At 59.5% G+C, this 57,671-nt stretch carries 47 protein-coding genes and 5 tRNA genes (1 of these 52 running past the window's edge); 8 read left to right on the forward strand and 44 right to left on the reverse strand.

Annotated features, from left to right (window positions below):
* The 8 genes from FYJ40_RS05605 to aspS all read right to left on the reverse strand — a co-directional run.
* Positions 1–242, reverse strand: a 242-nt coding sequence (locus tag FYJ40_RS05605) for a helix-turn-helix domain-containing protein (RefSeq protein WP_195838596.1), incomplete at its 3' end; no start/stop codon positions are given.
* A 152-nt stretch (positions 243–394) separates the two neighbouring features.
* Positions 395–2,344, reverse strand: coding sequence for an NAD(P)/FAD-dependent oxidoreductase (locus tag FYJ40_RS05610; RefSeq protein ID WP_154517722.1), 1,950 nt, complete (start codon positions 2,342–2,344; stop codon positions 395–397).
* A gap of 102 nt (positions 2,345–2,446) precedes the next feature.
* On the reverse strand, positions 2,447–2,647 hold the full coding sequence (locus FYJ40_RS05615; RefSeq protein ID WP_117634210.1) for a hypothetical protein: 201 nt from the start codon (positions 2,645–2,647) through the stop codon (positions 2,447–2,449).
* 204 nt (positions 2,648–2,851) lie between these two features.
* Entirely contained in the window at positions 2,852–5,179 is a 2,328-nt protein-coding gene (locus tag FYJ40_RS05620) for a ferrous iron transporter B (protein ID WP_154517719.1), read from the reverse strand.
* Positions 5,180–5,302: 123 nt separating this feature from the next.
* Positions 5,303–5,524 (reverse strand): FeoA family protein, encoded by a 222-nt coding sequence (locus FYJ40_RS05625; protein WP_006234774.1) that lies wholly within the window; start codon positions 5,522–5,524, stop codon positions 5,303–5,305.
* A 39-nt stretch (positions 5,525–5,563) separates the two neighbouring features.
* The gene (locus FYJ40_RS05630; RefSeq protein ID WP_229770688.1) at positions 5,564–5,806 is read right to left on the reverse strand and encodes a FeoA family protein; all 243 of its coding nucleotides are present in this window, start codon (positions 5,804–5,806) and stop codon (positions 5,564–5,566) included.
* Positions 5,807–6,039: 233 nt separating this feature from the next.
* The gene (locus FYJ40_RS05635) at positions 6,040–6,288 is read right to left on the reverse strand and encodes an HPr family phosphocarrier protein (protein WP_195838595.1); all 249 of its coding nucleotides are present in this window, start codon (positions 6,286–6,288) and stop codon (positions 6,040–6,042) included.
* Between the two features lie 357 nt (positions 6,289–6,645).
* Entirely contained in the window at positions 6,646–8,433 is a 1,788-nt protein-coding gene (gene aspS / locus FYJ40_RS05640; protein ID WP_154517713.1) for an aspartate--tRNA ligase, read from the reverse strand.
* Between the two features lie 257 nt (positions 8,434–8,690).
* Between aspS and serB the strand changes: the two genes are divergently transcribed.
* From serB to FYJ40_RS05670, 6 genes are all read left to right on the forward strand, one after another.
* Positions 8,691–9,326, forward strand: a complete 636-nt coding sequence (gene serB, locus FYJ40_RS05645; RefSeq protein WP_154517710.1) for a phosphoserine phosphatase SerB — start codon at positions 8,691–8,693, stop codon at positions 9,324–9,326.
* A 117-nt stretch (positions 9,327–9,443) separates the two neighbouring features.
* Entirely contained in the window at positions 9,444–10,226 is a 783-nt protein-coding gene (larB, locus tag FYJ40_RS05650) for a nickel pincer cofactor biosynthesis protein LarB (protein ID WP_154517707.1), read from the forward strand.
* 10 nt (positions 10,227–10,236) lie between these two features.
* Positions 10,237–11,163, forward strand: a complete 927-nt coding sequence (locus FYJ40_RS05655; protein WP_154517704.1) for a LarC family nickel insertion protein — start codon at positions 10,237–10,239, stop codon at positions 11,161–11,163.
* Positions 11,164–11,165: 2 nt separating this feature from the next.
* Entirely contained in the window at positions 11,166–11,705 is a 540-nt protein-coding gene (locus FYJ40_RS05660; protein WP_154517701.1) for a TetR/AcrR family transcriptional regulator, read from the forward strand.
* A gap of 266 nt (positions 11,706–11,971) precedes the next feature.
* The gene (locus tag FYJ40_RS05665; RefSeq protein ID WP_152068356.1) at positions 11,972–12,463 is read left to right on the forward strand and encodes a helix-turn-helix domain-containing protein; all 492 of its coding nucleotides are present in this window, start codon (positions 11,972–11,974) and stop codon (positions 12,461–12,463) included.
* Positions 12,464–12,483: 20 nt separating this feature from the next.
* Complete coding sequence (locus tag FYJ40_RS05670; protein ID WP_264297888.1) at positions 12,484–13,335, forward strand: IS3 family transposase; 852 nt, start codon at positions 12,484–12,486, stop codon at positions 13,333–13,335.
* A 121-nt stretch (positions 13,336–13,456) separates the two neighbouring features.
* Here FYJ40_RS05670 and larD read toward each other — a convergent pair whose 3' ends face one another.
* From larD to pstB, 17 genes are all read right to left on the reverse strand, one after another.
* Positions 13,457–14,188 (reverse strand): D/L-lactic acid transporter LarD, encoded by a 732-nt coding sequence (gene larD / locus FYJ40_RS05675; RefSeq protein WP_154517698.1) that lies wholly within the window; start codon positions 14,186–14,188, stop codon positions 13,457–13,459.
* Positions 14,189–14,237: 49 nt separating this feature from the next.
* On the reverse strand, positions 14,238–15,515 hold the full coding sequence (larA, locus tag FYJ40_RS05680; RefSeq protein WP_154517695.1) for a nickel-dependent lactate racemase: 1,278 nt from the start codon (positions 15,513–15,515) through the stop codon (positions 14,238–14,240).
* Between the two features lie 879 nt (positions 15,516–16,394).
* Positions 16,395–19,208, reverse strand: a complete 2,814-nt coding sequence (locus FYJ40_RS05685; RefSeq protein WP_370450652.1) for a phosphoenolpyruvate carboxylase — start codon at positions 19,206–19,208, stop codon at positions 16,395–16,397.
* Between the two features lie 257 nt (positions 19,209–19,465).
* On the reverse strand, positions 19,466–20,779 hold the full coding sequence (gene hisS / locus FYJ40_RS05690; protein ID WP_154517690.1) for a histidine--tRNA ligase: 1,314 nt from the start codon (positions 20,777–20,779) through the stop codon (positions 19,466–19,468).
* 307 nt (positions 20,780–21,086) lie between these two features.
* The gene (locus tag FYJ40_RS05695) at positions 21,087–22,391 is read right to left on the reverse strand and encodes an MFS transporter (RefSeq protein WP_154517689.1); all 1,305 of its coding nucleotides are present in this window, start codon (positions 22,389–22,391) and stop codon (positions 21,087–21,089) included.
* 3 nt (positions 22,392–22,394) lie between these two features.
* Positions 22,395–23,693 (reverse strand): M20 family metallopeptidase, encoded by a 1,299-nt coding sequence (locus FYJ40_RS05700; RefSeq protein WP_154517688.1) that lies wholly within the window; start codon positions 23,691–23,693, stop codon positions 22,395–22,397.
* 116 nt (positions 23,694–23,809) lie between these two features.
* Positions 23,810–24,793 carry a DMT family transporter gene (locus FYJ40_RS05705; protein ID WP_154517687.1) on the reverse strand — a complete coding sequence of 328 codons (984 nt, stop codon included), beginning with the start codon at positions 24,791–24,793 and terminating at the stop codon, positions 23,810–23,812.
* A gap of 207 nt (positions 24,794–25,000) precedes the next feature.
* Positions 25,001–27,190 carry a YhgE/Pip domain-containing protein gene (locus tag FYJ40_RS05710; RefSeq protein WP_154517686.1) on the reverse strand — a complete coding sequence of 730 codons (2,190 nt, stop codon included), beginning with the start codon at positions 27,188–27,190 and terminating at the stop codon, positions 25,001–25,003.
* Complete coding sequence (locus FYJ40_RS05715) at positions 27,191–29,965, reverse strand: YhgE/Pip family protein (RefSeq protein ID WP_370513638.1); 2,775 nt, start codon at positions 29,963–29,965, stop codon at positions 27,191–27,193.
* A gap of 542 nt (positions 29,966–30,507) precedes the next feature.
* On the reverse strand, positions 30,508–32,532 hold the full coding sequence (gene htpG, locus FYJ40_RS05720) for a molecular chaperone HtpG (RefSeq protein ID WP_154517684.1): 2,025 nt from the start codon (positions 32,530–32,532) through the stop codon (positions 30,508–30,510).
* 202 nt (positions 32,533–32,734) lie between these two features.
* Positions 32,735–33,235, reverse strand: a complete 501-nt coding sequence (locus FYJ40_RS05725; RefSeq protein WP_154517683.1) for a GNAT family N-acetyltransferase — start codon at positions 33,233–33,235, stop codon at positions 32,735–32,737.
* 39 nt (positions 33,236–33,274) lie between these two features.
* Positions 33,275–33,925, reverse strand: a complete 651-nt coding sequence (locus FYJ40_RS05730) for a tyrosine-protein phosphatase (RefSeq protein WP_154517682.1) — start codon at positions 33,923–33,925, stop codon at positions 33,275–33,277.
* Positions 33,926–33,950: 25 nt separating this feature from the next.
* Positions 33,951–34,706 (reverse strand): CpsD/CapB family tyrosine-protein kinase, encoded by a 756-nt coding sequence (locus tag FYJ40_RS05735; protein ID WP_154517681.1) that lies wholly within the window; start codon positions 34,704–34,706, stop codon positions 33,951–33,953.
* Between the two features lie 3 nt (positions 34,707–34,709).
* A complete protein-coding gene (locus tag FYJ40_RS05740) occupies positions 34,710–35,366 on the reverse strand; it encodes a YveK family protein (protein ID WP_154517680.1) in 657 nt (218 codons plus the stop codon).
* 178 nt (positions 35,367–35,544) lie between these two features.
* Positions 35,545–36,969 carry a sensor histidine kinase gene (locus FYJ40_RS05745; protein ID WP_370450650.1) on the reverse strand — a complete coding sequence of 475 codons (1,425 nt, stop codon included), beginning with the start codon at positions 36,967–36,969 and terminating at the stop codon, positions 35,545–35,547.
* 3 nt (positions 36,970–36,972) lie between these two features.
* On the reverse strand, positions 36,973–37,701 hold the full coding sequence (locus FYJ40_RS05750; protein WP_154517679.1) for a response regulator transcription factor: 729 nt from the start codon (positions 37,699–37,701) through the stop codon (positions 36,973–36,975).
* 64 nt (positions 37,702–37,765) lie between these two features.
* Entirely contained in the window at positions 37,766–38,641 is an 876-nt protein-coding gene (gene pstB / locus FYJ40_RS05755; RefSeq protein ID WP_154517678.1) for a phosphate ABC transporter ATP-binding protein PstB, read from the reverse strand.
* A gap of 251 nt (positions 38,642–38,892) precedes the next feature.
* On the opposite strand from pstB, the gene FYJ40_RS05760 reads away from it, so the two are divergent.
* A complete protein-coding gene (locus FYJ40_RS05760) occupies positions 38,893–40,233 on the forward strand; it encodes a D-alanyl-D-alanine carboxypeptidase family protein (protein ID WP_154517677.1) in 1,341 nt (446 codons plus the stop codon).
* Positions 40,234–40,555: 322 nt separating this feature from the next.
* Here the strand turns inward: FYJ40_RS05760 and FYJ40_RS05765 are convergent.
* From FYJ40_RS05765 to serS, 6 genes are all read right to left on the reverse strand, one after another.
* A tRNA-Ser gene (locus FYJ40_RS05765) sits at positions 40,556–40,646 on the reverse strand.
* Positions 40,647–40,737: 91 nt separating this feature from the next.
* Complete coding sequence (locus tag FYJ40_RS05770) at positions 40,738–42,924, reverse strand: lipopolysaccharide assembly protein LapB (RefSeq protein ID WP_154517676.1); 2,187 nt, start codon at positions 42,922–42,924, stop codon at positions 40,738–40,740.
* Positions 42,925–43,559: 635 nt separating this feature from the next.
* Positions 43,560–43,636: transfer RNA gene (locus tag FYJ40_RS05775), tRNA-Arg, on the reverse strand.
* A gap of 353 nt (positions 43,637–43,989) precedes the next feature.
* Positions 43,990–44,066, reverse strand: a tRNA-Arg gene (locus FYJ40_RS05780).
* A 74-nt stretch (positions 44,067–44,140) separates the two neighbouring features.
* Positions 44,141–44,518 carry a hypothetical protein gene (locus FYJ40_RS05785; RefSeq protein ID WP_154517675.1) on the reverse strand — a complete coding sequence of 126 codons (378 nt, stop codon included), beginning with the start codon at positions 44,516–44,518 and terminating at the stop codon, positions 44,141–44,143.
* Positions 44,519–44,691: 173 nt separating this feature from the next.
* On the reverse strand, positions 44,692–45,975 hold the full coding sequence (serS, locus tag FYJ40_RS05790) for a serine--tRNA ligase (RefSeq protein ID WP_154517673.1): 1,284 nt from the start codon (positions 45,973–45,975) through the stop codon (positions 44,692–44,694).
* 111 nt (positions 45,976–46,086) lie between these two features.
* Between serS and FYJ40_RS08930 the strand changes: the two genes are divergently transcribed.
* Positions 46,087–46,260 (forward strand): DUF6724 family protein, encoded by a 174-nt coding sequence (locus tag FYJ40_RS08930; RefSeq protein WP_195838594.1) that lies wholly within the window; start codon positions 46,087–46,089, stop codon positions 46,258–46,260.
* A gap of 156 nt (positions 46,261–46,416) precedes the next feature.
* Here the strand turns inward: FYJ40_RS08930 and proC are convergent, their stop codons facing one another.
* From proC to FYJ40_RS05855, 13 genes are all read right to left on the reverse strand, one after another.
* Entirely contained in the window at positions 46,417–47,187 is a 771-nt protein-coding gene (proC, locus tag FYJ40_RS05795; protein WP_154517671.1) for a pyrroline-5-carboxylate reductase, read from the reverse strand.
* Between the two features lie 73 nt (positions 47,188–47,260).
* On the reverse strand, positions 47,261–47,731 hold the full coding sequence (rlmH, locus tag FYJ40_RS05800; RefSeq protein WP_370450649.1) for a 23S rRNA (pseudouridine(1915)-N(3))-methyltransferase RlmH: 471 nt from the start codon (positions 47,729–47,731) through the stop codon (positions 47,261–47,263).
* Between the two features lie 6 nt (positions 47,732–47,737).
* Positions 47,738–48,676, reverse strand: a complete 939-nt coding sequence (locus FYJ40_RS05805) for an SPFH domain-containing protein (protein WP_117848150.1) — start codon at positions 48,674–48,676, stop codon at positions 47,738–47,740.
* Between the two features lie 306 nt (positions 48,677–48,982).
* Positions 48,983–49,069, reverse strand: a tRNA-Leu gene (locus FYJ40_RS05810).
* 43 nt (positions 49,070–49,112) lie between these two features.
* Positions 49,113–50,030 (reverse strand): TatD family hydrolase, encoded by a 918-nt coding sequence (locus FYJ40_RS05815; RefSeq protein ID WP_154517669.1) that lies wholly within the window; start codon positions 50,028–50,030, stop codon positions 49,113–49,115.
* Positions 50,020–50,880 (reverse strand): 16S rRNA (adenine(1518)-N(6)/adenine(1519)-N(6))-dimethyltransferase RsmA, encoded by an 861-nt coding sequence (gene rsmA / locus FYJ40_RS05820; protein ID WP_154517667.1) that lies wholly within the window; start codon positions 50,878–50,880, stop codon positions 50,020–50,022. Before rsmA ends, FYJ40_RS05815 begins: the two co-directional genes overlap by 11 nt.
* Before the next feature lie 107 nt (positions 50,881–50,987).
* On the reverse strand, positions 50,988–52,589 hold the full coding sequence (gene metG / locus FYJ40_RS05825) for a methionine--tRNA ligase (protein WP_154517665.1): 1,602 nt from the start codon (positions 52,587–52,589) through the stop codon (positions 50,988–50,990).
* Positions 52,590–52,658: 69 nt separating this feature from the next.
* Positions 52,659–53,537, reverse strand: coding sequence for a 16S rRNA (cytidine(1402)-2'-O)-methyltransferase (rsmI, locus tag FYJ40_RS05830; RefSeq protein WP_154517663.1), 879 nt, complete (start codon positions 53,535–53,537; stop codon positions 52,659–52,661).
* A gap of 6 nt (positions 53,538–53,543) precedes the next feature.
* Positions 53,544–54,605, reverse strand: coding sequence for a glycoside hydrolase family 5 protein (locus FYJ40_RS05835; protein ID WP_154517661.1), 1,062 nt, complete (start codon positions 54,603–54,605; stop codon positions 53,544–53,546).
* A gap of 478 nt (positions 54,606–55,083) precedes the next feature.
* A tRNA-Phe gene (locus tag FYJ40_RS05840) sits at positions 55,084–55,156 on the reverse strand.
* A 158-nt stretch (positions 55,157–55,314) separates the two neighbouring features.
* Positions 55,315–55,674, reverse strand: a complete 360-nt coding sequence (locus tag FYJ40_RS05845) for a DUF192 domain-containing protein (protein WP_370450648.1) — start codon at positions 55,672–55,674, stop codon at positions 55,315–55,317.
* Positions 55,671–56,147 carry a hypothetical protein gene (locus FYJ40_RS05850; RefSeq protein ID WP_154517658.1) on the reverse strand — a complete coding sequence of 159 codons (477 nt, stop codon included), beginning with the start codon at positions 56,145–56,147 and terminating at the stop codon, positions 55,671–55,673. The genes FYJ40_RS05845 and FYJ40_RS05850 overlap by 4 nt, the downstream gene beginning before the upstream one ends.
* Positions 56,147–57,671: the 3' portion of a hypothetical protein gene (locus tag FYJ40_RS05855; protein ID WP_154517655.1), read on the reverse strand. Its footprint extends 536 nt past the window's final position; only the last 1,525 of its 2,061 coding nucleotides appear in the window; its start codon lies beyond the right edge, outside the window; its stop codon occupies positions 56,147–56,149. Before FYJ40_RS05855 ends, FYJ40_RS05850 begins: the two co-directional genes overlap by 1 nt.

Here is a 57,671-nt window from a genome sequence, read left to right on the forward strand (position 1 = left end):
CCGTCGACCACGGCCGAGGCGGCGGCGACCTTCTGCTCGTATGTGTACCTGGTCTGCTTGCCGTCCATGGATAGCAGCACCTCGCTTCCGAACGACCGGTATACGTAGAGCCATTGTCTCACGGTGTTGCGCGGGACCGACAGCGCCTTCGCCGCCGACTCGAAGCCGTGCCCTCGCTCGAAGAGCCCGATCGCCGCCTTCCTGGCCTCGATGTCGTGTTTCACTCTCAAGTCGACACGCATAAAAAGCCTCCCATTTCTCGTGTCCAAGAAATGGGAGGCAGTTCAAACACGGGACGGCCGCCGCTTGCGTTTTATCAAATGGTGCAATGGGGTCAGGTTCACATGCACCAAGTTGGTGCAAAGCAACCTGTCCCCATGCAACAAGGGGTTGACTAGAGCTCGCAGGCGACCTTGTAGCCATCGCCGATGGCGTCGCGAATGTTGCCGCACTTGTTGGCATCGCCCAGCACGTGAGTGGTAACGCCGGCTGCCGCCAGGTCGTCGGCCAGCTTGGTATTGGGACGATAGCCCATAGCAAGCACCAGCGTATCGGCACCGGCGATGGTGTGGACCTCGCCGTCCTTCTCGTAGCTGATAGTGTCCTCGGTAATCTCGGTCACCTTGGCCTCGGTCAGCACGTGAACGCCCTTTGAGAGCATGCGCGTGATGAGCACCGCGCGACCGGCACCACCCTCGTTGGCGGCGAGCGTCTTGGTCATCTCGATGACGGTGACGTCGCGGTTGGCCGGCGACAGGTCGTTGACCAACGGGGCCAGGTAATCGGCCGTCTCGCAGCCAACGGTGCCGCCACCCACGATGACGATCTTCTTGCCCGGGAAAGCCTTGCCGCCCAACAGGTCGTCAGCCGTCATAACCTGCTTAAAGCCCTGCATGAAGGCCGGGGCGATAGGCTCGGCGCCATAGGCCAGGACGACCTCGTAGCCGGCGTAGTCACGCTGAATGTCCTCGGCAGTAAGCTCGGTGCCAAAGACGCACTTTACGCCGGCCTCGGCCAGGCGACGGTACTGATACTTGATCACGCGGGTGAGTTCCTGCTTTGCCGGCGGAACGGCTGCGATGCGCATCTCGCCGCCCGGCTCGTCCTGCTTATCCACGAGCACCACGTTATGACCGCGCTTGGCGGCAATGTAGGCTGCCTCCATGCCCGCGGGACCGGCGCCCACAACCAGTACGTTCTTGGCCTCGGCGGCGGGCTCGTAGCCAGCCTCGTCGCGCTCCACGTCCGGGTTGACGGTGCAGGAGATGCGCTTGCCAAACATAATGCCGTTCAGGCAACGCAGGCAACCGATGCAGGGACGGATCTCGTCGGCGTTGCCAGCGGCTGCCTTGTTGCAGAACTCGGCATCGCACAGATTGGCGCGGCCCATCATACAGATGTCGGCAGCGCCGTCCTCAATCAGCTCCTCGGCGATCCAGGCCTCGTTAATGCGTCCGACGGTGGCGACGGGAATGTTGACGTGCTTTTTGATCTCGCGCGAGCAGGCGGCGTGCGAGGCCTGCTGGGTACCGGCGGCGGGAATCGCGGAGCCACGCTTGATGGTGGTGCCGCCCGACACGTGAATCATGTCGACGCCGGCCTTTTCCAGGCGACGCGAGACGTAGATCATGTCGTTGAGGGTCAGGCCGCCATCGGTGTACTCATCGCCCGAGATGCGGACGTCGATGATAAAGTCCTTGCCGCAGCGCTCGCGAATCTCGGCGATGACCTCGAGCAAGAAGCGCATACGGGCGTCGAGCGAGCCGCCGTACTCGTCGGTACGCTTGTTGTAGAGCGGGGTCAAAAAGCCGCCGAGCATGCCGTGGGCGTGTGCCGCATGGACCTCGACGCCATCGACACCGGCCTTCTGCATACGTACGGCAGCGTCGCCAAACTGATGCGTGAGCTCGTGGATCTCATCGACCGTGATAGGACGCGGTGCCTCGCGGGCATAGGACGGGCCCACAAAGGACGGAGCGATCAGGCGCGGCGTGCCCGGAACGTTAAAGGCCATGTAGGCGGGGTGGAAGAGCTGCGGCATGATCTTGCAGCCATACTCGTGGACGGCCGCGGCGAGCTTTTCCCAGCCGGGGATAAACGTGTCGTCGTAGCAGCACATGTCACCCGGCAGATAGGTATAGGTAGGCTCAACCGTCACGACCTCGGTAATGATGAGGCCCACGCCGCCCTTGGCGCGGGCACGGTAATGATCGACCAAGTCGTCGGTCACATAGCCGTGATCGGCTAGGTTGGTAGATACCGGCGGCATAAAGACGCGGTTCTTGACCTCGGTCGTACCGACCTTGATCGGGCTAAAGAGCATCGGGTAGGCACAGGACTCCATACAGGCTTCCTTTCGTTTAATCCGCTCGGCGGCAGTTGCTAACACACCTATCGTATCAGCAACTGCCGTATCCGCAGTCATACATGCCCAAACGCCGGTCGGCTAATGAATACCGCGGCCCAAGTCTTCGGCGATTTTGTCCACGCCCTTAAGTGCGGCACACGTCTTTTTGTTGGAGCAATGCCCCGTGCAAACGCCACCCTGAGCACAGTCGGCGCAGGTGCCCTTGCGGTAGATGCGCACGCATACCGCGACAAACGCAATACCGATAACAGCCAGAACAACAATATCGATAGGTGCCATAGCAAGCCTCCTCTAGTTAACTATCACTTACTTTACCCCATTTTCCACCTGCCAAAAAGGGACAGGTTTATTTTGGTCGGTTTTATCTGCGGAAACGCCACATCTTACTTCTGGAGCAAAGCAATCTGTCCCCCATTACGCCAAAAAGCCCGAGTGTCGCTGGGACACCCGGGCTCGTGGAAAGGGGCCAATCCTTATTCGGACTTAAGCGGAAACTGCGGCGGAAGCAGTGTTGGTCTCGTCCTCGTCGGTCCATGCATGCGCAGGGATAGGGCGAAAGATCTGGAAGAGCATCGCAACCAGCAGAACGATGGCCACAATCGTCCAGATACCAAACTGTCCCAACACAAACAGGTTGTAGAACTGGTTGATGAACAGGCCGATCACCCAAGCGAAGACGCACTCGTAACCGATGGCAATCGCGGTCCACTTGCCGGACTCCATCTGGTTGCGGATAGTGCCCATGGCGGCAAAACACGGAGCGCACAGCAGGTTGAACGCGCCAAAGGCAACGCAAGCGCCCATGGTGGGGAACATACCGGCAAACGCAGTCCACAGGCTCGGGTCGGTCTCGGCGGCGTCAGCCACGGACAGCAGCGAGCCGGCGGTGGCGACGACGTTCTCCTTAGCCACAAGGCCCGAGACGGTCAGCGCAGTTGCCTGCCAGGTGCTAAAGCCGAGCGGAGCGAAGATCCAAGCGACCAGGTTACCGAGCATGGCAAGCACGGAGTAGTCCATGAACTCCTCGGGGATGCCGTCCATTGCAGGCAGGAAGCCAAAGGAACCGTTGTAGCTTCCAAAGTTGGAGAGGAACCAAACAACGACGGTGGATGCGAAGATAACCGTGCCGGCCTTCTTGATAAAGGCCCAGCAGCGCTCCCACACGTGCAGTGCCCAAGAGCGGATCGCCGGGAAGTGGTAGGCAGGAAGCTCCATAACGAACGGCGTCGGGCGACCGGCGAAGAGCTTGGTCTTCTTGAGCATAAGGCCCGAGGCGATGACGGCGAAGACGCCCAGGAAGTAGAAGAGCGGGCTGATCCACGCGGCGGTGGTGGAAGAATCGCCGATGATGGAACCCATGAGCAGGGCGATGATCGGCAGCTTGGCGCCACAGGGAATAAACGTGGTGGTCATGACCGTCATGCGGCGGTCCTTCTCGTTCTCGATGGTCTTGGTGGCCATGACGCCGGGGACGCCACAGCCCGAGGACACGAGCATGGGGATAAAGGACTTACCGGACAGGCCAAAGCGGCGGAACACGCGGTCCATGATAAAGGCAACGCGGGCCATATAGCCGCAATCCTCCAGGAAGGACAGCATGACGAACAGCAGGAACATCTGCGGCACAAAGCCAAAGATGGCGCCCAAACCGCCGACGATGCCGTCGCAGACCAGCGAATCGACCAGGCCGCCGTCCTCGGTGCCACCCGCCACAAGGGCATCGTGCACCACGGTGGTGATACCCGGGACATAGGGGCCGTACTGCGCCGGGTCAACCGAGTCGGCATCGTCGCCCGCAGCCTCGACGGCTGCATCGTAGGCGTCGCGGCCCTGACCGAGCACATACCAACCGTCGGTGCCAAAGAGCTGGTCGTTGGTGAAGTCGGTCACCGTGCCACCTAAGGTGGAAACGGCGATGTAGTACACGCAGAACATGATGACCACAAAGATCGGCAGGCCCAGGATACGGTTGGTAACCACACGGTCGATCTTCTCGGAGGTGCTCATCTTGGCCGGAGCCTTGGTGAGGCACTCGTCGATGATGTGCGCGATGACGCCATAGCGCTCACCGGTGATGATGGACTCGGCGTCGTCATCACAGTCCTGCTCGCACTGGGCGACCAGCTCTTCCACGCGAGCGGCCTTCTCCTTGGTGAGGTTGATGAGCTTGCAGGCGTCCGCATCACGCTCGAACAGCTTAACCGCGTAGTAGCGACGCTTGTTGGCGGGAACGCTCGCCGGCAGGTTGTTTTCGATGTGGTCCAGAACGTCCTCGATGGAGGAATCGAACTTGTGCTCCGGCACCTGGCCCTTGGAAGCAGCGGACTTCTTAACCTGCTCGAACAGTTCCTTAATACCCTTGTTCTTAAGGGCCGAAATCATCATGACCGGGCAGCCGAGCTTCTTGGAGAGCTTGTCCGTGTCGATCTTGTCGCCGTTCTTCTCGACCAAGTCGGCCATGTTAAGGGCAACGACCACGGGTAGGCCGGTCTCGATAACCTGAAGCGCCAGGTACAGGTTGCGCTCGAGGTTGGTGGCGTCGACCACCTGGACGACCACATCGGGCTCGCCGCTCATGAGGTAATCGCGCGAGCATTGCTCCTCGGGGCTGTAGGGGGAAAGCGAGTAGATGCCGGGGAGGTCCGTGATGGTAACGTTCTTGTCGCTCAGGAGCTTGGCCTCCTTTTTCTCAACCGTGACGCCGGGCCAGTTGCCAACGTAGCCGTTGGCGCCGGTGATCAGGTTGAAAAGCGTGGTCTTGCCGCAGTTGGGGTTACCCGCCAGCGCGACATGGATCTGAGAATCCGCCATTCAATCCTTCTTCCTTGTTTGCCCGCGCTGCTTTCTCCGCGCAGGATGGATAATGTGCTTCAAAGTTACTGCATTAAGTTAGAAATATCTAACTTAATCTGCAGAAATATACGTCGTGGGCCCTTACTGGACCTCGACGACGGCCGCCTCCTCCTTGCGGATGGAAAGCTCGTAGCCGCGCACGTTGATCTCGACCGGATCACCGAGCGGTGCAACCTTCACGACCTTAAACGAAGTGCCCTTGATGAGCCCCAGGTCCATAAGGTGGCGGCGAAGCGCGCCCTCACCGTGAAGCTTGACGATGGTAGAGCTCTCGCCCACCTTAACGTCACCCAACGTCTTCATCCTCTTGTCCCCCTTTCGGTTTTTATGAAATGCTGCGGATTAACCGACGGTCATGATGTGCATGGCAACCTTGGAATCGATGCCAAAGCGTGCGCCCAGCACCGTGACGATGATATTGGCGCCACTCGAGCTCACCACGTGGATCTCGCTGCCCTCGATAAAGCCGAGGTCCTTGAGACGGTGCTTTATGTCCTCATCGCCCTTTACACGAGAAACGTGCACGGTTTCGCCCGCTTTTACCATCGAAAGCGGCATGGCCGGCATCTGCGGTCCGCAAGACATGAGTGAGCTCCTAACATCGGTTCGTCCTCAACATCGACGCGATAAAAGTTAACCGCGTCTATGTTCGAACTAGTAAACTAACACGCGGTTAACTTTTTGGAAAGAATCTCTATTCAGTTTTCGAAAAAGTTTCCCATATTAAACAAAGGCACCGCAAAGACGGTCTCTTTGCGGTGCCTTGTCATACCAATGTATGCAACAGAGGGGACTCTCCCTTTTTCACATTGTTACGCTTAGAGCGAGAGGTTTCTGATCGACGTGACGCACGAGGCCTCATCCGCGCCCGAAACACGAAAGACAACGCTCTCGCCGCACTCACCATAGAGGGCCATGAGTCCCATGATATCGCGGCCATCCGTGTGGCGATCGCCGATGCTGACCGACACGTCACTACGATGCTTGGCGATAATGTCATAGAGAAGCGCAACCGGGCGGGCATGTAGTCCCAACGGATCTTTAATCGTCTTTGTAAACTCGACCATGTCCCCTCCCGCAGCATCGCACATTTGGCCGGCCAGACCCAGCCACGTGGTAGTTATTGTAGCGTTAGATGCTTGTCGAGAGCGGGACGGAAACCACATCCCACTTCGAGTGTCAACGATGGGACACAGTTTCCGCCAGAAGGCTCAACCGGAAACTGTGCCCCATTATTTTGCCGAATTCTGGGCCGCGCTTTCCCAGAGGACCCCCTTTGGGAAAGCGCGGCCCATTCTGGACGCAGATTCCGGGACGCACTTTCCGCGACGTCCGGTCACCCTATGCCCTCGCAACGCCCGCGCATAAAAAACGAGGGAAGGCACGCGTCCTTCCCTCGTTAGAGACAATATGCAGCCGCTCGCCTACATCAAGCGCAGGCTGACGTCCTTGAGCTGGGCGCCGGAAACGGCACTCGGGGCGCCCGACATAAGGTCGGAGCCGCTAGCCGTCTTGGGGAACGCCATGACGTCGCGGATGGAGTCGGAACCGGTGAGCAGCATGCACACGCGGTCCAGACCCAGGGCAAAACCGCCCATCGGGGGCGCACCAAACTTGAGGGCCTCCATGAGGAAGCCAAACTGCGACTCGGCGCGCTCCTCGGTAAAGCCCAGGAGCTTGAGCATGGACATCTGCATCTCGGCGTTATGGATGCGCATGCCACCGCCGCCGGCCTCAAAACCGTCCATGACAAAGTCGTAGGTGCAGGAACCGGCAGCCAACGGGTCGGCCTCGATCTTGGCGATGTCGGTCTCGGTCGGCAGAGTGAACGGCTGGTGCTCGGCTGCATAGGCCTTGCGGTCCTCATCCCAGTGGAACAGCGGGAAGTTGACAACCCACAGGAAGTCGTGACCCTCGCGTTTGATCTCGAGTGCGTTGGCCATGTGAGAGCGCATGCCGCCCAGGATCTCGTCAGAGAGCAGGCGCGGGCCGGCGGCGAACATCACGAGGTCGCCAGGCTCGACGTTCATGCGCTCGCGCAGAGCCGCCATCTCCTCGTCCGAGAAGAACTTGACGATGGGGCTGTTGATGGAGCCGTCCTCGCGGAAAGCGATCCAGGCCAGACCCTTGGCGCCAAACGTGGAGGCCACGCCGGCGAGCTTATCGATCTTGGCACGTGCCCAGGCACCGGCGCCCTTGGCGTTGATGGCCTTGACGACAGAGCCCTCCTCGTTTGCGGCAGTCGCAAAGACCTTGAACTTGGAGTTGGCAAAGATGTCGGTCAGATCGACCAGATGCATGCCATAGCGGGTATCGGGCTTGTCGGAGCCATAGGTGTCCATGGCCTCCCAGTAGTCCATGCGACGCAGCGGCGTGGGCATCTCGACACCCATGCGACCGAAAGCATCGGCCAGGACCTCTTCGAGTGCGCTCATGACGTCGTTCTGGTCCACGAAGGACATCTCGATATCGACCTGGGTGAACTCGGGCTGACGGTCGGCACGCAAGTCCTCGTCGCGGAAGCACTTGGCAACCTGGTAGTAGCGCTCGACGCCACCGACCATGAGCAGCTGCTTTAGGAGCTGCGGGGACTGCGGCAGGGCGTAGAAGTTGCCCGGCTGGATACGGCTGGGAACGATGAAGTCTCGAGCGCCCTCGGGCGTGGACTTGAACAGGGAGGGCGTCTCGACCTCCATGAACTCACGGTTGTGCAGCGCCTCGCGAATGGCAAAGGTGAAGTCGGAGCGCAGCTTGAGGTTGGCCATCATCTCGGGACGACGGAGGTCCAGATAGCGATAGCGAAGGCGGGTGTCCTCGCTGGTCTCGATGCCGTCCTCGATCTGGAACGGCGGGGTAACGGACGTGTTGAGCACCTCGGCGTGGTCGGTCAGGACCTCGACCTCTCCGGTCGCGAGCTTGGCGTTGGTGGTTTCCTCGCCACGGGCGCGCACGACGCCGTGAATCTTGATGGGCCACTCGGGACGCATGGTCTCGGCGATCTTAAAGGCATCGCCGTCGGAGTGCTCGGGGTCGAAGGTGAGCTGCGTGATGCCCTCGCGGTCGCGAAGGTCGCAGAAGATAAGGCCGCCGTGGTCGCGGCGACGGCTCACCCAACCGGTGAGGGTGACCTCTTCGCCCACGTTCTCGCGGCGAAGCTCGCCGCAGGTATGGGTGTGCATGGAATGCTCGTCGATGGGACGGGTCTGGCTCATACCAGTGATCCTCCTTTATGGATCTGTGCCGCCCCGTGTCGTTCCGGGCGGCGTCGTACAGATTTGCCCAGCCTGCGTAAACCGCGCAGCCGGACATGGCGTTCTATCTTATCGCACCCGCGTCGATGTACCGCGAAAAAGTGGCTCCCGCTCAAAGACTTGACGGAGACGAAACAATTGGCGCACCGCACTGCCCGCCCGCGCTTGTCACGTGCGACAATGTGCCTACAATACAACCGCACTCGGAAAGGCCCACCATGACTGCACGCCTCATCGTTATGGATATCGATTCCACGCTCATCAACCAGGAGGTCATCGACCTGTTGGGCGAGGAGGCAGGCGTGGGCGGGCAAGTTGCGCGGATCACCGAGCGCGCCATGCGCGGCGAGCTCGACTTTAAGCAGGCGCTCGAGGAGCGCGTGGGGCTGCTTGCCGGCCTGGACGAGAGCGTTTTCGAGCGCACCTTTGAGCGCGTGACGTTTACCCCCGGCGCACTGGAGCTTGTGCGCTCGGCGCACAGCAAGGGCTGGAAGGTCGGCGTGGTAAGCGGCGGCTTCCACGAGGTCGCCGACAAGATCGTAGCTGCCGCGGGCATCGATTTTTGCCTGGCCAACCGCCTGGAGGTCGTAGACGGCAAGCTCACGGGCAAGCTGGCGGCAGACATTGTGACCAAGGAATCCAAGCTCATCCAGCTACTGGATTGGGCGGTTGAGTGCGGTGTCGATATGGCCCATACCGTGGCGATCGGCGACGGCGCCAACGACATCCCCATGATTCAGGCCGCGGGCACGGGCATCGCATTTTGCGCCAAGCCCAAGACGCACGAAGCCGCTCCGTTTGCCATCGACGAGCGCAACCTGATGCTCGCCATGGACATCATCCTGCGTGACTAGCCGATCCATCTAGCAACAGAATCAAATCCCCTATATCTAGTTTCCGAACAATTTTGTCTTAGTGTTCGGAAACATACCCTTTGAGTGCTAGACTTTGCGCCGTCGAAGGGAAGATATATGGATAAGCGAGATCTTGAGCAGTTACTGAGCGATGTTGCCGACGGAGCAGTCACCCCGGCAGTCGCCCTTACGCGCATCCAAACGGCGCCAACCGCCGATCTGGGTTTTGCGCAGCTCGATCTTTCGCGCGGGGTGCGCCAGGGGGCCGGTGAGGTTGTCTACGGCGCCGGTAAAACCGCCGAGCAGATTGCCGCCATTATCAAAGCGCTGCGCGATGCCGGTCAGGAGCGCACCCTGGTTACGCGCCTGGATGCCGAAAAAGCAGCCCGCACCTCGGAGCTTCTCGACAACGGGATCGACCTGGGATATGTCCCGAACGCCCAGCTCGCCCTCGTGGGCGGTAAGCCCTCCCCTACCGGTAACGGACGCATCGTTGTCGCCTGCGCCGGCACGAGCGACTTGCCCGTGGCCGAAGAAGCCGCGTTGACGGCCGAGTTCTACGGCAACGAGGTCGACCGCCTCTACGACGTAGGTGTCGCCGGCCTGCACCGTCTGCTCGCGCATGCCGAGGAACTTGCCCAGGCACAAGTGGTCATCGCCATCGCCGGCATGGAGGGCGCGCTGGCGAGCGTTATCGGCGGTCTGGTAAGCTGTCCGGTCATCGCCGTTCCCACCAGCGTGGGCTACGGCGCGAGCTTTGGTGGCGTAGCCGCACTGCTCGCCATGCTCAACTCCTGCGCCAGCGGCGTTTCGGTCGTCAATATCGACAATGGCTTTGGTGCCGCCTACCAGGCAAGTCTTATCAATCATCTGAGCGCCGGAACACCCTGCGCCCGTTAAGGAGCATTCCATGTCCAACCATCAGCATACGCTTATCATCGACGGCACCTCGGGCATCAGCGGCGATATGACCGTCGCGGCCCTGCTCGACCTGGGCGCCAGCGAGGAGCACCTGCGCGAACAGCTCGCCACGCTGCCGGTCGACGGCTTTACGATCGCCGTCACGCGTGCAAACAAGCATGGTATCGACGCCTGCGACTTTGACGTTCATTTGGCAGAGGAGCTCGAGAACCACGACCACGATATGGCCTGGCTCTTTGGCAACGAAGCAGCTGCCGAGCACACGCACGAGCATGAGCACCATCATGACCATGGCGGGCATGAACACGAACACTGCCACGAGCATACGCACGAGCATGACCATGAGGCCCACGGCCATGACCACGAGGACCATCACCACGCCCACCACCATCACCACCGTTCTTTGGCGGACGTCACCGCCATCATCGACGGCTCACAGCTAAGCGATGGCGCCAAGCGTCGCGCGCTCGCCATCTTTACCGCACTCGCTGCTGCCGAGGCCAAAGCTCACGGCAAAACGCCCGACACCGTCATGTTCCACGAGGTGGGCGCTGTCGACTCCATCGTCGACGTCTGCTCTGTCGCCATCTGCCTCGACGACCTGGGCATTGAGGATGTTGTGGTCGAGTCGCTCTCCGAGGGCCACGGAACCATCCGCTGCGCCCACGGCCTCATGCCCATTCCCGTCCCCGCTGTCGTCAACCTGTGCCAGGCAGGCAATATCGCCCTCACGCCTGCACCGGTCGCCGGCGAGCTCGTGACGCCAACGGGCGCCGCCATCGTCACCGCGCTGCGCACGTCCGACCAACTGCCCTCACGCTACCACATCGAAGCCGTCGGCTACGGCGCCGGCAAACGCCCCTACGAGGGTTGCTCCGGCACGCTCCGCTGTCTGCTCGTTCACGCGGACGCATAGCCATGGATGCCCGCAAGGCAAAAAGCCGCGCTGCCATCGTTGCGGCGTTCTCCGAGCTCCTGCGCGAAGAGGACTACGGCAAGATTACCGTCGGCGACATCATCGCTCGCGCCCATGTGGGTCGGGCAACGTTCTACGGCCTCTTTAAGAGCAAAGATGACCTGCTCGCTGAGTTCGTGTGCGATATCTGCACCCATGCTCTCGACGATGACGGCACACCCCTCAATGACCCGCTCGTACAGGTCGAACATATCCTCAACAACCTCTGGGATCGTCGTCAGGGCGTACGCGCCCTCGTAGCCGGCGCCGGCTCGCGCGTCTTCGCCGACTGTCTCCGCAAGACCATCATGTCGCGCGCAGCCGAAACCGTCCCTGTCGACCCCGCAGGCCCCGCCAGCACCATGGATCGCAACTTCCTCCTCCACCACATAGCCTCAAGCTTCGTAGCCACCGTCCAATGGTGGGCCTGGCACAACTTCCAAGCAGATAAGGCCGACGTAGCCAAAGACTACCTCTCAGCCATAAAACCCCTCTTCACCTAAGTAAGAGGCTCATCCCAGAGCGTTGCCCCAACCCAAGGCGCCACGCATCCCAACGTGTCACTCGCACTTCAACGCCCCCCAACAGCAACAAGCCCCTCCCATCCAAATTCAGAAATATGTTGGGTTGCTTGTACGAACGCAACAAAGACCCTGCAGCTGGCCGCATGGGGTAACTTCCCAGCGCATTCCGCAGGACGAAAGAACCCCCGCCGCACGAAGTGTGAACTGCCTCCCATTTCTTGGACATGAGAAATGGGAGGCTTTTTATGCGTGTCGACTTGAGGGTGAAGCACGACATCGTGGCCAGGAAGGCGGCGATCGGGCTCTTCGAGCGAGGCCACGGCTCCGAGTCGGCGGCGAAGGCGCTGTCAGTCCCGCGCGACACCGTGAGACAATGGCTCTACGTATACCGGTCGTTCGGAAGCGAGGTGCTGCTATCCATGGACGGCAAGCAGGCCAGGTACACATACGAGCAGAAGGTCGCCGCAGCCTCCGCCGTGGTCGACGGCGGCATGACGAAGGCCGAGGCGATGGCGGCGTTCGGCATAATGTCGATGTCGCCGCTCAAGAGATGGTGCGCGCTCTACCGCCGGGGCGGCGCGGAGGCCCTGCGCCCGAGGCCCAAGGGCCGGCCGAGCGGTTCCAAGGCGAGGCCGCGGACCCGCGAGGAGGAGCTCGAGGAGCGCTGCCGAAGGCTCGAGACCGAGGTGGCCTACCTAAAAAAATTGCGTGCCCTGGTCGAGAGGGACGGGCTCTGACCAGGGCGAAGGTCGAGGCCGTGAGGGTCCTGCGCGAAGAGGGGCACGGGCTGGGGCGCCTGCTGGAATGCGCCGGCATGGCCCGGTCCAGCTACTACTACGCGCTGTCGCACCCGAAGGCCCCCACCAGGCCCGAGCTCTGGGAGGCCGCCGCCGAGATATTCTCGCGCACCGCCAACGGGTGCGGCCACAGGCAGATCGCCATGTGCCTGCGCGCCGAACGGGGCGTGCGCATAGCCGACAAGACGGCGCTCAAGATGATGCACGAGATGGGCATCAGCTGCGGGATCCGCCGCGAGACCGATTACCACAGGTACAACTCCTACAGGGGCAAGGTCGGAAAGACCTTCGAAAACGTCATCGGCAGGGACTTCGAAGCCGACGGGCCCTGGCAGAAGATGGGCACCGACGTCACCGAGTTCAAGCAGCCCTGGGGCAAGGCCTACTTCGCGCCGGTCTACGACTTCGGCAGCAAGGAGATCGTCGCCTGGTCCACGTCGCTGCACCCCAACATGGCTCAGCAGCACGAGCTGCTCGACCAGCTCGTGTCCAAGAAGCCCAAGGGCTCCAGGCCGGTCCTGCACTCGGACATGGGCTGGCAGTACCAGCAGGCCGGTTGGTGCAGGCGGTTGGAGGAGGCCGGCGTGGTGCAGAGCATGTCCCGGAAGGGCAACTGCATCGACAACGGCGCGACGGAGCAGGTGTTCGGCCACATCAAGGACGAGTTCTTCCGCGGAAGGACGTGGCCGGACTTCGAGTCCTTCAAGGCGGACCTCGACGACTTCGTGGTCCATTGGAACACGAGGAGGCGCCAGGTTAAACTGAAGGGACTGACCCCGGAGGAGTTCCGGAGACAGTCCCTTGCGGCGTAGTTCTTATTTAAGCCGTCCAAGTTTTGGGGTGCAGTTCAGTGTGCAGCGGGGGTTCTTTCATGTCCGAGGACGCGCTGGGAAGTTACCCCATGCGGCCAGCGGACAACTATGTGGCCTTGGACTAGAACATGCCCAAGAAACCGTGCACAAACAGCGCGGCCAGAGCGGCACCGATAAACGGAGCGATGCCAGGAACGAGCAGGCCGTACTTCCAGTTGTTGTCAGCCTTGTTCTTGATCGGCAGCACCTGATAGGCCATGCGAGGACCAAGGTCGCGTGCCTGGTTCATGGCGAAGCCGGTGATGCCACCCATGCCCATGCCAACAGCCCAAACGATCAGGCCGACGCAGATAGCGAGCATCAGAACGTTCTCGCCGGCGCGGCTAGCGACAGCAAGGATGGCGCTGATGAACACAAAGGTGCAGATAGCCTCACAGAAGAAGTTGCGAGCATAGTTCGTGCCCTCGGTGGTGGGGTTGGTCGAGAAGATGTTGCGCTGGGCAATGGGGTCGACGACGCCCTCGGAAGCCTTGAACTCATCGGCATACATAAACCAAGCGATTACGGCGCCCACAAAGCCGCCGAGCATATCGGCAATCATGAAGGGGATGCAGCTGCTCCACGGCACCAGACCGACGATGCACTGGGCAAGCACCATAGCCGGGTTCATGCACACGGCGCCGCCAAAGACAAACAGGCAGACCGAGATGCCAAAAGACCAGGTGGTGATGGCAAACATGTGGCCGGAGCCCTGATACTTGGTGCCCTTAAGCACGGTATCGCAGTGTACGCCCACGCCAAAGATGATCATGAGGGCCGTTGCACCGAATTCGCAGAGGAGTTTGGTAAGCATAAAACCTTATCTTTCTTGTCGGTTACAAACGATTCGTTTAGGCCGCGCGCTAGTGCTGAGCGACGACAACGCCCAGGCCATCGGGAATGACGGCTACCTTGGCATCGGCACCCTTCATTTCAAAGGCGAGCTTGAGCGCCTCCTCGAGGGTGTTGACCGGCGTCATATGCATATCCTTGAGCATCTGGTGATCGCACAGGTCGGTGACCATGATCACAGGGTGATGCGCCAGGATGCGGGCAAAGATCTGGCTCGTCCACTGGTCGGGCAGGGTCTCCTCCTTAGGACGGTCGATGCAGGCGCGCTCAAACTCTGCCGGATCGTTGTCAGCGATGTTGTGATAGAAGCCCTCGCCACCGTGACCGTCGGCGCAACCGGCGACATCGATGATCACGCCGCCCTCGGGAAGTGTGGCCTCGGCAGCGCACATGCCCTTCACGGCCTGATAGACGTTCTGATCGAGCGGATAGCCACCGTTGGTGGTGATGGCAATCTCGCACTCGACGGGCTCAACGCCGGCAAGGCTCTTCACGAACTCGCAGCCGGCCTCGTGCGCCTTGTGAATGTCGCCGGCAAAGGAGCCGATGACCTCGTGCTTGCCGTTGAGCACCACGTTGAGCACAAAGGCAAGGTGAGCCATCTCGGCAGCGGCAAACATGTCCTCGCTCACGTGGTTGTGGCACAGGTTGCCGGCGCGCGAATGGGAATCGTTCACAAACTGGCCGTTGTGGTTGTACATGATGGTCTTATAGCTGGCGATGCCGGGCAGCACGGACTTGCGGCTGCCAGAAAAACCGGCAAAGAAGTGCGGCTCAATGAAGCCCTCGGCAAGCAGTAGATCGCAATCGGCGGCAATCTTGTTGATGATGCACTCGCCACCAGAAGGCAGAGTGCCGATCTTTTCCATCATGCTGTCGTCGGTCGCGACGTGCATGACAATTTCCTCGTTGGCAACGATCTCCTCGCCATACTTGTTGACGAGTTCCTCGTGTGTCGATGGACGATGCATACCCGTAGCAACCAGAATGCGAACGCGCGCCTCAGGCGCAGCGGAGTGGATGTGATGCAGCAGAATAGGCATCGTCACACGCGAGGGAACGGGGCGCGTATGGTCGGAGCTAATGATGACAATATCCTTCTTGCCAGCGCAAAGCTCCTCGAGCGAAGGCGATCCATAAGGGTTGGCAAGCGACTCCTCTACCAGCTCTTCCTGCGATTTTGCAGTCTTAAACTCGTTTTGATGACCTTCCATCACACCCGCGAAGTTCTTATCCTCGAGCTCCAGATGCAATGTCTTGTGGTCAAACGGCAGTTCACATTCAAACAATGACGAGCGCCCTCTTCCTTTCAACTGACACACTAGATAAACCGTTGGAAGGATACGCCGCTCACCGAAAAACACCACCGTCCACCGAGTCGTTAACAAAACGTTCATATTTGACCCACAACAAAACGGCCGCGATCCCAAGAGGGACCGCGGCCTCCTGTCAAAGAAGCTATAGGCAGGGTGGATTACGCAGCGCCGAGGCAAACATCAATCCTGTGGCATGCGCGTGTAAGCTATCTTGCATAAATAGGTCAATATACTGCATAGAATGACGCATTGGGTTTCGAACCGCAACATGGTAGCCCCCTCCGGAGCGTGCATTTTTGCGAGTATTCAGCATCGCAAGATAAGATTTTGGTGTCAAAAGTCTTTCAAAAGGTAGATCGTCCTCATGACTCGTCCCATCTGGATAACATGCGGCGAGAAACCAGCCATATATGAGCATCGCCAAGGCCCAATTGTCTTGCAAAATCATCAACAAAGGCAGCGAGGGCCGGCTATGGCCTTATGCATCGATCTTTGGCTGCTGAAAACTCCGTTTTTTGCACGTCGCCCCAGGCACCACCCTCACCCAGCGGCCTTCCGCCGAAGCTGGACATCGCAGGGCCCGCCATATGTTTACTTTTAGGCACACTCCGCAGGACGCAAGAAGCCCTCGCCGCACTCCACGCTAAGCGCGAAGCGCGCCATTCTTCTCCTCAGCTTTAATTCCAGAGGACCGAGGACGAAGGGGCCCGACGGGTTTCCCTCTGAATGCATTCCGCAGCACGAAGCCCCCTTATCCGCAGCTCCGAAGGAGCAGGATAAGGGGGCTTCAAGTGCGAGGACGCATTCAGAGGGAAACCCGTCGGGCCCCGGTGAGAGCCACAGGGCTATCGATTACCCCGTGTTCTGCAGACCTGCCGAGACGCCGGTCACAGTCGAAAGAATCAGGCTCATGTACTCGGCCTTCTTCTCCTCGGCCATCTCGTCCTGGTTCATACGCACCTCGCGAAGGGCGCGGACCTGGGCGATGGACAGGGCGTCGACGTAGGGGTTACGCACGCGAACGGCACAGCCGAGCACGCGACGACGCTGCAGCGGCCACTCGTCACCAACGATGGCAAGGACCCACTTACGGGTGAGCTGCATCTCGGTAAAGACCTTCTTGGACAGATCATCGCGGTCGCCCAGATGCAGATACATCTTGGCAATGCGCTGATCGGTCTTAGCAATCGACATCTCAATGTTGTCGATAAAGGTGCGGAAGAACGGCCACTCCTGGTAGGCAGCCTTGAGCTGGTCAAGATCGCCCAGCTGCTCGCAGGCGGTGCCCAGGCCGTACCAAGCGGCCAGGTTAATGCGTGCCTGGCTCCAGCTGAAAATCCACGGAATGGTACGCAGGTCGTCGAGCGACTTGGCACCCAAGCCGCGCTTGGCGGGACGCGAGCCAATCGGCAGCAGACCGACCTCGGTCAGCGGCGTCACAGTCGAGAACCACGGTGCAAAGTCCTCGGTGTTCAGCAGGTCCAGATAGCGCTCGTGGCTTGCGGCGTTGAGTTTCTCGGCCATATCCCAGAACTTCTGCGTGGTCTCGGTGTTGGTCTTCTCGACGCTCGGGGCCGACTGCAAAAGCGTTGCGGCGGCAACGGACTCAACATGACGCTGAGCCAGCGTGCGGTTGCCGTAACGGGCAAAGATAACCTCACCCTGCTCGGTGAGCTTAAAGAAACAGTTGACCGAACCCTTGGGCTGCGCCAGTACGGCCTTGTTGGCCGGGCCGCCACCACGGCCCACGGCGCCGCCGCGACCGTGCATGAGCACCAGGTCGATATCGTTCTTCTCGGCCCACTTGGCGATGCGCTCCTGCGCGGAGTGCAGCGCAAGCATGGCCGTGGTAGGACCGGCATCCTTGGAGGAGTCGGAGTAGCCCAGCATAACCTCCATGCGGCGGTTGGTCTGGGCAAGACGCTTCTGCACCACGGGCAGCGTAAGCATCTGGTCGAGCACGTCAACACAGCCCTCGAGGTCCTCGAGCTGCTCGAACAGCGGGATCACGTCGAGCTCGGGAACGTCCTCCTCGTGTGCGAAGGACAGGTGGGCCAGCTCAAAGACGTCGGCCACATGCTGGGCACTCTTGGTAAACGAGATGATGTAGCGGTGTGCCATCTTCTTGCCGTAGCGCTTTTGGATGGAGCCGATAGCGCGGAAGGTGTCGATGACCTCGCGCGTCATGGGCTGCAGGTCGCCATGGATACCGTTTTCGTGGATATCCTTGAGGGCGCGGGCATGCACCACGGAGTGCTGACGGAACTCCATCTCGACCATATGGAAGCCGAAGGACTCGACCTGCCAGATGATGGTCTGCACCGGGCCGTAGGCGGCACGGACGGCACCGCAGGCAGCCAGCGAACGCTGGACGACGCGCAGGTCATCTAGGAACTCGTCGGCGCTGTGATACATGGTGTCGGTGATACGACGTACGGTGGCGTTCAGACGGTCGGCCATGACGAGCATGACGGCGCGATGCGGCTCGTGCTCGGAGATAAGCTCGGCGCGGGCCGTGTAATGGGCACTCATCTCGACCTGATGGTTCCACAGGTTGATGAGCTCGGCAGACGGCTTGCTGTAGGTGGCCTCGAGCGTGAGGTTGCGGCCGATGCGGCGGCACTTGTCCTCGAGCTTGAGCACCATGTGGGTGAAGTACTTGGCGGCGACCTCACGGCTCACCTTGGCGGTGACGTTGGGGTTACCGTCGCGGTCGGAACCGATCCAGCTGCCGGGATGGAAGAACGCCGGGCACAGCGGCGGCACGGTACCGGCCTTGTCACCCAGCACCCAGTCGTCAAAGCGACGATAGATGACGGGGATGACGTCGAACAGCGTGTTATCGAAGATGTCGATGATGGTATCGGCTTCCTCGACCGGCGTGGGCTTCTTGAGCGCGATGGGGCTCGTACGCACCAGGGCGTCGATCTCCTGCAGCATATGGCGCTCGTTCTCCACCAGGTCGGAGCCGCCCAGACGCGGACGCTCCTCCAGCAGGTTAGAGATACGGCGAATCTTGCCCTCGACGGCCTTGCGACGGGCCTCGGTGGGATGCGCGGTAAAGACGGGATGGAACTCAAGCTTGCCGAGCAGCTCGTTGGCGCCCTCGACACCCATCTCATCCACCAGCTGGTGATAGGCGACGGTGAGTTCGTTGGCGGGATCGACCTCGGTATCGGTCGATGCGCCGGCCTCACGCTCGCGCAGCTGCTTCACACGGTAGTTCTCCTCCGACAGGTTTGCCAGATGGAAGAAGCTCGTAAAGGCGCGGACGATAACCTGCTGCTTATCGAGCGGCAGGCTGTCGATCAAATCGACGACCTCGCGAAACGCCACAGCAGTGGGCTCGTCGGCGGTGGGCACGCCCTGCTCGTCGACGGCCTCGTCGGCGGCACGGCTACCGGGGTTGCCGGCATTGGCCACGATCTCGGCCGACAGAATCTTGTCGAACAGGTCCGCGATCTCGGGATCATACTCGCTAAGCACACGGCGCTCCAGGCGCAGGAACAGCGCAAGGTTGTCGCGCAGCTCCTCGGGAATCTCAATCTCGGCGAGACGCTCCCTGGACTCGGCATTCGAGCCGATTCGGTTAACGAGGCGGTTGACCACGGCAGCGACGCGCGCCGCGGCTTCGGGTACAGACTGGTTGCTTAGGTTCTCAGCCACGTTTCCTCCCATTCCTCCTTCTATGCACGTAACATGCGGTATTCATTATAGGCACTTGAGAAATACTTTCGACACTGATTGCGCTTTACCACACAAAAGTATTTTCTGCATTGCAAGGCTTTTTGCCCCAAATGGTCGTATTTCTCGGTGGGCGGCATATGCAAACGGGGACATTCCGCATAAAAGCGAAACACCCCCGTAACAATCGTTCGCCGCGAGCGGGACGCGTTAGCGGACCCGCAGCTCAAAATGATGCCCTACAGGCGCTCGCGAACCGCCTCGACAACGTTGGACAAATCGACCAGCACCTCGTCATGGCTCTGCATGTCGCGCACCTTGACCTTGCCGGCGGCAAGCTCGTCGCCGCCCAAGACCAAAATGAGCTTGGCGCCCACCTTGTCGGCCTGCTTAAACTGAGCCTTGAGCGAACGACCCTGATAGTCTGCCTCGGTCACGATGCCTGCGGCGCGAAGCTTCTGCGTAATGGCAAAAACGTTCTGACGCAGTTCCTTGCCGGCGTTGGCAACGTAGACACACGGAGCCTCATCGGCACCCAGGTCGCTGCCAAAGGCCTGCAGGGCCAGCAGGGCGCGCTCAAAACCGACGGCGAAGCCGACACCGGCCGTGGGCTTGCCGCCCTCGAGCTCGACCAGGCCGTCGTAGCGGCCGCCGCCACCGATGGAGCCGACGCCGGCGCCGGGGGCCTCGACCTCAAAGACGGTACGGGTGTAGTAGTCCAGGCCGCGCACCAGGGTGGGGTCCTCGACATACTCGATGCCGGCGGCATCCAGATAGCGCTTGACCTGCTCGTAGTGCTCGCGGCACTCGTCGCACAGGTTGTCGCCCATCAGCGGGGCCTCGGCCATGATCTCGCGGCAATGGTCGTTCTTGCAGTCGAAGGCGCGCAGCGGGTTGAGCTCGGCGCGCTCGCGGCACTCATCGCACATCTCGTCGGCGTGATCGAGAATGAACTGCTTGACCTGCTCGCGATAGGCCGGACGGCACTGGGCATCACCCATCGAGTTAATGAGCAGACGGAGCTTGGAAAGGTCGAAGCCCAGACGCTTGTAGAACTCCATGAGCATAATGATGCACTCGGCGTCCGCAGCCGGATCGGGAGCACCGAGCCACTCGATGCCCACCTGATGGAACTGACGCAGGCGGCCCTTCTGGGGGCGCTCGCCGCGGAACATGGCCTCGGCATAGTAGGCCTTAAACGGCGTGGAGCCCTGGGGCACCAGGTTGTTCTCCACGACGGCGCGCACCACGCCGGCAGTGCCCTCGGGACGAAGCGCCAAGCGCTGTTTGGGCTTGAGCTTGGCATCGGTGCCCTCGGTAAAGACACGCTCCAGGTTGGCGCCGCTAAACACGCGGAACATCTCCTTGCGCACGACATCGGTCGACTGGCCGATGCCGTGGACAAACACGTCCACCTGCTCGATCGCGGGCGTCTCGATGGGCTTAAAGCCAAACGGCTCGAACACGCCGGCAGCAATCCGCTGCATCTTTTGCCAGGCGCGCATCTCGGCGCCGATAAGGTCGCGGGTTCCCTCCGCCTTCTGTGCCTGCATGGGCAAACACCTTTCTTTTAGTATCGCGTCATAGGTAGTGGTCATTATACGGCACAAAAACAAAACGCGGCGACGCGTCTGACCGAACGAGGGTATGGGGGCTCGTTCGGCCAGACGTGCCGCCGCTGCAGCCGATCCGCTTTCCTCCGCCCCCTTCGAATCACACGATCTGTTGGGGACAGAGGAAAACGGATCATTTTGTATACCCGTGGCCGCCTTGGAAACCGAATGATGGTACGAGCATCCATTCGGCTTCCAAGGCGGCCACGGACAGAACACGGGGCGAACAGAAAAGAGCGACGGACGTCTATTCCCCCGCCACGCTCGCACGCAGCTTAGCGGCGATGGGCTCGGATGCCAGCAGGAATACGAGCATGACCACAGAACACACCAGGCACACGATCCAGGTGCTCGCAAAGGAGCCCGTGGCATCGAACAGCACGCCCGAGACAATGGCACCCACGGTGCCGCCGACCATCTCGAGCGAGGTAATGGTGCCCGTGACCTTGCCCAGATCGGCCATGCCAAACTGCTTGGACGCGGCGATAGTGGGCGTGATGGTGCCCATGCACGTTCCGACACCAAAGCTCACGGCAGCCACAATGGGACCAAGATCGGTCGCGGGGAAGCACAGGGCGACGCAGGCGATAATGCACGCAACGGATCCCAACACGTTGCCAAAACGTAGGCCAAAGCGATCGTAAATGACGCCGAGCGAAATCTTGGCGATAACGACGGTGACCATATAGGCCGAAAGCACAGTGCCCGCCCACACGGGGTCGTGACCGCCCGTGACGATCTTGGCGCCGTTGACGGTAACGCTCGTCATGTTGGTGACCTGGTTGGGCAAGATGGCACCGTTAACGAGGCCCATAAAGAGAAAGGCGACGACAAGCAGCCAAAACGCTGGGCTCTTCTTGATGCGAGACCAACCGACGTTAACCTCGGGAGCCGTGTGCTCGTCCTTGTCGCCAGCTGTCGAGACGGACGGATCGCCCGGGTTCTCGCCGAGCGGCTTAAGGCCTATCTCAGAAGGCTTGGTGCGGAAGGAATAGGCCGTGATGGGCAGCGCCGCCACCATGCAGATAGCCGCGAGCACCAGGAAGGCGGAACGCCAGCCAACGCTCACGATAAGCGAGCTCACGGTGGGAGACAGAACAGCGCCTCCAAAGCCCGAGCCCGAAAGTGCTATGGAGATCGCAAGACCTCGCTTGGCCGTAAACCAGTTGGCGGTCACAAGGCTAATGAGCAGGCGGGTCGAGGCGACGGCAAAGCAGCCCGAGACGGCAAAGAGCACGTAGACCTGCCACAGCTCACCGACAAAGCTCATCCCGGCAAGAACGGCAGAGGTGGCGATAACGGTAAGGGAACCCAAGATGCGACCGCTCACTTTGTCGGCAACATGGCCAATGACAAGCGAGCCGACAACGCTCACCACGGTTGAGATGGCGTTGGAGATGTTGTACTGAGCAAGGGAAATGCCCAAGTCGCTCACGATAAGCGGCTGAAACAGGCTCATGCAGTTAACGAAAATCGTGTAACACGTGGCCATGATGACAAAGCCGGAGGCCACGACGAGCCAACCGGGGAAGAATTTATGCTGCTGGGACATGGATTACTCCTTGTGGTCGGCGATATAGCCCAGGGCGACCGCCGCATAAGCCGCGGCGCCGAGCGGCAACTCAGCATCGCTAAAGCGTGCCTTGGGATGGTGCTGGGCAAAGTGCTCGTCCGTATCGGTCACAGCCGCACCGAGCGTAAAGTACGCGCTCGGTATCTCGCTCGAGATAAGCGCAAAGTCCTCGCTCGCCATGGCATGGAACAGAGGCAGGAAGGCGACCTTGGGCAACGTCGCACCCACATAGCCAAGCGAAGCCTGGGTCATATCGTCATCGAGCACGAGCGGGGGAACATCCGAGAGCGTCTCGATAGTCGCCGGCGTACGATAAGTCGTGGCAACGCCTTTGACGACCTCCGCGATGCGGGTCTTGAGGTGCTCCATGAGCTCAACGTCAAAGCCGCGCAATGTTCCCTCGAGCACGCAGGTGTCGGGAATCACATTGGCCGCTTGGCCACCGGCAAACTTACCCACGGTGAGCGCGACCTCCTTGGCCGCCGGCACCTCGCGAGCGATAAGCTCCTGGAGCGCCAGGTGCACATGCACGCCTGCCGTGATGGGGTCGATGCAGATCTCGGGGCTCGAACCGTGGCCGCCCTTGCCCTGCAGCGTAATGCGGAAACCGTACACGCCCGAAAGCGCCGGGCTGCCGTAGAGCACCAGGCCAAGCGGCGACTGGCTGTTGACATGCATGGCAAAAGCCGCCTGAGGACGCGGGTTCTCGAGCAAGCCGTCGGCGATGGCAGCACGTGCCCCCTCAAAGGTCTCCTCGCCCGGCTGGAACAACAGCTTGACGGTGGCATTGGCGTCGACAAGCGCGGCCTCGCGAGCCTTGAGCAGGCGCGCCGCACCAAGCAGCGCCGTCGCGTGCATATCGTGACCGCAAGCATGCATGCAGCCATTGGTAGATGCAAAGGGCTCGCCGGATTCCTCGACAACGGGCAGGGCATCCATGTCGCCGCGCAGCATAACGACCGTACCGGCCTGTTCGTCCGTGCAGACGCCATTGCCCTGGGCCGCGGCGGCACCGGCACCGACAAGGCCCACAACGCAGGAACCATCGACGAGCGTGGAAAATGGGATGTCCATCTCGTTCAGGCGCGCTTGGATATACGCAGAGGTCTGTGGGAGGTCGTTACCGAGTTCGGGCATCCGATGCAGATCGTGACGCCATGCGGCAAGCTCATCGGCAAAAGCCTGAGCCTCTTTGACCAGACCGTCGCCAATGGCGGCTTGCGCCGCCGCTGAGGTCTGAAGCGCTGGTTGTGGTTGGAAATCGGACAGAGCTGGTGCCATAGATGCCCTCCAGTAAAGTTTTAGCAGCAAGCACTTTCATACTCTAAAGTGCAGGGCATAACTTTAAAGGCGACGCATAAAAAACGCCGCCCCAGAGGGACGGCGCAACAGATTGTTTACAAACGCGCTCGCGGCTTTTTACGCAAAAAGCCAAAGTGCGTCTCGCTCAAGATAATCGACAGGAAGATGAGCGCAAAGCCGGCAAGCAAACGCGAGGTGAGCACCTCCCCCATCAGCAGCACCGAGAACAGCACGCCCGATGGCGACTCCATCGAAAGCAGTAGTGAGCCCGTCGAGGCCGGGACATGCGCCAAGCCCACGTTTTGGATGAGCAAACCCACGCATGTGCAGCCTACCGAGAGGAATGCCATCACGCCAATGAAGCTCGGCGTCCACACGGATAAAGGCGCCTGGGTCTCGAACGGCAGCGAAGAGATCAGGCACAGCACACCGTTGCCCGCAAACATCCAAAACGTAATGACGTTGATGTCCATCTTGCGACCGTACTTAGCGGCCACCGCCATCTGGATGGCAAAGAAGACCGCGCCGCCCAGCGTAATAACATCGCCGGCATTGAACTCGACGCTATCAAGCGCCACCAAGCCAATGCCCGCCAGACACAGCAACGCGGCGCCCAAGTTGTAACGGGTAAGTTTTTCGCCGCTTAGGACATAGCTCGCAAACGGAACCAAGATACAGTACGTGCCCGTCAAAAACGCGCTTTTGCCTGCCGTGGTCTGCGCCAGGCCAATCGTCTGCAAACCGTAGGCACCCCACATGAGCGCGCCCATGCCAAGTCCAACAATCAGATTTCGAGCGTTGAAATGGGCAACAATGCGCTTGTGGAAGACGGCAAGCATGACCAGCGACGCCGGAAGAAAGCGAATGTAGAGCAGCTCGAACACCGGAATGGTATCGAGCGCGTCCTTCATGGTGGTAAAGGAATAGCCCCAGATGACCGCTATCGAAAGCAGCAAGACCTTCCAGAACAGCGGCGAGCGCGCACCGGCACCGCGAGAGGCACCGCCGGCACCCAGGTCTTCGCGGGCTACAGGGCTATCGGGCATATTTTCGATTTCAATAACGGCATGATGGGCCATAGGGCATCCTCGCGCTCGGTCTGGGCGTGGTGTCCGCACGCGCGCGACCGCATGCCGCCTCATGGTCAAATAAAAACGGGACGCGCCGGACCCCCGGCACGCCCCGCAACTGTAGCAACAATCAAGCAGCCCACGCAATTCAGCCCACTAAAGTATCGAACAGAAAAGCCTCGATGCTCCGGCAATGTCAGTGTTCACATTGTTGCGCTAGATTAGTTTTGTACTCTCCAGCTTTTCGATAATCCAGTCGTTGGCTTTGATGACCGGACGACGGAAGACCACACCCAGGGCCAGCGACGGAATCAGATAGCTCGCCAGAATACCCAGCTCAACCCAGTACTCCATATGGTAGGCGCCAGCCATGGCGGCATGCATGGCATTGATGCCATGGGTAAACGGCAGGAACGGGTAGATCGCCTGGAACACAGGACCGGTCATCTCGATGGGGAACGTACCGCCCGAACCGCCGACCTGCATGACCAACAGCACGACGGCGAGGGCCTTACCGATATCTCCAAACGATACCGTAAGCGTGTAGACGATATTGGAGAACACGAGGCTCGCGACCCAGCCGGCAAGCACAAACTGCAGGGGGTTGTCGCACTGAATGCCAAAGAACAGAATATCGCCCGCGCACACGAGCGTTGCCTGCAGCAAGGCCAGACCGCCAAAGAACAGATAACGGCCCAGGTAGATCTCGTGCAGGCGCACGGGGATGAGCTCGTTGATAAGCTCATCGTCAACCGAGACCTTCATCATGGCTGCCAGCACAATCGAACCCACCCACAGCGACAGAATCGTATAGAACGGCGCCATGGCCGAACCGTAGTTGCGAATCGGGTAGACCGGCTTGCGGTCGAGCGCGACGGGACCGGAAAGCGACGCGGCGAGGCCCTCGGGGTCGTTGCCGATCATCGTCTTGATCGTGGCTAGATCATCAGACATAAGGGCACCGTCGAGCTCGTCCTTAAACGCGCCGATCTTGTCCGACGCCTCGCCCAGCTGATCGGAAGCCATGTTGACCAGCTTTGCAGCCTTGGAGAGGCCCTTTGACAGCGAACCGGATGCGTCGGTCAGGCCGTCTACGGCGCTGTCCAGATCGCCCGAGATGCCATCGAGCGAATCCAAAACGCCTGAAATAGTCTTCTTGAGTTCTTTGGCCTTGACCGAAAACGTAGAGTCATAGTCAATCTTGGCGCCCGAGATGCCAGCCTTGGCATCCGCTATTGCCTGGTCGACCGCATCACGCGACTTGTTAACCTCTACCATACTGTTCGTGAGCGACGTCGCGATATTCGACAGCTCATTGGCATTGTTGCGGTACTCCTTCTCGGTTTTGTCAAGCTCAGCAGCCGCGTCCTCAAGCCCTGCCTTGAGCTTATCGTTACTCACCTGGCCAGCAAGACTACGGAGCTCATTCGCCGTGTCAGCAATCTTGTTGGCACGCGCATAGAGCGAGTCGGCAGCACCCTTAAGCTGAGACACGGTAGGGTCGACATGTCGGTTCACAGCATCGAATGCATTTGCGAGCTCGGTGGATACTTTATCGAACGAACCCGCGCTCCCATCAATAGCGGCATCGATCGCATCGCTGGCGGACTTGAGCGCTTGCTCGGAATCGGCAATACCGCTCTCGGCATGCTGCATGAGCTGCTTCACCGACTCCTCGGTCGATCCGGACTGCTTGAGCATACCGCTCGCCGACGTCAGCGAATCGGACGTGGAGCTCAAAATGCCCGCAAGCGACGTTGCGCTGGCCTGAACGCCCTGCAGGTCCTGGACCGAATCGCCCAGCGTCGAGGACAGGTTGGCGATAAAGTTGCTCACCTGGTCGGTGCTCATGTAATCGAGCAGGCTGGACACCGTCTTAAGGCCGATGCTCGTGATGGTCTTGGTAAAAGTTTCGTTAACCTGGCTTTGAACGGCGCTCGAACCCTTCTCGGTCACGATCTGCGCGATGGCGTTGGCCTTCTGGTTCTCGTAAAACTCGATATCGGCGTGCTTCACCTCAGTCGAGAAAAGCGTCATCATGTCGGCGCTAAACGTCTTAGGGATAACGACGGCAGCGTAGTACGCGCCCGACTTAACGCCCTCGATCGCCTTATCGCGGTCGTTGAGGACAACCCAGTCGAAGTTCTCGTTGCCGCGCAGGGTGGCGGTTACGTTTTCGCCCACGTTGACCTCGACGGGAATCAGATCGCTCTCGTAGCCCTCGTCGGTGTTGACCACGGCAATCTTAAGATTGCCGGTGTTGCCGTACGGATCCCAGCTGCCGGCGATGTTAAACCACGCGTACAGACACGGCACGATAATGAGGCCCATCACGACAATCAAGCCGATCACGGAGCGAGACACGTTTTGGACATCGCGCTTAAACAGATGCAGGATGTTCTTCATTTATGCCTCACCTCCTTTGGAGTGCTTGCCAAGCGGGGTGGTGTCCCCGTCGTTTCCGTTTACGTTGTCAACGCCGTCGGCATCTTGAGCCTTACGATGCGCACCGATATGCGGCAGACGGCTCGTGGGCTGTTCGCTGTCCTTGGTGCCCCGCTCGCTGGCGTTGAGACCAAACATGCGACGGGCGGCGGGGATGGCAGCCGTGTGCTCGCGCATCTCGCGGCGCAGGTCCTCGTCCGAAAGCGCCGAGATACGCATCTGGGTATTGAGGCTCGCGCGGATATATTCGATATTGATAAGCCAGCCGCAGATGGCAATAACCGAGATGATCCAAATGACAAGCAGGATGATCTTGCCGTTATTGTCGATATCGAGCACCGTCGACAGGACAAAGAGCAGGACCTGCACGCCTACCACGGCGGCAAAACCGCCCTTGATGTAGTACGGGTAGCGATGCTCAAAGGCGACCGCATGATCGAGCAGTTCGCGACGGTACGAATCGGAATCGAGCATGACACGCATGGCCGTGCGCAGCGAGTAGCGCTGGCGCGGCAGGTCGTTGGACTCGCAAATCATCATACCGGTCGTGGAAAGCTGTTTATCAAAGAGCAGGTTAAGGTTGAGCAGCAGCGGACGCAGCTGCAGGCCGATAAAGAGCGCCACGATCAAGAACACGCCCAGAATGCACAGGTTAAACAGGTAGTTGAACGAATACATGCCGCCGACGGTCTCGCGCAGCAGATTGATGCCGTAGGTAAAGGGCAGCAGCGGGTGCAGCCACTGGAAGAAGCCGGGCATCATCTCGATGGGGTACATGCCCGACGAGCCGGGGATCTGCACAATGACGAGGATGACGCCAATGGCTTTGCCGATATGCTTAAAGGTAGTGGACAGCGCATAGATGATGTTGACGTAGGTGAACGAGATAGCGATGCCGCCCAGCACAAAGAGCAGCGGATTGACGCACTGAACGCCAATGACCAGATCGCCCACCGTAACGATGATGGCCTGGAACGCGCCCAGGATCACCAGGAGCAACCAGCGACCAAAGTAGCCCTGACGCGCGGTAAAGCTGCCGATGCCCTCGCGGTCGACCTCGAGCTTGTAGATGGCGATGAGCACATAGCCGCCCACCCACAGTGCCAGATTGGTGTAGAAAGGAGCAATGCCCGAGCCGAAGCTCTTGACCGGATAAATTGACTTTGAGGTCAGCTCGACCGGAGATGCCATAAAATCTGCGACGTCATTGACATCGACGCCCATCAGATCAGCCAGCTCGCCCATGGACTCGGAGGTCTGCAGGGCCGCGATGTCGTTGGCAGCGGTTGCGAGCCTGTCCTGGACCTTGGCAAGAGAGTCGTCGGTCTGGGACAGTGTGGTCTTGGCCTGACCGAGCGTAGCGTTGAGTTGCGAAAGTGTACCGCGCGCGCTCGCAATCGTGGGAGTAAGACCAGATACGATTCCCGTCAGATCACCCGAGACGGAAGCAAAGGAATCGAGTGCACTCGAAGCCTTCGGCAGCGCGTCCTGCCCCAGGTCCGTCTGAGCCTGATTCATGTTGGTCGTACCGGTTTTGATCGCTTTATCGATAGCATCGCTGGCGACCGAAACAGCCGAAGCGTCTTCTTCAATAGCGCTTGACTGATCGGAGAGATTATTCTTGACGGCCGAAAGGCTCTCATTTTGCCCTCGAAGCATAGCAATCGCAGACGCGATCAGCGCATTAACTTCTTCCGAGCCCGTCGGCGCGCTGTCGGCCAGCCCCTGCAGATGGTCGATAAGAATATTGTTATGGTCGATCGTCGCCTGAAGCGAATCGAGCGAGTTGTTGATTCGAGTGGTTGTGGACTTCAAGGCACCCGTCATCTTTCCGACTGCGGTGTACGCGGAAGCCGACGTCTTGCTCAACGCGGCGCTGCCCTCCGAGAGCGCCTTAGAGAGCGAGGTGATGGAATTACCCGCCGTGGCGCGAGCCTCGCCCAGCATGTCGTTGCCCTGAGAGATCGCCTGCGTCAGCGACGGCGCCTGACCCTGTAGACCGGCAAGTACTGCATCTGCCGAGGCAATGGAACCACTCGTCTTATCGATGGCGGCATTCATGTCGCCAATCGAACCACGCACCTCGCCCAAGGTACCGGATGCTTCGGACACCGAACTTGCCAGCGAATCCTGGGTCTGGGTTGCCTTGTCCTTTAAATCGACTCCGGCATCCTTGGCGATACCGGCAACGGTCTCGCCCGCCGTGGAGACAAATTCCGAGTTGATCTGCTCCTCGATGGTGCTTGCGCCGGTGTCGGTAACCTTCGGCGCAATAGCGCTCTTCTTCTCATTGACGTAGTACGTAAGCTTGGGCTGATGGTAGTTGCCGTCGAGCATCGAAACCAGGTTATCCGAGAAGTTCTTGGGGATCACGATGGCCGCATAGTACTTACCGCTCTCGACGCCCTCTTTGGCATCGGCCGCCGAATCGACGAAGGTCCAGCCCAGCCGATCGTTCTCCTTGAGCTGATCGACGACCTTATCGCCCGCGTTGAGCTCGCCCACCAAGTCGTTTTGGGTGCCCTGATCGTTGTTGGCGATGGCAATCTTGATACCCTGGGTGTTTCCGTACGGATCCCAGTTTGCCACGATGTTGTACCAGGCATACAGCGAGGGAATAACGCACACGCCGAGGGTAACCACCAGGGCGACGGGGTTCACGAGCAGTCGCTTAATGTCACGCTTAAATATCGCAAAGGAGACCTTTGCATCGGATAGTTTGCTGCCGAGACTCACGCTTGGACCATCCATCCTGTCGTTGAATCGAATCGTACTATCGATAACCATTGTACGAAGGCGTTTTAACGTCTCGATGCACAATGGTATTGAGTTTTGCGGGTAGCAATATACTACGAAGATGAGTTAACGTACAGTTGTACAGTATCTTAAATTTCAGCAGGTCACAAAACCACAACCCGCACAAATTAGCAATCCGATTAGTCGTTAGGAACGTTCTTAAACTAGTCATTGGGGACGCTCTTAAACGACCAGTCAAACAAGAACGTCCCCAACGACTAGTCATTTAAGAACGTCCCCAATGACTACTTAGGACCATGAAAGCGTCGTAGGTTGAGCATAAGTCAGCGAAAACGCCCCTAAGCGAGCAAGGTGACGTGAAAGAGGAGGGAAGCGTACTTCGGTACGCGACCGACGATTGAACGTCAGATTGCCGCTTAGGGGCGTTTGCAGCGTCGACCGGTCCGCCGTTCGGCAGAACGGCGGAACTGAGGGCAGCGTCGAGCCGTTACGCGGTTTGGTAAAACCGCGTAACTACCTAATTACATAAGCTCGCAGACAGCCGCCGCGAAGGCAACGGGGTCCTCGGGCAAAATACCCTCGACGAGCAGGGCCTGGTCATAGAGCAGGCCGGAGTACTGCTTGATCTTGTCGGCGTCGCCCGCCTTCTGGGCAGCGACGAGCTTGGCAAAGACCGGGTGCTTGGCGTTGAGCTCGAGCACACGCTGGCTCTTGGGCATACCGTCGGGCGCACCCTCGGGACCCTTCTGAAGCACCTTCTCCATCTCGAGCGAAAGCGGACCCTCGGTGGTGATGCACGCGGGAGCATCGGTCAGGCGCGCAGAGACGGCGACCTTCTCGACCTTGTCACCGAGTGCCTCCTTCATGGCGCTAAAGAGGTCCTCGTTCTCCTTAGTGGCGTCCTCGGCCTCCTTCTTCTCGTCCTCGGTCGCCAGGTCAAGATCGCCGGTAGCGACATTCTTGAGCTCCAGGTGACGATCCTCGACCTCGGGCTCGGCACCGTCGGCAACGGCCTTCTCGGCAGCCTCGCGGGCAGCGTCGTCCTCGTAGATCTTGGGCATATCGACGGCAACGTACTCGCGCATAGCCTGGAACGTGAACTCATCTACATCCTGCGTCAGCAGCAGCACGTCATAGCCTCGGTCGAGCACACCCTTTACCACGGGCATCTTGGCCAAGCGCTCACGCGAGTCGCCGGCGGCGTAGTAGATGGCCTTCTGATCTTCGGGCATGCCCTTGGCATACTCGGCCAGGGTAATCATCTTCTGCTCCTTGGCAGACCAGAACAGCAGCAGGTCGGCGAGCTCATCGGCCTTCATGCCATAGCTCGAATAGATGCCGTACTTAAGGCCACGGCCAAAGTTCTCAAAGAACTTCTCGTAGGCCTCGCGGTCGTTGTCACGCATATCCTCAAGGTCGGCGGTAATCTTCTTTTCCACACGCTTGGCGATGGCCTTGAGCTGACGGTTCTGCTGCAGCGTCTCGCGCGAGATGTTGAGCGACACGTCGGCGGAATCCACGACGCCGCGGACAAAGTTATAGTAGTCGGGAAGCAGGTCGTCGCACTTCTCCATGATCAGGACGTTGGAGCTGTAGAGCGCCAGGCCCTTCTCGTAGTCCTTGCTGTACAAATCGAACGGCGCGCGGCCCGGCACAAACAGCAGGGCGTCGTACTCGAGCGTACCCTCGGCGTGGAAGCTGATGGTGCGCGCAGGATCGTCAAAGTCGTGGAACGTAGACTTGTAGAACTCGTCATAGTCCTTCTGCTCAACATCGGAGCTGCGCTTCTTCCAGATCGGCGTCATGGAGTTAACGGTCTCGAGCTCCTGGTAGTCCTCGTACTCGGGCTTGTAATCCTCCGGCGCGTCCTCGGGCTTGGGTTTCTGGCGGCTCTTGGAGACCATCATTTGGATCGGGTAGCGCACATAGTTGCTGTACTGCTGAATCAGGCTCTTGAGGCCCCACTCGGTCAGGAAGCGATCGTAGGTCTCGGCCTCGCCATCGGCGTCGAGCTTCTCGTTCTCGCGCAGCGTCAGGATGACATCGGTGCCGTGCTCGGCGCGCTCGCCGTCCTCGATGGTATAGCCCTCAAGACCGTCGGATTCCCACACATGGGCGACATCCTCGCCATAAGCGCGGCTGACCACCTTCACGTGGCTGGCGACCATGAAGGCCGAGTAGAAGCCCACGCCAAACTGACCGATGATGTCGACATCCGAGCCCTGCTGCTCGGCGTTCTCGGTCTTAAACTCCTCGGAGCCGGAATGGGCGATGGTGCCCAGGTTGCGCTCGAGCTCCTCGGCGGTCATGCCAATGCCGTTATCCGAGATGGTAATGGTGCGGGCGTCTTTATCAAAGGAGACGCGAATAGCCAGGTCGCCCTGGTCGAGCTTGACGCTCGGATCCTGCAGGCTCTTAAAGTTGAGCTTGTCGACGGCGTCGCTCGCGTTAGAGATAAGCTCGCGCAGGAAGATTTCCTTGTTGGTGTAGATGGAGTTAATCATGAGGTCGAGCAACTTTTTGCTCTCGGTCTTAAATTGACGCATGTGCAGTCCTTTCGCGCTACCCCCGTCCGCAAAAACAGCCCGGTTACCCGAGCCGTATCGCAGACCTGCTATGTTCAGACTTAGATTTTATAACCCATTAGCGCGCATATATACATGCGGAATCGAAAAACTGTATGTCCGAGCACTCCGATGCGCCAATTGCCGAGGAGTGTCCCCAACTGCCGGCAGGAAAGGAACGTCCCTATCTGCCATCTACGCGCTTGGCCATCCAGGCATGGGGCTGGCCCTCGTCTTCGTAGTCAACCGGGGCAATTTGTGTGTAGCCAGCCTTTTCATAGAGCGGCAACACGTATTCCTGCGCGTGCAGCTTAATAAGTCTAGCTCCGGCATCGCGTGCGCATGTATCGCTGGCCTCGACGATCGCGCTTGCCAACCCGCGACGACGCATAGCCGGCAGCACGGCGACGCGCCCCATAATGTAGGTCTCCCCCGCGGCGACGCCTTCGTCCAAGTCGCACGCCGGTGGCACCGGAGCCTCCGCATCTGCCGCGCGCTCCAGCTCCTCGGGAAACACGCGCGAGCAGCCGGTGAGTTGGCCATCCACATACAGCGTCACATGGATGCAGCCCGGGTCCTCGTCAATCTGGTCAAACTCGTTTTCATAGCCTTGTTCGTCCATAAAAACGGCGCGTCGCACCAGCGCCGCGTCCTCAAAGCAACCTGTCTTAAGTTGGATATCCAAAGCGGCCCCTTCATTCAGTAAGAACGTTAGGGACAGATTTTAGCGAAAATGAGCCCCGCGCACGCCAAACTTCGCACGCGCTTTTGCCAGGCAATCGTAGTGGCCCACGTTATGGGCGTCACTCGCGATAAAGCTGTACAGATTTTGATCGAACAGGCGCTGCGCCGGCTTTTTCTCGCGACCAAAGCGCCCACCCGCAATAAAGTCGGCAGAAGCCTGCAGCTTACAGCCCATGTCGACCAGACGCTTAGCAATGGTTACGTCCTTTTGAATGGCACGGTAGCGCTCAGGGTGGGCAATAATCACCTGGCAACCGCGACACTGCAAGTCGTAGATCGTGTTCTCGTATTCCTCAAAGTCATACGAATCAGCACGCGTCGAGAGCTCAAGCAAAAACTCGTTTGAGTCATCGAAATGCAGGCGATCGGCCCATTCGATGCCCAAATCCATGAGCTTGGCATGATTGACCTCAAAGCCCATCTGCAAATGCATATCGCCCGCATGCGCGCAAAGCAGTCGATAGGCCTCCCACATTTTTTCGAAGTCAAAATACGGGTCCCGGCAGTGTGGTGTACACACCATGTGCGTAACGCCGACGGCGCGGGCCGCCTCGAGCATCGCCAAGCTTTGCTCGAGGTTCGCCGCGCCGTCATCGACTCCGGGCAGGATATGACAATGGATGTCTCGCATATCGCCCTCTTATCTGCGTCGTTGCTCATTTCTTAAAGCGTTGCGCCTTCGCAGGGATGCCCGTTGCAGCCGCGCCGCCAACAGTGGGATCGACCCCCGCCGCAGCGTTGTTCTGCCCCTTATCCCCGCCATAATACGAGTAATAGTAGTCGTGGCTCAAAGTCTCGCAGTAGTTCATGACCGTACCGATCACGTTGACCTCGGCCTTGTTGAGCTGATCGAAAGCAGCGAGAATCTCATTGCGCTTGGCAAAGTCCTGGCGGACGACATAGATGGTGCCGTCGGTGATCGCGGCGACTTCGGCAGCGTCGACAAACGTGCCCACGGGCGGCGTATCAAAGATGACGTACCGGTACTTTTCCTCCAGCGCGGCGACAAGCTTGGCAAAGCGGCGCGAGGCAACGATGTCTGCCGGATTGGGAATGCGCGGCTCGGCGTCGAGGAAAAAGAGGTTGGGCTGACCGGTGTCGACAACGGCCTCATCGATCGACATCTGATCGGAAAGCACGGCGTACAGGCCGCCGGCATGACGGACGCCCAGCATATTGGCAAGTGTGTGGTGGCGCATGTCGCACTCAACGAGGAGAACGCTCTTGCCGCTGGTTGCGATGGCCTTGGCCAGGTTGATCGCGATGATGGACTTGCCCTCGTTGGGAATGGAGGAGGTCACCGTAATGGACTTGATGGGCGTATCGACACTCGCAAAGCGAATGTTGGCGAGCAGCGTCTTGGCTGCGTTGTTAAAGGCGAGGGTATCGCCGGACTTCTTTTTACGGGCCATGGATTACTTACCGCCCTTCACAACGGGGAAACGGCCGATAACGGGCACGCCGAGCAGCTCGACGGCGTCATCGACAGAACGGACACGCGTGTTGAGCATGTCGAGCAGCACAACAATCGCGACAGCGACAAACAGGCCGGCCAGGGCGGCAACTGCAATGTAGAGCTTGCGGTTGGGGCCGCTGGGCTGGGTGGGGACCTTTGCCTTGTCGATGACGTTGACGGCCTGGGCGGCGTCGACGTCCTGGGCGACGGTGGAAACCGAGTTGGCCATGGCGTTAGCGACAGCGGCAGCGCCATCGGGGCTGGCACCGGTCACAGACAGCGAGATAACGCGGGTCGTGGTCTCGCTCGTAACACTCACCTTATAGTCGGCCAGGCTGGAAAGGCCCAGCTCCTTGGCGGCACCGCTCTTGACGCTGTCGCTATCGAGCAGCGTGGCGATGTCGTTGGAGAGCATCTGGCTTGCAGACAGATCGTTGTAGTAGCTCGTCTGGCCGCCATCGGTCTTGGCGAGAATGTACATGCTCGTCGTGGCGGTGTAGGTGTTGTCCATCATGATGAAGGAGACGACGCCCATGGCGATCGCGCAGACCACCGGAAGGGCAATGACCAGCTTGAGGTGCTTTTTAAGCAGCTGGAACAGTTCAAGAAGGGTCATGCGGTTCGCCTTTCATTTCCCTAGTTCGTATCGACAAAACTGCTCGTATAATATCGCATATTTCTACCATACCCGAGCTCTATACATAAGATACAGCGTCCGCGTGTAAGTTGCGCAACAATTCACGCGGCAGCGGAGGCGCGGGCGTACTGTCTAATCCTCGGTTTTTGCTATGCCGCTACGCGAACGGTCCCTCTTGTTGCACGGGAAACGTTACCGTAATGGTGGTTCCCACGCCCGGCTCACTCGACAGGTCAATCGCGGCGTGATGGTACAGAGCGGCGTGTTTGACGATCGCCAAACCCAGGCCGGTTCCGCCACGCGCCTTAGAACGACTCTTGTCCACGCGATAAAAACGCTCGAACACTTTACCCTGCTCCTCGGGCGAAATACCGATACCCGTATCGGCAACAGACAGGTACGGATGACCCTCGTCATTGGTCCCGCAGCGCAGCGTGACCGTACCGCCAGGTCGGTTGTAGCGAATGGCGTTGCTTGCAAGGTTGTAGATCAGCTCGTCAATCAGGCGCGGCACGCCTTCGATCACCATGGGCTTCGTCTCGTGCCCAATGGTCACATTCGACTGCCGGGCAACTTGCTCAAGACGCTGTTCCACCGTCAAAATGGCGCGAGAGAGCTCGATGGGTTCTGTGGACCCAATGGGCACCGCCTCGCCCTCGGATGCTCGCTCCGCCTCGTCCAAGTTGGAAAGCGTAAGAATGTCGTTGACGAGCGCTGCCAGGCGGCCCGCCTCGCGATAGATGCGGCCACCAAAGTTGCGCAAGTCGTCCTCGCCCTCAACCATGCCGTTTGCAATAAGTTCGGCATAGCCCGAAATCGCGGTAAGCGGGGTCTTGAGCTCATGGGTGATATTGGCCGTGAACTCGCGGCGCATTCGGTCGTTGTCCGCTAGCACCGCCATTTGGCGCTTGAGTTCCTGGCGCTGCGACTCGATACGCTCAAGCATGGGGACCATCTCGGCATAGGCGTGCTCATAGCTACGGCGTGGGTGGTCCAAATCCACCTCTTGCAACGGCGCGATGATTGCACGGGACTCGCGGCGCGCCATAAAAAACGAGAGTATTGCACCCGCTGCTGCGATAAGCAGCATCGGCGCCACCATCGACAGCAAAATCGCCGCAACGCCAGGCTGGGCTTGCGCCAAGCGGACAACCTGGCCGTTATCAAGGGCGACGGCGCGATACAGCATAATCTCGTCGAGCGTAGAGCTTGCGCGCTCCGCGGAACCCAAACCACTCTCAAAGGCCTCGATGACCTCGGGGCGATCGCCATGGTTGGGCAGTGAGGAAGGCGACGCCTCGTTGTCGTAGGCAACCGATCCATCCTTGTTAATCAGCGTAATGCGCAAGTCCTCGCGATCGAGGCTACGCAAGAACGGGATGGGCTCCTGCTGTTCGTCGAGGGCGGCAGCAATGAGCTCGGTTTCCTGCGCCAGATTGGCACTCGTGGCATCCGCCAAGGTGTTTTGCACAAAGAACGCACCCAGCACCGTAAACGCCACGATAACCGCCATGGCGCAAACAAAGATCGTCACAAAAACGCGGTGCGACAGCGTATGTTTTCCCTGGGGGGCGAAGACCACGGGTTACTCCTCCGATGCGGTGGCCGCGGTGTCGTCACCTTCGGCACCGTCACCGGCAGAAGGCTCGGCCAAGCGGTAGCCCACGCCGCGCACGGTCTCGATGGCGCTGGCATGCTCGCCCAGTTTTTGGCGAAGCGTCTGAACGTGCACGTCAACGGTGCGCGAACCGCCGTCGAAGTCCCAACCCCACACGCTCTGCAGCAACGACTCGCGGGTAAAGACCACGCCGGGCTTGCGCATGAGGTACTCGAGCAGGTCGAACTCGCGCAGGGTGAGCTTAAGCGGCTCGCCGGCAACGGTCACCTCGCGATGGCTGGGCGAAAGCACGATATCGCCCACGCTGAGCACATCGCTCGCCTGCTTGACCATGCCGCCGCGACGCAGCAGTGCGCGGCAGCGGCTCGCAAGCTCCATGAGCGAAAACGGCTTAGTCAGATAATCGTCGGCACCGCCATCGAGCGCCATCACCTTGTCGAGCTCGGTATCCTTGGCGGTAAGCATCATGATGGGCACCGTCTCCGTCAGGCGATCGGCACGAAGGCGACGCATAATCGCCAAGCCATCGGTATCGGGCAGCATGATATCGAGCAGCACGGCATCGGGCACCCGTCGCGCCACGGCAGCCTTAAACTCACCGTCGCACGAAAAGCCTTCGGCCTCGATCCCCTGCTTGCGCAGTGCATAGACCGTCAAATCCCTGATGTTGTCATCGTCCTCGACGTAATAGATCATGTTGAACCCCTTTGCGGCCGGCATGACCGCATCTTAATCCTAAAGGTACCTTTACTAGATGGTATCAGCCAAAACGCCCCGTCAAGTAATCTGCCGTACGCGGGTCGGTAGGATTTTTGAAAAGCTGAGCGGTGGGCGCGTGCTCCACCAACTCACCTAGCAAGAAAAACGCGACGGAATCGGATATGCGCGCCGCCTGCTGCATATTGTGTGTAACGACCACGAGCGTGCAGGTCTCTTTGAGCTCGCAGGCCAGCTGCTCCACCACGAGCGTCGACACGGGATCGAGCGCCGAGGTCGGCTCGTCCATCAACAGAATATCGGGCCGCACGGCAAGCGCACGGGCGATGCACAAACGTTGCTGCTGTCCGCCCGAAAGCCCCAGACCAGACTCCTTGAGTTTGTCCTTGACTTCGTCCCACAGGGCAGCGCGGCGCAGGGAATCCTCGACCAGCTCATCCAGCACAGCGCGATCGCGCACACCCATGCCGCGGGGGCCATAGGCGACGTTGTCGTAGATGCTCATGGGAAACGGGTTGGGGCGCTGGAACACCATGCCCACGCGCTGACGAAGGCGGCAGATGTCGTAATCGCCCAGGATATCTTGACCATCGAGCGCAATCTTGCCCTCGATGCGGCAGTCCTTGATGCCGTCGTTCATGCGGTTAAAGCAACGCAGCAACGTCGACTTGCCGCAGCCCGAAGGACCGATAAACGAGGTAATCTGCTTGTCGCGGATCTTGATGGACACATCCTTAAGCGCGTGGTGATCTCCATAGAACAGGTCGAGGCCCTCGACATCGATGCGCGTCGGCGAGGCGGCAAGGTCCTCTGCCGTGGGGCGAGTCGCATCCCCAACTTCGCGCTCATGCGCGGCCTCGGCCTGCGCTTCCATTAGCTCCTCGAGCTCCGTGGGCCCCACAGCCGCAGCAGCCGTCATACCGCATACCTCCACATCGATATCAAATCAGCAGTATCGATAGTAAAAATCGCAGCTCATATATGCGTGAGCGTATTGTCAAGTATTTGTAAGGACCTCCTCGATACGCGACGGGCAATCATATCGACCGTGCACACCCAAGCGTCCGCTCAGACACGAAGATAAACCGCACGCGCCAAACCCCAAGCGGCACAGCCGGTAAACGATATACTCTAGAGCCAAAGGAGACCATCCCGTCGAAAGCGAAGTCAGTGAAGTATCTTACCCCTCTTTTAAAGCGTTCCGCGCAGCTGACCGTTGGCCTTGCCTGCGCCGTCTCCCTTGTCGCCGGTATTCCGTCCGTCGCCGGCGCCCAAGTGCTCACGACCGATAACATCTGCGGCAAAGCCGCCGATGCACGCGGCATTGCAGCCGAAGACCTGCCCGATATCGATGCCTCCAATGCGTTTGTCATGGGTAAAAACGGCACCGTCTACTATGCCCGTAGCGCCGACGAGCAAGTCAAAATCGCCTCGATCACCAAGGTCATGACTGCAATCCTCGCGGTCGAGAACTGCAAAATGGACGAGAAAATCACCGTGAGCAACGCGGCGGCAACCGTAGGCAACTCGACCGCGGGACTCCTCGAAGGCGACGAGCTCACCGTCGAGCAAGCGCTGCGCGGCCTGATGATCCCCTCGGGCAACGACGCCGCCATCGCGCTTGCCGAACACGTGGGCAAAAAACTTGACCCCAAGACCAAAGATGCCGTCGCTACGTTTGTAAAAGCCATGAACGAGCGGGCCAAGAAGCTCGGCTGCACGGGAACGCTCTTCGAGAACCCGCACGGGCTGGATTTTGACGAATGGGCCGGCGATATGCATTCAACCGCACACGATGTGGCATTGATGATGCAAGAGGCCATGAAGGACGACACGATTCGCGAAGTCATGGCGAGCAAAGATCCCTGGATCGAAGTGACGGGCGCCGACGGCTCCGATCATTCGCATTCCATGGATACGCACAATGTTTTATTGGACCAAGACGGCAATATCGGCGGTAAGACCGGCACCACCGACGATGCCGGATACTGCTTTGCAAGCGCCTACAATCGCGATGGCGACGAGATCTATACCGTTGTCTTGAACTCCAGCACCACCGACCAGCGTTTTGCCGATACGGCCACACTTGCTAGTTGGTATTACGACCACAAGGTAACGGTCGAAATCGCCAATACGCAAAAGAAGACCGCCAACGGAAATCCGCTGATGGCACGTGTCAGTCAAACCGACTGGACAGACAAAACCATCGACGCCACGCTTGCCGACCCCACCGCGCAGGCAACGGTGTTCTCACTCGCCGGCGAAGTGACCGAAAAGGTTAGCTACGATGGCCTTTCGGGCACGGTGCATGTTGGCGATAAGGTGGGCAGCGTTACGCTTAAGCAGGACGGCACCAAGATTGCCGTCATGGACCTGGTTGCCGACGAGGAAGGAACGGGGCCCAATCCCATCGAGTGGCTGCTCGTGAAGCTCGACCGCCTGGGCCGCCGCATCGACAACCGCCCGCTCACAGCCGAGAGCGAGACCGTAGCCAAGGCTCCTGAGGTGTAGGGCCAAAGCGATATCACATCGAACCAAATGAGGCGTCCAACGGGGCGCCTCATTTTTTGAGGTTTCGAATCCCCAGCTAACGTTCTCCATACCAAGAAGGGCCCCTTACGGAGCCCTTCTTCAAATTCGTACTGGCGGAGAGCTGGGGATGTCCGGGCATGCTACGCATGCCCTCCGGCTTCAAAGCCTAGCGGCTTTTCGCCCACGGGCGACAAACGCTTTCGCGTTTGCTTAACGCCCGTGCCCTCTCGGGTTCGAATCCCCAGCTAACGTTCTCCATACCAAAAAGGGCCCCTTACGGAGCCCTTTTTCAAATTCGTACTGGCGGAGAGCTGGGGATTCGAACCCCAGATGCCCTTTTGGGGCATACTCGCTTAGCAGGCGAGCACCTTCGGCCTCTCGGTCAGCTCTCCGTAACAGCCGTTCCATAGTAACCAAACAGTCGAGGATGGGCAAGGGGGATTTTCAAATTGCCCAGCAGCCTTTCCTCCTTGCAAGCTTCGCCTACCCCAACGAGCGGCTGAGGGAGCCGAGCTCATCGTTTCCCATCGTGCGCCACATTTGGAAGATGCAGACGCGTGCCAGGAAAAAGAACCCGTTATCGACCAGCTGCACAGCAGCGTCTGCCAGCTGGTTGGAAACGGCGGGCACCGGCGGCAGTTCGAGCCCGGCCTTACTGATGGTCTCAACCGCTTCCTCGAACGTCGGTGGCTCATTGACACCCATCTCGTTCATAAGGCCCTGCATTTCCTCCAGTGCGTTGCTACCCGACTCCTCGCCGCGCGGTACCAAGCGGTAGCACGCCAACGCCAGCTCAAGCTGATCGCAGTTCCAGTAGGCAAACGCTAGGCGATAGAACAGGTAGCCGATTGAGGAACGGTCACTGGCAATGCGCAGGCCGTGGCGCGCCACCTCAATGATCTCGTCATAGCGCTCCAGACGCGCCAGCACGTTGATGAGTGCAAAGTGTGATTGCATGGATGAGCGCGCCAGATCGTAAAGATGACGCACCTCGGGCAATGCCCGCTCAAAATCCTCCTGATCGGCGTAAAAGCTGCAAATCTCATGCTGGGCAAAGTACAGCGCATCGGGAGCGCGCAAAATACGAAGGGAGCGGTCTTCCTCCATTACCGGCAGCACCATACGCACCAGTTGGTTGTCGCAAAACAGCGTCTGGACCGGTCCTGTCGCCAAAAGCTCGGCAACGGCGCACTTGGCCTCCAGCTCCTCAACAAGACGGGAAAAGCCCTCAAACGCACCCGCGCGGTCGACTTTTGCCCGCTCGCGCAACTCAGCGACGCGCGCCACATACGGGTCATCGCCCTCCTCCATAACCTCAAGCTCATCAGCCGTATCGGCAAGCAGCAGGTCGCGCAACGTCGGCGGCAGCGAACGGTGGTCGTCACGCGGGCGAGCATGAACCTCAGCGGGCTCAATCGCATCCGGCGCGTCCGACTCATATGCCTCAAGCTTGCGCTTGCACGGCATATCATCCATATCCATGCTTTCAAAATTCTTAGCGGCGGGAACGCAATTGGCCAGATAGGCCGCACGCCCAAAGGAATATGTTGCAATGATGCGCTCGCCCTGCTCGCCATCGGGAGCCGCAATCTGAACGTAGCAGCGCGTAATGCTGGCACCGGCAGCAAAACAAGCCGCTGCCAGCGTGAGCGCCACGCGCGCGTCGTGCTCCGCGGCCCATGCTGCGCGCTTAGGCTCATCCACCTCGCGCCAGGCATCATCTTGAGCATCGTATTCGCGCTGCGGCATAGCATCGACAACCGTGCGGCCAAATCGAACCAGCATGATGCCCTCGGCGACGTTCGCTCGATAGGTGTAGTCGAGCCGCGTGACCACGTTGAGTGCTTCTACGATACGTGCAAAGCGGGTGCGAACGTCCCACTCGCCACCCGGCTGGCACGCAACCGTCCCCGGTTTGGCCCACGGGTTGTCATTCGACAGCGTTTCGAGCAGGCGAGGAACGTCGTTTGTCGTCTTGCTGATATGCCATAGATCAAAGAGTGAGCAGCCCTCAAAGCTTGGCGACGAGGCAACGGGGCCCAACCCTGCCCCAATACGCTCAAGGATGCCGGAGAGGCGGTTAAGACGACACTCGATAGCAAGCAGCATGTCAATCTCGTCTTGGTCCAGCAGGCTACGATCAAAATTGAGATAGAACAGCTTTGAGCGGTCGATACGCGCTAGGCCCATCTCGGACTTGGCAGCGATGGTGCGCAGTCGGGGCAAATCGACCTCGCTCATAAGGGCGCCGGCATAACGCTCGATACCGCTCGGATTATCGGCATGGTCAACGCGGTAGAGCAGCGTCTCGATAGCATCGGGGAGCGGTGCCGTGTTAAAGCCCAAAAACACCTCGACCGGCTCGGGCAACTTTACGAGTTTGATCTTGTTGGCGGTGTTTTTTATACCCTCATCGAGCTCGTCGGCAGGTACCGTGTTCGCAAGGGCGTTTTTGGGGTCGGCAAATATCACGTAGCGCAAGAACATCGAGGCCATAAACTCGCCATAAGGGAGAGCACGGCTCGAATTCCATGTCTCGTGGTCGGACTGCTCACGCATGGGCCCTTTGGGAGAGCCGACCGTTCGCGCGCAAGCGCGCATTGCGCCGTTGGCTCCCCGCACCAAAATCTCGCCAACACTGGAATCGGACTCGTCAAGGACCAATTTCATGTCGGGGTTCTTGGGCAATGGCACTTTCTGAACAGGGCCGTCAACCTTATAGACCTCACCTGACACGCTCACGTAGCCCAAAAGCGATATGTGGCTTTTGCCTACGAATTCGACGACGTAGCAAGACTCTTTAGGATCCTCGCCAAAAACTTTCCAGACAACACCATACGAGCGCCCCGCGGGTTGCTCTGGCATCGATGGAAAACGCTTTTTGGGGTCGAGAAACCTGAGCTTGTATGTCGGACGCTCTGCCACGAAATATCACCCTGATCGGTCGTCTAGCGAAGGAGTGGTCGCGGATAGGCCGCGACATCTACTCGGAATCTTACACGAGTCGATAAGAAATAGTCTCCCGCGGGCGGAGGCGCACGATTCCAGTCGAGTGTCTGGCGTCGAATGGCGGCGTAAAAGAAAAGCCCCCGTTGCCGGGAGCTTTAAAGTCAATTGGTGCGGCGTATAGGATTCCGCGCATCCGCTTCGCGGATCCGCACCGGCTTCGCCCGCCTGCCGGCGCGCTCGCCCGCTCGCTAAAAACGCTCCGCGTTTTCTTTACGCTCGCGCCTCGACCGAGGTTCGAATCCATGCATGGCTTCCAAAAAAGAAAAGCCCCCGTTGCCGGGAGCTTTAAAGTCAATTGGTGCGGCGTATAGGATTCGAACCTATGACGTTCTGATTCGTAGTCAGACCCTCTATCCAGCTGAGGTAACGCCGCAACGCACGGATTATTATGCACGCGAGGCCCCGACGGGTCAAGCGACAATTTGAAAAAATTTTACGATGTGATGATTATGCTGCTCGCGCCTCGACCGAGGTTCGAATCCCTGCATGGCTTCCAAAAAAGAAAAGCCCCCGTTGCCGGAGGCTTCAAGTTCGATTGGTGCGGCGTATAGGATTCCGCGCATCCGCTTCGCGGATCCGCACCGGCTTCGCCCGCCTGCCGGCGCGCTCGCCCGCTCGCTAAAAACGCTCCGCGTTTTCTTTACGCTCGCGCCTCGACCGAGGTTCGAATCCATGCATGGCTTCCAAAAAAGAAAAGCCCCCGTTGCCGGAGGCTTCAAGTTCGATTGGTGCGGCGTATAGGATTCGAACCTATGACGTTCTGATTCGTAGTCAGACCCTCTATCCAGCTGAGGTAACGCCGCAGCGCAAGACATATGAAACCATTTTAGTTAATTGGAGTCAAGCACAATCTTGATTTTTTTCTAGACCATTTTCCTCATGCAGCTCCGCATGTATCACCGTTTCCCATACGATCGATCGGCTTTTCAACCACATCGAACCCAACACCGAGATCCCTCAATAGCGAGCGCACCCGCTGGGCGCAATCATACTCGGCAAACGAGATACTCAGCATGCGTGCCACCTGGTTAGAAGTCCCGACTCCATAGAACCGTTCGAGTGTTGCAAGCCCTTCGTGCGTCACAAAGGTCTCGACTACATGTGGCGACTCCTCAAAGCACCATTGGGTCAACGGGCCCTCGCTCGTTTGCCTCACCACCAAGCCACCCATACCCGATGGCTCACACGTAACTAGCAGGTGCTCCCCACCTTCATCGCTCTCAAACAAAACTACCCGCTCATCAAACAGGTCCATCACATCCCCCTTCTCTCGCTCGTATCTAGTAAAAGCATAGCAGGTAGACGACCGTATACAGAACATTTGTTCGTGTATTTTCTATTGAGCTGTCCGCGCGACATGGTAAGGCTCCGCGCACAAAAAAGGCGCCCCGGATAGGGGCGCCCCCGCAAATCGCTTATGCAGCAAACCTACGCGACCGGCTCGATCTTCTCGAGGCCGCCCATGTAAGGACGCAGAACCTCGGGGATCGTAATGGTGCCGTCGGCGTTCTGGTAGTTCTCCAGAATGGCGGCCATGGTGCGGCCAGCCGGTAGACCGGAACCGTTAAGGGTGTGCAGGTAGCGCGAGCCCTTGAAGTTCTCGGGATCGCGATACTTGATGTTGGCGCGGCGAGCCTGGAAGTCGCCGCAGTTGGAGCAGGAGCTAATCTCCTTGTAAGCGTTGTAGCTCGGCAGCCAGACCTCGATGTCGTAGGTCTGACGGGCAGAGAAGCCCAGGTCGCCGGTGCACAGGCTAATCACGCGATACGGAAGACCCAGCTGCTGAAGCAGGAACTCGGCCTCGGCGGTCATGCTCTCGAGCTCCTCGTCGGACTCCTCCGGCTTGGCAAACTTGACCATCTCGACCTTGTCGAACTCGTGCTGGCGGATGATGCCGCGGGTGTCGCGACCAGCAGAGCCGGCCTCCTCGCGGAAGCAGGGGGTGAAGGCGGTGTAGCGGCGCGGCAGGGTGTCGGCATCGAGAACCTCGCCGGCGTGCAGGTTGGTAAGCACGACCTCGGCGGTGGGGATCAGGAAGTTATCGCCCGAGACATGATAGGCGTCGTCCTCGAACTTGGGCAGCTGGCCCGTGCCAAACATGGTCTGACGCTTGACGACGATGGGCGGCCACCACTCCTTAAAACCACGGCTGGTGTGCGTATCGAGGAAGAAGTTGATGAGGGCGCGCTCCAGACGGGCGCCGGCGCCACCGAGAACGGTGAAGCGGCTACCGGAGAGCTTGTTGCCGCGCTCGAAGTCGAAGATGTCGAGGTCGGTGCCCAGATCCCAGTGCGGTTTAAAGTCGAAGTCGAACTCACGCGGGGTGCCCCAACGACGGCGCTCGATGTTCTCGTCCTCGTCCTTGCCGTACGGGGTGGCCTCGCAGGGAATGTTGGGCAGGTGAGCCATAAAGTCGTACTGCTCCTGCTCGAGAACGGTGCGGCGCTCGGCCAGACCGTCGATCTTCTCGTTGACGGCGCGCACGGCCTCCTTGGCGGCCTCGGCCTCGTCCTTCTTGCCCTCCTTCATCAGGGCGCCGATCTTCTTTGACTCGGCATTACGCGTGGCCTGGAGCTCCTCGACCTCGGTGATGACGGCACGACGCTCATCGTCGAGCTCAAAGAACTTCTCGCGATCCCAAGACGTCTGGCGGTTAGCCATGGCGGTATCGATGGCATCGGGGTTCTCGCGAACAAACTTGATATCAAGCATTAGATCCTCCGGCGATATACATTCCATTTAGGTTGCAACCTTGTACATGTATGGGCAAGTATATACTTATGAGCGTTTACGACCCAACTCAACTACGCAAGAAGGCACCCAATGGACGCAGTTTTTTCCTTTTTGTTTGGCACCCGCACCGGTTTTGCCATCCTTTTCGCCGGCGGCATCCTGCTGTTTGCGATTCTTGCCTTTGTAATGGAGAAGCGCACCCATAAGCTCTACGTCGACCGCGGGCCCAAATCCGAAGAAGATCAAGACAGCTTCTGGGACTAACCTGCCATTTAGGGACAGGTTTATTTTGGTCGGTTTTATCTGGGCAAACGCAAGCGCCCCGCAACCGGTATCAACCCGGTTGCGGGGCGCTTTTCGCTATAGAGATAAAACCGCAGGAAAAACCTGCCAAAATAAACCTGTCCCTAAATGGCAGGTTTACTGAAGGGTGGCGTCGATGGCCTTGACCAGGGCGCTGCGCATGCCGGCGTCCTCGAGCGCGACGACGCCCTTGATGGTTGCGCCGCCGGGCGAGCACACGGCATCCTTCATCGCCGCAGGATGCTGCCCAGTTGCAAGCTGCAGTTTCGCCGTACCCAGAACCATCTGGCTCACAATGCGATAGGCGTCAGCGCGCGGAATGCCGTGCTTGACGGCCGCGTCGCCCAGGGCCTCAATCGCCATGGCAACAAATGCCGGGGCGCAACCGCCCACGGTACCGCCCACAAACAGCAAGCTCGTATCGAGCTCAACGACAGTGCCAAGCTTTCCGAGCAGGTCGAGGACCACGGCACGCTGCTCGCCGTTGAGCGTAGAGGACTTCTCGCAGGCGATGACGCCCTCGCCCACCGAAACCGGTGTATTGGGGACCGTCGAGATGTGCGCGACACCCGGCAGAACCTGCTCCCACTTGACACTGTCCCAAGTCCAGGCGACCGAAAGGACGACCTTATCGGCAAGAGTATCCTTGAGCGGAGCGAAGACCTTCTCGATCATGTACGGCTTGACCGCAGCAACCACGATATCGGATACAGCGACAACCTCCGCCGCATCACGACAGGCAAGTATCCCACGCGCCTCACAGCGCTCAACCAGGGCATCGTAGCGGCCCGCGCAGGCACACATGTCGCTCGCAGCCACACCGGCGGCAATCCAGCCATCGGCCATAGCGCTCGCCATATTGCCAAAACCGACAAATCCAATCTTCATATCTCATAGTCCTCTCAGACAGATTCTTCAAATCGAGAGCTATTGTCCCACGGCATTGTTTCGTGTTGCCGACCTATTTGTGATACGGCTCACCACGGCTAATCTTGCAGGCGCGGTAGACCTGCTCCAGCAGCACCACGCGCGCCAAGTTATGCGGCAAGGTAATGCGTCCAAAGCTGAGCATTTCGTCAGCTCGTGAGCGAACATCGTCGCTCACGCCGTCCGATCCGCCAATCACAAAGGCGATGTCGCTGTTGCCTCGCAACATAAGATCATCGAGCCGCGCCGAGAGTTCCTCACTCGAGCGCTCTTTGCCCTCAATGGCCAGCAGGATCACATGCGCTCGGGGCGGCAGGGCTGCAAGAATCGCCGCTCCCTCCTTGTCGCGCGCGGCATCCACGCCGCCCGCCTTGGCCGGGTCGATATCGGCCACCTCGCGCATATCCACCTTGGCATAGGCGCCCAGGCGCTTGGTGTACTCGGCGCAGGCATCCTTCCAAAAACGCTCTTTGAGCTTACCGACGCATACAACGGTGCACTTCACGCGCGCCTACTCCTTCGAATCGTTTTGAACTTTGCCGGCGGTCAGCATCTGCTCGAACATAGAGGCCGACTGCGAAAAGTCGCTCGGCAGCACGACCGTCGATGTTTTACCCGTGCGAGCGAACTCCGTCATCATCTCGGACCATTGCGTAAACATGAACAGCTGGTTGGCCTCATCGTTGCCGACGCCCGTCTCCTGGATAATCTCGAGCGAATCCTTGATACCCAGCGCGATGGCCTTGCGCTGGTTGGCGATGCCTTCGCCCGCCTTTTCCATTGCCTCGGCCTCGGCGGTCGCCTCGGTAACGCGCTTGATGCGGTCGGCCTCAGCGAGCTCCTGCGCAGCAGCGCGCTTGCGCTGGGCGGCGTTGATGTCATTCATAGAGTTCTCGACCTCGGTCGGCAGCGCAATCTTGGTGATGAGCGTCGAAACGAGGGTAAAGCCGTAGGCGGCCATCTGCTCGGATACGGTGGCGTTGACGTCCTTGGCAATGTCATCCTTCTTGGCAAAGACCTCATCAAGGGTATAGACAGGGATGGAAGAGCGCAGGGCATCGGTAATGAAGTCGCGCATCTGGTCGACGGGCTCCTGCAGCATGTAGTAGCTCTTGTAGATGCCCGAATCTGCCGGGCCGGCTCCCATGTCATAGCTCACGTGGTACTGAGCAGAGACCTCAAGGCCGATAGTCACGTTGTCCTGGGTCTTAACGTCGATCCCAAAACCGTTTTTCATGGTGCGCAGACTCACCGTGGCGGCCTTGCGGTCGATCACGGGCACCTTCATGTGGAAACCCGCGTTGACGATGCGGTTAAACTTGCCCAGGCGCTCGATGATCACAGCATGCTGCTGTTCAACGACATAGCAGGCGTTGGGAAGCAGTAGCAACAAAATGATGATGGGAAGTAGAAGGCTCGTAAGGGCAGCGATAATACCGGATAACAGCATGGTCTCTCCTCCGATGGGCACACGTTGGCACTAGGATACCCGCACAAAGCAGCCATGTGACACCATCAGGAGGCCCATAACAAAAAAGCTCCCATTGCTGGGAGCTCTTTCAATCAATGGTGCGGGCGAAAGGACGTCCGCGTATCCGCTGCGCGGATCCGCACCGGCTTCGCCCGCCTGCCGGCGGACTCGCCAGCTCGCTAAAAACGCTCCGCGTTTTCTTGACGCTCGCTCCTTCGCAGGTTCAAGTCCCTGCGATGGGCCCATAACAAAAAAGCTCCCATTGCTGGGAGCTCTTTCAATCAATGGTGCGGGCGAAAGGACTTGAACCTTCATGGGGTTGCCCCCATACGGACCTGAACCGTACGCGTCTGCCAATTCCGCCACGCCCGCGTGCAGGAATTAGAATAACGGAGCACCACCGTGAACGCAAGAACTATTTTTGAAAAAGTTTGCAGGCATTGTCCCACGCAGCTTGCGCAATTGCCTCTGCTTTCTCTCCAGTACGATCGACACGGTCGTTGACCAGCGCGTTTGCCGTGATGGAAATCATTGCCGGCTCACACTCAAGACCGCGAATGGGCTCCGGAGCCATATACGGGCAATCCGTCTCGAACAAAATACGGTCGAGCGGGGTCGCCGCGAATGCCTCGCGCACATCATTGTTGCGCTTAAAGGTGGCCGCGCCGCCATAGGCGATATAGCAGCCCAAACCCACAAAGCGCTCCATCGTGGCGCGATCCTCGCCAAAGCAGTGCAGCACGCAACCGGCCTGAGGCACACCCACCTCGCGCAACACGTTGTACGCATCCACATGCGAGGAGCGCTCCTCGTCCGTGTCCTCATGACGCAGATGCAGCTCTACCGGCACATTGCGGCGTACGGCAACCTCGAGTTGGCGCGCCATACAGTCGATCTGCACGCTGTGGGGCGCCGGCGCGATGCCGTCGTCGTAATCCATGTGGTAGTCCAGACCGATCTCGCCGATACCGACGCATAAGGGATCATCAAGCGCAGCAACGACCTGTGCATGAATGTCATCGGTATAGTCCGGCGCGCCATAGGGGTGCACACCGGCGAGATACTTTATCTGCGGAATATCCCGCATCGGCAAAATCTCGCGCACCAGCCAGTCGCTATAGTCCGTCACGCTGCGTTTGTCGGCAATGGGATCAAAGATCGTCACCAACAGGTCGACGCCTGCAGCCTTGGCGCGCACAAGCGTCTCGGGTACTTCCTTGCCCCAAAACGAGAGCAAGTGCGCGTGCGTATCGGCAAGCGGCGCCAAGGGCACGGGGCAAGCAACCGTTTTCTTTTTCTTGGTAAACGTCACGCGCTCGTCATTAGGCATCATGGATTAGCTCCTGAGCCAGACGGACAAAATCGGCAACGCCAAGCGTCTCGGCGCGTGTGGTGGGCGCGATGCCGCAAGCCTCAAAGGCGGCATCGAGCACGTCCTTGGCAAAGCCGTTGGCGCTCATGGAATTGCGGATGGTCTTGCGACGCTGAGCAAACGCAGCGTCAATCACGCGGGCCACAAACTCGCGATCAAGCCCCTCGGGCGCTACGCCGTCGACACGGTCGATGCGCACGACGGCCGAATCCACATGCGGCGCCGGCATAAAGCAGCGCGGCGGCACCTCAAAGCGACCCGTCACCTGCGCATACAGGCCGAGCTTTGCCGTATAGCCGCCGTAGGTCTTGTTGCCCGGCGTTGCGGCAATGCGATCGGCAACCTCCTTTTGAACCATGACGACGGCGCGCTTGAGCGCGGGCATCGTCTGGAAGAACTGCAGAATGATCGTTGCTGCCACGTTATAGGGCAAGTTCGCGACAAATACCGTCGGCTCACCGCCCGCGGCCTGCTCAATCTGCTCCGGACACACCTTGAGCGCGTCGCCCATGATAAAGCGGAAGTTGGCATAGTCGGTGGCATGGGCATCGAGCACCGGCTCGAGCTCGGAATCGGCCTCAATCGACGTGACGCACGCCGCCTCCTGAAGCAGCGCAAGCGTGAGCGTTCCAACGCCCGGACCGACCTCGAGCACGCGCTCATCGCCCGCAAGTTCGGAAAGCTCGCAAATACGCTCGATCACATGGTTGTCGATCAGGAAGTTCTGGCCCAGGCGATGCTTGGTCGCAAGGCCAAACTCCTCCAGCAGCTCCCTTGTTGCCGTGGGGTTTGCCAAAGGCGAAGTTGTCATAGTTGCCTCCTTAGCATGGTGGCGGCGTCTTGAAACAAAAGGGCATGGACCGTTGCGGCCATGCCCTTACACCTAAACAGCAGATTGCCGATATGGCGCGCGGCGTCTTAACCCAGACGCGGGAACAGCGGCTCACCCTTCTCGACGGGCTGACCACCGGCAAGCAGACCCCAAGCGCAAATGCCCTTGAGGTCGTCGCTCGCGGCCTCGTCCTCGCACGACAGGCGGCGCAGGGCCTCGGTAGAAGTCTGGGGCATGAGCGGCATCAGCAGGTGAGCGGCAATGCGGATGGCCTCGAGGAGGTTGTAGATCACAAACGCCAGCTCGTCGGCCTTGGCCTCGTCCTTGGCAAGTGCCCAGGGCTCGGAGTCCTCGATGTAGTGGTTGGCGGCGTGGATGAGCTCCATAACCTCGTCTTTGGCTCCACCGTAATCGAGTACGTCCATCTTGGCCATGTAGCGCTCGGCCAGGCCATCGGCGATCTTTGCCAGCGGGTTATCGAACGCATCGAACGATGCGGGCTTGGCGGGCGCGCAACCGTCAAAGTACTTGCCGCTCATGTTGAGCGAACGCGAGATGAGGTTGCCCCAGCTGTTAGCGAGATCGGCGTTGTAGACCTGCTCCATGCGATCGAAGCTGATAGCGCCGTCGGTGCCGGGGACCACGTCGGTCATAAAGTAGTAGCGATAACCCTCGACGCCCAGCATGTCGATAACATCCTGCGGGGCAATGGCGTTGCCACGGCTCTTGGACATCTTCTCGGCCTTGCCAGTCTCGGCATTGCGCACGGTCAGGAAGCCGTGGGCAAAGACGTGCTCGGGCAGAGCCTCGCCAATGGCCATGAGCATAGCGGGCCAAATGACGCAGTGGAAGCGAATGATGTCCTTGCCCACAATGTGGAACTGCGCAGGCCAGCGATAGGCCAGCTCGGCACGGGCCTCGTCGGTGTCGACACCGTAGCCGACAGCCGTCATGTAGTTGAGCAGCGCGTCGAACCACACATAGGTCACATGGCCCTCATCGAACGGAACCTGGATGCCCCAGTCAAAGCTCGTACGGCTCACGGAAAGGTCGTTGAGGCCGCCCTCGACAAAGCTACGCACCTCGTTCATGCGGAATGCAGGCTCGACGAAATCGGGATGCTCGTCATAGAGCTTGAGCAGCTTGTCCTGGAAAGCGGAAAGCTTGAAGAAGTAGGACTCCTCCTGCACGCGCTCGAGCGGACGGTGACAGTCGGGGCACAGGTGCTGGCCGACGCTGCCGTATTCCTCGTCACCCTTCTGGACCTGCGTGTCGGTAAAGTAAGTCTCGTCGGGCACACAGTACCAACCGTCGTAGCTGCCCTTATACAGGTAGCCAGACTCCTTCATGCGCTCCCACAGATACTGCACCGCATGATGCTGGCGCGGCTCGGTGGTGCGGATAAAGTCGTCGTTGGAGATCTCGAGTTTGCTCCAAAGCTCCTTAAAGTGCGGAGCCTGGCTGTCGGTCCACTCCTGCGGCGTCATGCCATGCTTGGCTGCGGCCTCGGCGACCTTCTCGCCGTGCTCGTCCATGCCGGTCAGGAACTTGACGTTATAGCCGGCGGAGCGGCGATAGCGAGCCTGGACGTCGGCGATGATGGTGGAATAAGCCGTGCCCAGATGCGGATCGGCATTGACGTAGTAGATGGGCGTCGTGATAAAGAACGAAGGCTTGCTTTGATCCATGGGGTTTGTCCTCCAGAAAAACGTTGCATACAGGGGATGATTCTAACGCAAGGGCTGGATATCCTCCATCTATTGCATATTGAGCACCATGGCATAGACATCGCGCTTGCGGCGTGAATACTTCTGAGACAGGCGCTTGGCCACCGCAGAGGCGGGCTCCCCCTCCTCGAGCGCGACACGGATATCCGCGCGCAGGGCCTCATCGGGATCCGCTGCCGCTGCGCCAACCGGCACGATGCCGGCCTCCTCGTCTTCACTCGGTGGCGCAATGACCAGCGCAATCTCGCCCTTTACTTCGCCGCGAGCACGCAGCCCCTCGGCAAGCTGGGCGGCGGGCCCGCGCAAGACCTCCTCGTGCAGCTTGGTGAGTTCGCGGCAGACGGCAACCTCACGCTGGGGAAAGACCTCCGCCACGGCCTCGAGCGTCGCCACGATGCGATGTGGAGACTCGTAGAAGATGAGTGCGCCGGGCACCACGGCAAGGCGCTGCAAACGGCGCACGCGGTCGCCGTGCTTTCGGCCCAAAAAGCCCTCGAAGAAAAAATGCTCGCAGGGAATACCGGACGAAACGAGCGCCGTGACGCAAGCAGAGGGCCCGGGAATAACTTCGACGGGCACATCGGCCTCACGCGCCGCCTCGATCAGCGCTTGGCCGGGATCGGACACGCTCGGCATGCCGGCATCCGAGGCAAAAGCGAGGGTCTCCCCCGCCAGCAGGCGGTCAACCAGGCCGGCGGCGCGGCTGGCGATCACATTCTCGTCACAACGGACAAGCGGCTTGGAAATGCCCAGGTGCATCAGTAGCTTTGAGGTCACGCGCGTGTCCTCGCAGCAGATCGCATCGGCGGCGGCAAACGCCTCGCCAACGCGCGGAGACAGGTCGCCCAGGTTGCCGATGGGTGTTCCGACCACATAGAGTTTGCCCGTACGGGCGCTGTTTTGCGTCATATCAACCTATTCAATCATGCCGCGCTCGAGCGTACCGAGCGCCGCGCGGGCGTCCCATGCTGCGATACGTTTCTCGGTCTTCCACGTTTGGAAGAACCAACCGGCAGCCGGCGCAAACGAAGCCAGCTGATTGGCGATAAACACGCGCTCGTAGGCATTGCGGCCCTCGGGCGTAACCGACGAGTTGGCAAAGATCGCCGCGCCCGACCATTCGCCCACCAGCACGGGGAACCCTGTCGAAATCGCTTCTTTAAGCTCGCGCTTGTTGCGGGAAATCGCCGTCGTCAGCCCGCGGGGGCTCGTGATGTCGAGCGCATGCTCGTCGCGGTAATGGTACAGGTGAAGGTCCATGTAGACGTTCTTGTACTTGGTGCCGCGCATAAAATGCTTCCACTCGCTGGGATGTCCCGACGACGAGAAGACGACGATCTTATCCTCGGGCATATACGAACGGACGAGCTCGTAGGCATCGCGATAGAAATTGCGCAGGTAGTGGGCCGGAATGCCATCCGTCATGGTGAAGAGGCTCTTGCGGACACTCATCTGCGGCGTATCCAGCAGCTCAATGCCCAGAAGGCTTTCGGCTTCGCCGTAGCGATCGGCCAAACGCTCCAGCACGTCGAGCGCAACGTGACGACCGTTGGTGGACGAATGCCACTCGGCAACAGCCTCCGGCGTGGTGGGCGAATCGTTGGAATCGCCCTGGCCACCGGGCACAGTCGCTAGATCGAGCAGCACGCGAATGTCATACTTGGCAGCCCACTCAATTGCACGGTCAATGTAGTCGATAACCGAAATGTAGGACGCATCGGACTCCTGCGAGCCAAAGGCATACCAGGGCACCGGCAAACGCACGGCATTGAGACCAATCTGCGCCATACGGCGAAAATCATCTTCGCTTACGAATGTCTCATAATGGCGACGCATGCGCTCGTTATAGGCAGCAGTGCCCATGGCTTCTTGCAGTTCCGCCGCATTGGACGCACCTGTCGCCGCGTACAGCGACGGGGTCACCCAAGGCTCGGGAATAAACCAGCCAGAGAGATTAACGCCGAGTATCCTCTCCATCACGGCCCCCTTCGAATCGTGCAGGGCGAACCCGCATCGTATTGCATAGGAAAAGTATCGTTTTGAGTATACCCGCGCGCACGGACAGCCGATCGAACGGTCTGCAAAGTGGCGCAAAAGTAGGAGTAATGTCTGGGCGGGCACACCCCAGATGGTACGCCAAGATGTGCACGCGCGCCGAAGGCAGGCGCCGGAAGGCGCATCCCGTTTTTTGCGAAGTATTGGGATGCGTTTTCCGCGGGGCTACATAAAAGAAAAGGACCTCTTTGCAGAGGTCCTAGTCAATTCAAGGTGGCGGGGAAGGGAATCGCGTCCGCGCGCTGCGCGGACGGACCGCTGCGGCGCTTGCGCGCCTTGCGAGCTACGCTGGCAAACGCTATCGCGTTTCCTCAGCTCCGCGCCCTCGCGGGGTTCGATTCCGTGCGGGGGCTACATAAAAGAAAAGGACCCCTTTGCAGAGGTCCTAGTCAATTCAAGGTGGCGGGGAAGGGAATCGAACCCCTGACACGAGGATTTTCAGTCCTCTGCTCTACCAACTGAGCTACCCAGCCATTTGAGGTGTGCCTTGTTTCAAGGCTTGATTAGTATAACCAAGGACGCGCTCCGGTCAACCGAGAATTTGAAAAAAGTTTTTGGACACCACCTCGGTTCTGTAAAGCAGCACGTCAGAGACATCAACCGGCCGCAAGAAGTTTTTCGCTCAGGGCCTTCAAGCCTGCACTCGTTGCAAGACAGTGGGCGATACAAAGATTGAAGGGCGTTCCAGCACCGCCCAAGCACCGGGACAGAAGCACATGCGCCAGGGGCGGACATTTTCGTAGCGTGCAAGGATATTGCCGCTGCAATCAATAAAGGCAATGTCGATGGGATAAGCCATAAAACAGGTGTGAACCGAAGAGCAGGACGGAAACGCCATGACGAGCGGCAGTCCGTCAGCCGTAATCGGCACGCGGCCCAGCATGCCGCGCAAGCGTGCGCCAAACGATTCTGCCACCATAAACTCTGCCGGCGACCAACCGAGCCTATTGAGCGCACGCGCGTAGGCGATATAAGACAAGACGGCGCTCACATGACCACCCCCGGTCGCCACGGATCGACCGTAACCGCGCGCTCGTGCGAAAGCTTCGCCGGCGTCCCCAGAGAAACGCCGGCAATGCTGAGCAATCTAGGCCACGGCTCATAGTACATGACGCAGGCATAGGTCCTAAACGTCCCGGACAGAGAGAGCAAGCCGCCGTCAGACGACGCCGAGCTCTGCTCGCTCGAGACCTCGACCTGCAGATTATAGCCCTGCATAGCCGCCTGAATCTCGGACTGGACACGCACCGAGGCATCGACAGAGCTCTTGTCGCCCTCCCCTTCCGGCGCCACAGCGTGCGCCAGCACGATATCGGGCACCACGCGATCGAAGCGCGCAACGGCGCCGGCAAAGACCATGACGTTGTACACAATGAGCGCAAGCGCCAGCAAAACGGGAGCGACCACTGCCATCTCGACCGTCGCCTGGGCGCGCTCCTCGCGCAGACGCATGCGGATACTCATTACGACCCACCGCCCAGAGCGCCAACCAGCGTGGCGACATCGACGGTGAGCGGGATGGAGCCGCCGCCGGGCAGAGGAATCTCCGCAAGTGTGAACACCGTACCGCTAATGGTGCGTTCGACTTGATATTCCAACGCCTCGCAAAGCGCCTTGGGATCGGTCACGCCCAACGGCATACTTCGCAGATTATCCTGGGCCTTAGAAAGGTTGGCGATATCGGAGCCCGGACTTTTGATAACGTTGGCAGAATCAGTCAGAACGGGCTTTCGTAGGCGCAGATCGCATGGCTCGAGCCCGAGCGCCGCCACGGACGCCGACACAGTGTCACCGAACCATGACGCAATGGAACCCAGTGCTCCGCCGTCACCCCCAAGACCGTCAATCAGCTCACCCATGAGCTCATCTGCCGCGCCTTGGATGTCTCCGTATCCCACAAGCAGGCGTCCCCAAACATCCATGACGCCATCGAGTACGCCGGCAACGCCGCCCGAGCGCTCTTCCAGTGTCGAGAAAAACCGCGAGAGCACGTTGTTTTGCGCCGTCGCGTTGTCGGGAGCCAAGACCGCGGCAGAGATTGCACCGCGACTGCCGAGCGTAACCGGCTTATTGAATGAAGAGTTGAGCTTACCGGGACTGGTCATATCGCCCGAGACCGCAAAGGCGACCACGCCGTTGCGACCGGGCGGGGCGATACGCGGCCGCTCGCCCGAAAGCGCCTTGATGGCCTGGTCAAACGCATTACCCGCGCGATCGGCCTCGTCCTCGGTCTGACGCATGAGCTCGAGCTCTTTGTTGCGACATTCGACGTAATCTTCCAGGGCGTCTTTGAACTTGTCAAAGTGGTATTCGAAGCCGTTTTCGATAGAAGTCGAAGGCGCTGCAACGGCACCGAGCGACGAAACGCCAAAATGGCATCTGTTGCATCTGTCCTGCCCGTCATAATCAGCAACCGAGGCTAACCCGCCTGGCGACCCCTTCTTATAGTTGGGGCAACTCGTTCCGTAATGCAGATACGTCTTGTCATCGATGGTACTAATTGGCCACGCCGCATCGGTATAGAGTTCCGTCGCTCGCACCTCTTCAGAGTTGCGCGGCAACAGCGGGATATGGGAAGTGACTTCATCTCCGTCCTCGGTTACATATGCACGATTGACCTCTGTACTCGCATAGGTGTAAAACGCCTTGCGCGCCGCCGACTCCGCCTTCGTCTCGACGCTTGAGCCCTGAGGTGCCTCGTTTGCAAGGCGCGAGCGGTAATAGGCCTTCGCGCGATCGAGCGCCACTTGCGGCTCCCATGTGACACTCGAGGCATAGTGCGGATTCTCAATATCCGAAAGCTTCGCCAAGCTCCTCGCGCGTTCCCACATGCACGAACAGCTTCCGACTGCGCCTCTGTCCGATCCGCCGCAGTCGGCAAGCCAGGCGCGTTCCTTGGCCTTTGACGTTTTCTCGGACGCTTTCTTCAGTTCCTTGGCAGCATAGTCAAGGTCTTTTGAGGTGCTCTCGATAGCATCGGTCGAGATT

This window comes from Collinsella sp. WCA1-178-WT-3 (M1), assembly GCF_009696325.1.
Classification (GTDB): Bacteria; Actinomycetota; Coriobacteriia; order Coriobacteriales; family Coriobacteriaceae; genus Collinsella.

Excerpts from the sequence above, each read along its gene's own strand:
- FYJ40_RS05610 (WP_154517722.1), bottom strand. The coding sequence starts at position 2,344 with ATGGAGTCCTGTGCCTACCCGATGCTCTTTAGCCCGATCAAGGTCGGT.
- FYJ40_RS05615 (WP_117634210.1), bottom strand. The coding sequence starts at position 2,647 with ATGGCACCTATCGATATTGTTGTTCTGGCTGTTATCGGTATTGCGTTT.
- FYJ40_RS05620 (WP_154517719.1), bottom strand. The coding sequence starts at position 5,179 with ATGGCGGATTCTCAGATCCATGTCGCGCTGGCGGGTAACCCCAACTGC.
- FYJ40_RS05625 (WP_006234774.1), bottom strand. The coding sequence starts at position 5,524 with ATGAAGACGTTGGGTGACGTTAAGGTGGGCGAGAGCTCTACCATCGTC.
- FYJ40_RS05630 (WP_229770688.1), bottom strand. The coding sequence starts at position 5,806 with ATGTCTTGCGGACCGCAGATGCCGGCCATGCCGCTTTCGATGGTAAAA.
- FYJ40_RS05635 (WP_195838595.1), bottom strand. The coding sequence starts at position 6,288 with ATGGTCGAGTTTACAAAGACGATTAAAGATCCGTTGGGACTACATGCC.
- aspS (WP_154517713.1), bottom strand. The coding sequence starts at position 8,433 with ATGAGCCAGACCCGTCCCATCGACGAGCATTCCATGCACACCCATACC.
- serB (WP_154517710.1), top strand. The coding sequence starts at position 8,691 with ATGACTGCACGCCTCATCGTTATGGATATCGATTCCACGCTCATCAAC.
- larB (WP_154517707.1), top strand. The coding sequence starts at position 9,444 with ATGGATAAGCGAGATCTTGAGCAGTTACTGAGCGATGTTGCCGACGGA.
- FYJ40_RS05655 (WP_154517704.1), top strand. The coding sequence starts at position 10,237 with ATGTCCAACCATCAGCATACGCTTATCATCGACGGCACCTCGGGCATC.
- FYJ40_RS05660 (WP_154517701.1), top strand. The coding sequence starts at position 11,166 with ATGGATGCCCGCAAGGCAAAAAGCCGCGCTGCCATCGTTGCGGCGTTC.
- FYJ40_RS05665 (WP_152068356.1), top strand. The coding sequence starts at position 11,972 with ATGCGTGTCGACTTGAGGGTGAAGCACGACATCGTGGCCAGGAAGGCG.
- larD (WP_154517698.1), bottom strand. The coding sequence starts at position 14,188 with ATGCTTACCAAACTCCTCTGCGAATTCGGTGCAACGGCCCTCATGATC.
- hisS (WP_154517690.1), bottom strand. The coding sequence starts at position 20,779 with ATGCAGGCACAGAAGGCGGAGGGAACCCGCGACCTTATCGGCGCCGAG.
- FYJ40_RS05695 (WP_154517689.1), bottom strand. The coding sequence starts at position 22,391 with ATGTCCCAGCAGCATAAATTCTTCCCCGGTTGGCTCGTCGTGGCCTCC.
- FYJ40_RS05700 (WP_154517688.1), bottom strand. The coding sequence starts at position 23,693 with ATGGCACCAGCTCTGTCCGATTTCCAACCACAACCAGCGCTTCAGACC.
- FYJ40_RS05705 (WP_154517687.1), bottom strand. The coding sequence starts at position 24,793 with ATGGCCCATCATGCCGTTATTGAAATCGAAAATATGCCCGATAGCCCT.
- FYJ40_RS05710 (WP_154517686.1), bottom strand. The coding sequence starts at position 27,190 with ATGAAGAACATCCTGCATCTGTTTAAGCGCGATGTCCAAAACGTGTCT.
- htpG (WP_154517684.1), bottom strand. The coding sequence starts at position 32,532 with ATGCGTCAATTTAAGACCGAGAGCAAAAAGTTGCTCGACCTCATGATT.
- FYJ40_RS05730 (WP_154517682.1), bottom strand. The coding sequence starts at position 33,925 with ATGCGAGACATCCATTGTCATATCCTGCCCGGAGTCGATGACGGCGCG.
- FYJ40_RS05735 (WP_154517681.1), bottom strand. The coding sequence starts at position 34,706 with ATGGCCCGTAAAAAGAAGTCCGGCGATACCCTCGCCTTTAACAACGCA.
- FYJ40_RS05740 (WP_154517680.1), bottom strand. The coding sequence starts at position 35,366 with ATGACCCTTCTTGAACTGTTCCAGCTGCTTAAAAAGCACCTCAAGCTG.
- FYJ40_RS05750 (WP_154517679.1), bottom strand. The coding sequence starts at position 37,701 with ATGATCTATTACGTCGAGGACGATGACAACATCAGGGATTTGACGGTC.
- pstB (WP_154517678.1), bottom strand. The coding sequence starts at position 38,641 with ATGACGGCTGCTGCGGCTGTGGGGCCCACGGAGCTCGAGGAGCTAATG.
- FYJ40_RS05770 (WP_154517676.1), bottom strand. The coding sequence starts at position 42,924 with ATGAAATTGGTCCTTGACGAGTCCGATTCCAGTGTTGGCGAGATTTTG.
- FYJ40_RS05785 (WP_154517675.1), bottom strand. The coding sequence starts at position 44,518 with ATGGACCTGTTTGATGAGCGGGTAGTTTTGTTTGAGAGCGATGAAGGT.
- serS (WP_154517673.1), bottom strand. The coding sequence starts at position 45,975 with ATGCTTGATATCAAGTTTGTTCGCGAGAACCCCGATGCCATCGATACC.
- FYJ40_RS08930 (WP_195838594.1), top strand. The coding sequence starts at position 46,087 with ATGGACGCAGTTTTTTCCTTTTTGTTTGGCACCCGCACCGGTTTTGCC.
- proC (WP_154517671.1), bottom strand. The coding sequence starts at position 47,187 with ATGAAGATTGGATTTGTCGGTTTTGGCAATATGGCGAGCGCTATGGCC.
- FYJ40_RS05805 (WP_117848150.1), bottom strand. The coding sequence starts at position 48,676 with ATGCTGTTATCCGGTATTATCGCTGCCCTTACGAGCCTTCTACTTCCC.
- FYJ40_RS05815 (WP_154517669.1), bottom strand. The coding sequence starts at position 50,030 with ATGATGCCTAATGACGAGCGCGTGACGTTTACCAAGAAAAAGAAAACG.
- rsmA (WP_154517667.1), bottom strand. The coding sequence starts at position 50,880 with ATGACAACTTCGCCTTTGGCAAACCCCACGGCAACAAGGGAGCTGCTG.
- metG (WP_154517665.1), bottom strand. The coding sequence starts at position 52,589 with ATGGATCAAAGCAAGCCTTCGTTCTTTATCACGACGCCCATCTACTAC.
- rsmI (WP_154517663.1), bottom strand. The coding sequence starts at position 53,537 with ATGACGCAAAACAGCGCCCGTACGGGCAAACTCTATGTGGTCGGAACA.
- FYJ40_RS05835 (WP_154517661.1), bottom strand. The coding sequence starts at position 54,605 with ATGGAGAGGATACTCGGCGTTAATCTCTCTGGCTGGTTTATTCCCGAG.
- FYJ40_RS05850 (WP_154517658.1), bottom strand. The coding sequence starts at position 56,147 with ATGAGTATCCGCATGCGTCTGCGCGAGGAGCGCGCCCAGGCGACGGTC.